This window comes from Sneathia sp. DSM 16631 (assembly GCF_014892235.1).
In the GTDB taxonomy this organism is placed as follows: domain Bacteria; phylum Fusobacteriota; class Fusobacteriia; order Fusobacteriales; family Leptotrichiaceae; genus Sneathia; species Sneathia vaginalis.
Genome location: NZ_JADBHL010000006.1, coordinates 1 through 57,671 on the forward strand (window position 1 = coordinate 1; position 57,671 = coordinate 57,671).

50 protein-coding genes, 6 tRNA genes and 1 riboswitch (1 of these 57 running past the window's edge) are annotated in these 57,671 nt (G+C 28.1%); of the genes, 44 read left to right on the top strand and 12 right to left on the bottom strand.

Annotated elements, in window-relative coordinates; translation table 11 throughout:
- Positions 1-96: 96 nt before the first annotated feature.
- From aphA to IMK15_RS03435, 9 genes are all read right to left on the bottom strand, one after another.
- Complete coding sequence (gene aphA, locus IMK15_RS03395; RefSeq protein WP_192941895.1) at positions 97-816, bottom strand: acid phosphatase AphA; 720 nt, start codon at positions 814-816, stop codon at positions 97-99.
- A 106-nt stretch (positions 817-922) separates the two neighbouring features.
- Positions 923-997: transfer RNA gene (locus IMK15_RS03400), tRNA-Gln, on the bottom strand.
- Between the two features lie 51 nt (positions 998-1,048).
- Complete coding sequence (locus IMK15_RS03405) at positions 1,049-1,402, bottom strand: YbaB/EbfC family nucleoid-associated protein (RefSeq protein ID WP_046328359.1); 354 nt, start codon at positions 1,400-1,402, stop codon at positions 1,049-1,051.
- Positions 1,403-1,426: 24 nt separating this feature from the next.
- Positions 1,427-1,511: transfer RNA gene (locus IMK15_RS03410), tRNA-Tyr, on the bottom strand.
- Between the two features lie 2 nt (positions 1,512-1,513).
- Positions 1,514-1,589, bottom strand: a tRNA-Thr gene (locus tag IMK15_RS03415).
- A 7-nt stretch (positions 1,590-1,596) separates the two neighbouring features.
- Positions 1,597-1,673 (bottom strand) — tRNA-Asp (locus tag IMK15_RS03420).
- 5 nt (positions 1,674-1,678) lie between these two features.
- Positions 1,679-1,754 (bottom strand) — tRNA-Val (locus tag IMK15_RS03425).
- Between the two features lie 10 nt (positions 1,755-1,764).
- Positions 1,765-1,839: transfer RNA gene (locus IMK15_RS03430), tRNA-Glu, on the bottom strand.
- A 76-nt stretch (positions 1,840-1,915) separates the two neighbouring features.
- Positions 1,916-2,413, bottom strand: a complete 498-nt coding sequence (locus tag IMK15_RS03435) for a nitroreductase family protein (RefSeq protein WP_046328360.1) — start codon at positions 2,411-2,413, stop codon at positions 1,916-1,918.
- A gap of 96 nt (positions 2,414-2,509) precedes the next feature.
- On the opposite strand from IMK15_RS03435, the gene gyrB reads away from it, so the two are divergent.
- The 18 genes from gyrB (at position 2,510) to IMK15_RS03525 (ending at position 28,357) form a co-directional block, all read left to right on the top strand.
- Positions 2,510-4,444 (top strand): DNA topoisomerase (ATP-hydrolyzing) subunit B, encoded by a 1,935-nt coding sequence (gyrB, locus tag IMK15_RS03440; protein ID WP_192941896.1) that lies wholly within the window; start codon positions 2,510-2,512, stop codon positions 4,442-4,444.
- 51 nt (positions 4,445-4,495) lie between these two features.
- Positions 4,496-6,946: a DNA gyrase subunit A gene (gene gyrA, locus IMK15_RS03445; protein ID WP_192941942.1), complete on the top strand. Its 2,451-nt coding sequence runs from the start codon at positions 4,496-4,498 to the stop codon at positions 6,944-6,946.
- On the top strand, positions 6,939-7,700 hold the full coding sequence (locus IMK15_RS03450; RefSeq protein ID WP_192941897.1) for a GntR family transcriptional regulator: 762 nt from the start codon (positions 6,939-6,941) through the stop codon (positions 7,698-7,700). Before gyrA ends, IMK15_RS03450 begins: the two co-directional genes overlap by 8 nt.
- 5 nt (positions 7,701-7,705) lie before the next feature.
- Complete coding sequence (locus tag IMK15_RS03455; protein ID WP_192941898.1) at positions 7,706-9,055, top strand: hypothetical protein; 1,350 nt, start codon at positions 7,706-7,708, stop codon at positions 9,053-9,055.
- 15 nt (positions 9,056-9,070) lie between these two features.
- The gene (gene pheS / locus IMK15_RS03460; RefSeq protein WP_192941899.1) at positions 9,071-10,087 is read left to right on the top strand and encodes a phenylalanine--tRNA ligase subunit alpha; all 1,017 of its coding nucleotides are present in this window, start codon (positions 9,071-9,073) and stop codon (positions 10,085-10,087) included.
- Between the two features lie 12 nt (positions 10,088-10,099).
- On the top strand, positions 10,100-12,460 hold the full coding sequence (gene pheT / locus IMK15_RS03465) for a phenylalanine--tRNA ligase subunit beta (RefSeq protein WP_192941900.1): 2,361 nt from the start codon (positions 10,100-10,102) through the stop codon (positions 12,458-12,460).
- Between the two features lie 12 nt (positions 12,461-12,472).
- A complete protein-coding gene (locus tag IMK15_RS03470) occupies positions 12,473-12,964 on the top strand; it encodes a hypothetical protein (RefSeq protein WP_192941901.1) in 492 nt (163 codons plus the stop codon).
- A gap of 4 nt (positions 12,965-12,968) precedes the next feature.
- Positions 12,969-14,711 carry an oligoendopeptidase F gene (pepF, locus tag IMK15_RS03475; RefSeq protein ID WP_192941902.1) on the top strand — a complete coding sequence of 581 codons (1,743 nt, stop codon included), beginning with the start codon at positions 12,969-12,971 and terminating at the stop codon, positions 14,709-14,711.
- A gap of 48 nt (positions 14,712-14,759) precedes the next feature.
- A complete protein-coding gene (gene eno / locus IMK15_RS03480) occupies positions 14,760-16,070 on the top strand; it encodes a phosphopyruvate hydratase (protein WP_046328368.1) in 1,311 nt (436 codons plus the stop codon).
- A gap of 109 nt (positions 16,071-16,179) precedes the next feature.
- Complete coding sequence (gene thrS / locus IMK15_RS03485; protein WP_192941903.1) at positions 16,180-18,084, top strand: threonine--tRNA ligase; 1,905 nt, start codon at positions 16,180-16,182, stop codon at positions 18,082-18,084.
- 16 nt (positions 18,085-18,100) lie between these two features.
- On the top strand, positions 18,101-18,793 hold the full coding sequence (locus IMK15_RS03490; RefSeq protein WP_192941904.1) for a Bax inhibitor-1/YccA family protein: 693 nt from the start codon (positions 18,101-18,103) through the stop codon (positions 18,791-18,793).
- Positions 18,794-18,815: 22 nt separating this feature from the next.
- Complete coding sequence (locus tag IMK15_RS03495; protein WP_192941905.1) at positions 18,816-20,390, top strand: glycoside hydrolase family 57 protein; 1,575 nt, start codon at positions 18,816-18,818, stop codon at positions 20,388-20,390.
- A gap of 1 nt (position 20,391) precedes the next feature.
- Positions 20,392-21,510: a cysteine desulfurase family protein gene (locus tag IMK15_RS03500; protein WP_192941906.1), complete on the top strand. Its 1,119-nt coding sequence runs from the start codon at positions 20,392-20,394 to the stop codon at positions 21,508-21,510.
- 111 nt (positions 21,511-21,621) lie between these two features.
- Entirely contained in the window at positions 21,622-22,332 is a 711-nt protein-coding gene (locus tag IMK15_RS03505; protein WP_192941907.1) for a DeoR/GlpR family DNA-binding transcription regulator, read from the top strand.
- Positions 22,310-23,224, top strand: a complete 915-nt coding sequence (gene pfkB, locus IMK15_RS03510) for a 1-phosphofructokinase (protein WP_192941908.1) — start codon at positions 22,310-22,312, stop codon at positions 23,222-23,224. Before IMK15_RS03505 ends, pfkB begins: the two co-directional genes overlap by 23 nt.
- A complete protein-coding gene (locus IMK15_RS03515) occupies positions 23,214-25,076 on the top strand; it encodes a fructose-specific PTS transporter subunit EIIC (RefSeq protein ID WP_192941909.1) in 1,863 nt (620 codons plus the stop codon). The genes pfkB and IMK15_RS03515 overlap by 11 nt, the downstream gene beginning before the upstream one ends.
- Before the next feature lie 163 nt (positions 25,077-25,239).
- Positions 25,240-26,787 (top strand): ATP-binding cassette domain-containing protein, encoded by a 1,548-nt coding sequence (locus IMK15_RS03520; protein ID WP_192941910.1) that lies wholly within the window; start codon positions 25,240-25,242, stop codon positions 26,785-26,787.
- A 31-nt stretch (positions 26,788-26,818) separates the two neighbouring features.
- A complete protein-coding gene (locus IMK15_RS03525; RefSeq protein WP_192941911.1) occupies positions 26,819-28,357 on the top strand; it encodes an ATP-binding cassette domain-containing protein in 1,539 nt (512 codons plus the stop codon).
- Positions 28,358-28,434: 77 nt separating this feature from the next.
- On the opposite strand, the gene IMK15_RS03530 is transcribed toward IMK15_RS03525, so the two are convergent.
- Positions 28,435-29,568, bottom strand: a complete 1,134-nt coding sequence (locus tag IMK15_RS03530; protein WP_192941912.1) for an ROK family protein — start codon at positions 29,566-29,568, stop codon at positions 28,435-28,437.
- A 125-nt stretch (positions 29,569-29,693) separates the two neighbouring features.
- On the opposite strand from IMK15_RS03530, the gene IMK15_RS03535 reads away from it, so the two are divergent.
- Positions 29,694-30,323, top strand: a complete 630-nt coding sequence (locus IMK15_RS03535) for a YoaK family protein (RefSeq protein ID WP_046328379.1) — start codon at positions 29,694-29,696, stop codon at positions 30,321-30,323.
- 37 nt (positions 30,324-30,360) lie between these two features.
- On the opposite strand, the gene IMK15_RS03540 is transcribed toward IMK15_RS03535, so the two are convergent.
- Complete coding sequence (locus tag IMK15_RS03540; protein ID WP_046328380.1) at positions 30,361-31,077, bottom strand: YebC/PmpR family DNA-binding transcriptional regulator; 717 nt, start codon at positions 31,075-31,077, stop codon at positions 30,361-30,363.
- A gap of 126 nt (positions 31,078-31,203) precedes the next feature.
- A riboswitch (TPP riboswitch) is annotated at positions 31,204-31,293 on the top strand.
- Between the two features lie 52 nt (positions 31,294-31,345).
- Between IMK15_RS03540 and IMK15_RS03545 the strand changes: the two genes are divergently transcribed.
- From IMK15_RS03545 to IMK15_RS03605, 13 genes are all read left to right on the top strand, one after another.
- Positions 31,346-32,074, top strand: coding sequence for an ABC transporter permease (locus IMK15_RS03545; protein WP_046328381.1), 729 nt, complete (start codon positions 31,346-31,348; stop codon positions 32,072-32,074).
- A gap of 9 nt (positions 32,075-32,083) precedes the next feature.
- Entirely contained in the window at positions 32,084-33,055 is a 972-nt protein-coding gene (locus tag IMK15_RS03550; RefSeq protein WP_192941913.1) for an ABC transporter substrate-binding protein, read from the top strand.
- Entirely contained in the window at positions 33,036-33,764 is a 729-nt protein-coding gene (locus IMK15_RS03555) for an ABC transporter ATP-binding protein (RefSeq protein WP_192941914.1), read from the top strand. The genes IMK15_RS03550 and IMK15_RS03555 overlap by 20 nt, the downstream gene beginning before the upstream one ends.
- Positions 33,765-33,886: 122 nt before the next feature.
- Entirely contained in the window at positions 33,887-34,921 is a 1,035-nt protein-coding gene (locus IMK15_RS03560; protein WP_192941915.1) for a hypothetical protein, read from the top strand.
- Entirely contained in the window at positions 34,914-35,468 is a 555-nt protein-coding gene (locus IMK15_RS03565) for a hypothetical protein (protein ID WP_192941916.1), read from the top strand. Before IMK15_RS03560 ends, IMK15_RS03565 begins: the two co-directional genes overlap by 8 nt.
- Positions 35,465-35,854 (top strand): hypothetical protein, encoded by a 390-nt coding sequence (locus IMK15_RS03570; protein ID WP_192941917.1) that lies wholly within the window; start codon positions 35,465-35,467, stop codon positions 35,852-35,854. Before IMK15_RS03565 ends, IMK15_RS03570 begins: the two co-directional genes overlap by 4 nt.
- Positions 35,835-37,076 (top strand): hypothetical protein, encoded by a 1,242-nt coding sequence (locus IMK15_RS03575; protein WP_192941918.1) that lies wholly within the window; start codon positions 35,835-35,837, stop codon positions 37,074-37,076. Before IMK15_RS03570 ends, IMK15_RS03575 begins: the two co-directional genes overlap by 20 nt.
- Positions 37,077-37,083: 7 nt before the next feature.
- Positions 37,084-40,194, top strand: coding sequence for a PAAR-like protein (locus IMK15_RS03580; RefSeq protein WP_192941919.1), 3,111 nt, complete (start codon positions 37,084-37,086; stop codon positions 40,192-40,194).
- 9 nt (positions 40,195-40,203) lie between these two features.
- Positions 40,204-41,139 carry a hypothetical protein gene (locus tag IMK15_RS03585; RefSeq protein ID WP_192941920.1) on the top strand — a complete coding sequence of 312 codons (936 nt, stop codon included), beginning with the start codon at positions 40,204-40,206 and terminating at the stop codon, positions 41,137-41,139.
- Positions 41,140-41,257: 118 nt separating this feature from the next.
- Complete coding sequence (locus tag IMK15_RS03590) at positions 41,258-42,265, top strand: ABC transporter ATP-binding protein (RefSeq protein WP_192941921.1); 1,008 nt, start codon at positions 41,258-41,260, stop codon at positions 42,263-42,265.
- Positions 42,258-43,214, top strand: a complete 957-nt coding sequence (locus IMK15_RS03595) for an ATP-binding cassette domain-containing protein (protein WP_192941922.1) — start codon at positions 42,258-42,260, stop codon at positions 43,212-43,214. Before IMK15_RS03590 ends, IMK15_RS03595 begins: the two co-directional genes overlap by 8 nt.
- Before the next feature lies 1 nt (position 43,215).
- Positions 43,216-44,178, top strand: a complete 963-nt coding sequence (opp4B, locus tag IMK15_RS03600) for an oligopeptide ABC transporter permease (RefSeq protein WP_192941923.1) — start codon at positions 43,216-43,218, stop codon at positions 44,176-44,178.
- A 9-nt stretch (positions 44,179-44,187) separates the two neighbouring features.
- Complete coding sequence (locus IMK15_RS03605; RefSeq protein WP_046328394.1) at positions 44,188-45,078, top strand: ABC transporter permease; 891 nt, start codon at positions 44,188-44,190, stop codon at positions 45,076-45,078.
- Positions 45,079-45,110: 32 nt separating this feature from the next.
- Here IMK15_RS03605 and IMK15_RS03610 read toward each other — a convergent pair whose 3' ends face one another.
- Positions 45,111-45,602 (bottom strand): DUF1439 domain-containing protein, encoded by a 492-nt coding sequence (locus IMK15_RS03610; protein WP_192941924.1) that lies wholly within the window; start codon positions 45,600-45,602, stop codon positions 45,111-45,113.
- An 88-nt stretch (positions 45,603-45,690) separates the two neighbouring features.
- On the opposite strand from IMK15_RS03610, the gene IMK15_RS03615 reads away from it, so the two are divergent.
- The 12 genes from IMK15_RS03615 to IMK15_RS03670 all read left to right on the top strand — a co-directional run.
- Positions 45,691-46,047 carry an OsmC family protein gene (locus tag IMK15_RS03615; RefSeq protein ID WP_046328396.1) on the top strand — a complete coding sequence of 119 codons (357 nt, stop codon included), beginning with the start codon at positions 45,691-45,693 and terminating at the stop codon, positions 46,045-46,047.
- Position 46,048: 1 nt separating this feature from the next.
- Positions 46,049-47,791, top strand: coding sequence for an excinuclease ABC subunit UvrC (gene uvrC / locus IMK15_RS03620; protein WP_192941925.1), 1,743 nt, complete (start codon positions 46,049-46,051; stop codon positions 47,789-47,791).
- Between the two features lie 64 nt (positions 47,792-47,855).
- Positions 47,856-49,382 (top strand): ABC transporter ATP-binding protein, encoded by a 1,527-nt coding sequence (locus IMK15_RS03625; protein ID WP_046328398.1) that lies wholly within the window; start codon positions 47,856-47,858, stop codon positions 49,380-49,382.
- On the top strand, positions 49,375-50,448 hold the full coding sequence (locus IMK15_RS03630) for an ABC transporter permease (protein ID WP_192941926.1): 1,074 nt from the start codon (positions 49,375-49,377) through the stop codon (positions 50,446-50,448). Before IMK15_RS03625 ends, IMK15_RS03630 begins: the two co-directional genes overlap by 8 nt.
- A gap of 1 nt (position 50,449) precedes the next feature.
- Positions 50,450-51,310: an ABC transporter permease gene (locus IMK15_RS03635; RefSeq protein ID WP_192941927.1), complete on the top strand. Its 861-nt coding sequence runs from the start codon at positions 50,450-50,452 to the stop codon at positions 51,308-51,310.
- A gap of 67 nt (positions 51,311-51,377) precedes the next feature.
- Entirely contained in the window at positions 51,378-52,394 is a 1,017-nt protein-coding gene (locus IMK15_RS03640; RefSeq protein WP_192941928.1) for a BMP family lipoprotein, read from the top strand.
- A 94-nt stretch (positions 52,395-52,488) separates the two neighbouring features.
- On the top strand, positions 52,489-53,793 hold the full coding sequence (locus tag IMK15_RS03645) for a thymidine phosphorylase (protein ID WP_192941929.1): 1,305 nt from the start codon (positions 52,489-52,491) through the stop codon (positions 53,791-53,793).
- An 8-nt stretch (positions 53,794-53,801) separates the two neighbouring features.
- Positions 53,802-54,455: a deoxyribose-phosphate aldolase gene (deoC, locus tag IMK15_RS03650; protein WP_192941930.1), complete on the top strand. Its 654-nt coding sequence runs from the start codon at positions 53,802-53,804 to the stop codon at positions 54,453-54,455.
- On the top strand, positions 54,456-55,166 hold the full coding sequence (deoD, locus tag IMK15_RS03655; RefSeq protein ID WP_046328404.1) for a purine-nucleoside phosphorylase: 711 nt from the start codon (positions 54,456-54,458) through the stop codon (positions 55,164-55,166).
- A 12-nt stretch (positions 55,167-55,178) separates the two neighbouring features.
- Positions 55,179-55,586 carry a cytidine deaminase gene (cdd, locus tag IMK15_RS03660; protein WP_192941931.1) on the top strand — a complete coding sequence of 136 codons (408 nt, stop codon included), beginning with the start codon at positions 55,179-55,181 and terminating at the stop codon, positions 55,584-55,586.
- Positions 55,587-55,680: 94 nt separating this feature from the next.
- Complete coding sequence (locus IMK15_RS03665) at positions 55,681-57,246, top strand: glycoside hydrolase family 13 protein (RefSeq protein WP_192941932.1); 1,566 nt, start codon at positions 55,681-55,683, stop codon at positions 57,244-57,246.
- 10 nt (positions 57,247-57,256) lie between these two features.
- A protein-coding gene (locus IMK15_RS03670; RefSeq protein WP_192941933.1) for a hypothetical protein crosses the window boundary here: on the top strand, positions 57,257-57,671 show its 5' portion. It continues 47 nt past the right edge of the window; only the first 415 of its 462 coding nucleotides appear in the window; the start codon lies at positions 57,257-57,259; the stop codon falls past the right edge of the window.

The window sequence follows — 57,671 nt, forward strand, 5'->3', positions numbered from 1 at the left end:
TTTTATCTTTTCTTGTAAGTTTACTCATAAAAAAACTGCACCTCCAATCTTGTGTCCAAGATTTTGGGTGCAGTACAGAAAAAACTCGCCTTTTTTTTACCATGCAGAATTAATTAATACTTCTTCGCCATATCCACCATTCATTTTTTGAGGGTTAGTTGAGTTGTAGGCACGTTGTACTCTAATACCTCTTATACCAACTTCTCTTGCAGCTAGGATATCGTCATCACTGTCTCCATAGTGTATAGCTACATTATGTTTTTTAATGTAGTATGATTTATCATATTTATATCCACCAGTTGGTGTATCTCTTGTGTATTCAATATAAACTTCGTATGGAAGATTAAAGAATCTCTTTAAAGTTCTTGATAATCTAGTTGAAGTATAGTTTTTTTGACCACGAAGTGGAGTTCTACCTGTTATGAAGAAGATTCTATCTCCTCTTTTTAAGTGCATATTTATTAAATCTTGTGCAGATTTTTTAGGTATAGAAAATTCATCTCCACTTTTTGAAACAAAGTCCCAGAACTTTTGATTGAATAAATAGCTTACTGGATTTTTAGGATCAGTTTGGAAGTGATCTTGACCATATCTAAAATATCCACTAGAGTGAACTAGAGTATCATCAATATCAAAACTTACGTTAATAGGTGGTTGACCTTTTAAACTGTTTTCAATATCTTCTACTGAAACGAAATGTACTGCCTTTTGCACATTGTCAGTTGAATAAAAACCTTGATGTGTGTAAGGTACTTTTGGACCTGTAGCCATAGCTAAAGTAGCTAATGTTAAGAATAATAAACTAACTTTTTTCATATATATCCTCCTATATTTAATATGCAATAAAGTGTACCTCAAAATTGGGAGATGTCAATATATATTATAAAAAAAAGATTAATTACTTAATCTTTAAATGGTAATATGGTTGGGCTGGCTGGATTCGAACCAACGCATGGTGGAGTCAAAGTCCACTGCCTTACCGCTTGGCTACAGCCCATCAACTGACAAACAAAATTATATAATCAATAATGATATTTGTCAAGAATATTTAAAATAATCCAGGAATCTTAAGTCCACCTGTAACTGTTTCCATTTCAGATTCAGCTAATGCATCAGCTTTAGCTGTAACTTCTTTAATAGCAGTTAGGATTAAATTTTCAAGTTCTGAAGCATCTTTTTCAGATACAGCTTCTTCTAATATTTCTTTACTTATTTTTATATCAACTAATTCCTTTTGTCCATTAGCTTTAACAACTATTTGTCCACCAGCAACAGAATGTTCAATGATCTTATCTTTTAAATCATCTTGAATTTGAAGCATAGCTTCTTGCATTTGTTTTGCTCTTTTGATTATATCTACTTGACTAGTAGATGAACCAGCAGATTTTATCTTTCTTACCATAACTCCTCCGATTAAAAAAAAAGATGGTGGCGAGGGAAGGATTCGAACCTTCGAAGGCTGAGCCGGCAGATTTACAGTCTGCTCCCTTTGGCCACTCGGGTACCTCGCCAGTGGTGCCGCTTATCGGAATCGAACCAATCACCTACTGATTACAAGTCAGTTGCTCTACCAAATGAGCTAAAGCGGCATATTAATGGCGGAAGTGACGAGACTTGAACTCGCGACATCTTGCGTGACAGGCAAGCACTCTAACCAACTGAGCTACACCTCCGCGTATGGTGGTCACAATTGGGCTCGAACCAATGACCCCCTGCTTGTAAGGCAGGTGCTCTCCCAACTGAGCTATGCGACCATATATTGTTTGGTAGGGCCTAGGAGAATCGAACTCCTGTTGCCGGGATGAAAACCCGATGTCCTAACCACTAGACGAAGGCCCCAAACCTTGTTCCCCTTGGAACAAGATATATAATATCAAAAAAAAAAATGATTGTCAACAATTTTTTATCAAAAAAATTATTTTATCCATTTGACCATCTCTTCCTTGTAGGAAATATGAGGTCTTCTTTCTTCTGCCTTATACCCAATAGCCATGATAGAAATTGGAATTAGATTACTAGGCAAGTCTAAAATTTCTTTTGTAATTTCTTCGGCATTATCATTATCTAATATACCCATCCATACAGTTCCAAGTCCCATATGCGTAGCCATTATAGCTATATTTTCTAAAGATGCTGCACAGTCTTGTATTAAAAATGTCATATTAGGATCTTTTGATTTATCACCACATGCTAAAATTGCAACTGGTGCAGTTTCAAAAGCCTTACCATAAGGATGTTTTAAGAAAAATTCATGTAAGACATCTTTGTTTTCAATGACATAAAAAATTCTAGGTTCTTTTTTATGTGCAGATGGAGCAGCAATCGCACCTCTTAATAGTTCTTTTATAGTATCTTCATCTAAATTTTGACTAGTAAAACTTCTTATGCTTCTTCTATCAAAAATTTCTTTCATATTACCACCTCTATTACTTATTATATCATTAAAAAACTAGAAAAAAAAGGATATAAATGATATAATGTACATATTAATATAAATAGGGAGAAGAGTATGGAAAATAAAAATTATGGTTCAGATGACATAACTGTCCTTGAGGGATTAGAAGCTGTTAGAAAAAGACCAGGTATGTATATAGGAACAACATCATCAAGAGGTTTACATCATCTAGTGTGGGAAACAGTAGATAATAGTATAGATGAAGCATTAGCTGGCTATTGTGATACTATAATTGTTAGAATGTTAGAAGATAATTACATAGAAGTTGAAGATAATGGACGTGGAATTCCTATTGATATGCATAAGACTGGTAGACCAACACTTGAGGTCGTAATGACAATACTTCACGCTGGTGGGAAGTTTAATGACAAAAATTACACATACTCAGGTGGACTACATGGTGTAGGAGTTTCTGTAGTTAATGCGTTATCAACAGATTTGATTGCAACTGTTACAAGAGATGGGAAAATAGTAAGACAAACATTTTCAAAAGGTAAGCCTACTACAGATTGCACACAAATAGGTACAGCAAGTCTTGATAAACATGGGACAATAATCAGATTTAGACCTGATGAAGAAATATTTGAAGAAGTTCTATTTGAATATAATATACTAAAAGAAAGATTAAAAGAATTAGCATATCTTAATACAGGATTAAAGATAATATTAAGAGATGAAAGAGATTTAGAAAGCATAAAAGAAGAAGTATTTCATTTTGAAGGCGGAATAAAAGATTATGTTGGAGAATTAATTAGTGATGATAAGGTAATATCACCAATAATCTACATGAAAGATAATGCAAAAATAACTGGTGGTAAGATTGTTGAAGTTGAAATAGCTCTTGCTTATAGAGAAAATACACAAGCAATAGTGGAACACTCATTTGTAAATAATATTAATACATATGATGGTGGTACACATGTTCAAGGATTTAGAACAGCTTTAACAAGAACAGTTAATGATGTTGCAAAGAAATTAAATTTACTAAAAGATAAAAAAGATGAAAATCTACAAGGTTCAGATGTTAGAGAAGGTATCGTTAGTGTTATAAACATAAAATTCCCTGAACCACAATTTGAAAGTCAAACAAAATCAAAATTAGGAAGTAGTGAAGCTCAATCAGCAGTTTCTAGTGTAGTTAATAATAAATTAAAACTATACTTAGAAGACCATCCTAAAGAAGCAACAGCTATAATAGAAAAGATGATAATATCTAAAAAAGCTAGAGAAGCTGCAAAAAATGCAAGAAACAACATATTAAGAAAAAATCCATTAGAAATAGGGTCACTACCTGGTAAGTTAGCAGATTGTTCATCTAAAAAGAGTGAAGAATGTGAAATTTACATAGTCGAAGGAGATTCAGCTGGTGGATCAGCTAAACAAGGAAGAGATAGAAAAATTCAAGCTATACTACCACTTAGAGGTAAAATATTAAATGTTGAAAAAGCTGTATTACATAAGATGTTAGAAAACAATGAAATAAAAGCTATGGTTACAGCATTTGGTACTAATATAGGTGATAATTTTGATATTTCAAAATTAAGATATGGTAAGATAATAATAATGACAGATGCTGATGTTGATGGAGCACATATTAGAACATTGATGTTAACATTCTTCTTTAGATATTTAAGAGAATTAATTAATCAGGGTCATATATATATAGCACAACCACCTTTATACAAAGTACAAGTAGCAAAGAAAATAAAATACGCATATTCAGATGACGAATTAAAGAAAATAACAGGTGTTTTAGAAGAAGAAAGTAAAAAATACACTATACAAAGATATAAAGGGTTAGGAGAAATGAATCCTGAACAATTATGGGAAACAACTATGGATCCTGAAAATAGAACATTACTTAAGGTAACATTAGAAAATGCAAGTTATGCAGACAAGATGTTTAACATATTAATGGGAGATAAAGTAGAGCCAAGAAGACAATTTATAGAAGAACATGCAAAACATGTTAAAAACTTGGATATTTAGGAGAAGATAATGAACGAAAATGATGAAAATAACAAAAGAGTAGACGAGGTTATGGACACGTCTAAAAAGGAACAAGAAATCCCTATATTCATAGAAGATGAAATAAAATCATCATATCTTGATTATTCTATGAGTGTCATAGTTTCACGTGCATTACCAGATGTACGTGATGGTCTTAAGCCAGTGCATAGAAGAGTCTTGTTTGCTATGAATGATATGGGAATGACATACAACAGTCCATATAAAAAATCAGCAAGAATTGTTGGGGAAGTTTTAGGTAAGTACCACCCACATGGTGATACTGCTGTATACAATACAATGGTAAGAATGGCACAAGATTTTAATAGTAGATATATGCTAGTTGATGGACATGGAAATTTTGGTTCAGTTGACGGAGACTCAGCAGCAGCTATGAGATATACTGAAGCAAGAATGGCAAAGATTGCTAATGAAATGCTTTTAGATATCAATAAAAATACTATAGACTTTAGAAAAAACTTTGATGAAACTTTAGATGAACCAGTTGTATTACCATCAAAATTACCTAACTTACTAGTAAATGGTACAACAGGTATAGCAGTAGGTATGGCTACAAATATACCTCCACATAATCTAGCAGAAGTTTGTGATGGTATAGTTTCATTAATAGATAATAGAGATATAACTATAGATGAATTAATAGAACATATTAAAGGACCTGACTTTCCAACTGGAGGTATAATAAATGGTAAACAAGGTATTTATGATGCTTACAGAACAGGTAGAGGTAAGGTACAAGTTGCAGGTAAGGTAGATATACAAACTAATGCACATGGTAAATCAAGCATAGTAATTACAGAAATACCTTATCAAGTTAATAAGGCAAAGCTAGTTGAAAAAATAGCAGAACTATACAGACAAAAGAAAATTACAGGTATAACAGATATTAGAGATGAATCAAATAAACATGGAATAAGAATAGTAATAGATGTTAAGAAAAATGAAGAACCTGAATTAATCTTAAATATGCTATACAAATACACAGATTTACAAACAACATTTGGTGTAATAATGTTAGCGTTAGTTAATAATGTGCCTAAAGTACTAAATTTAAAACAAATACTATCTAAGTATCTAGAACATAGATATGAAGTTGTAGAAAGAAGAACTAAATTTGATCTTGATAAGGCTAAGAGAAGAGCCCATATTTTAGAAGGATTTAGAATAGCATTAGATAACATTGATGAAATAATTAAATTAATTAAATCATCTAAAGATGCTAATATTGCAAAAGATAGATTGATGAGTGAATTTATGTTCTCAGAAATACAAGCTAAATCTATACTAGACATGAGATTACAAAGACTAACAGGACTTGAAAGAGATAAGATAGAACAAGAATATAGTGAATTACTAGCACTAATTGAGGAGTTAGAAGAAATTTTACAAAGTTCAGATAAGAAGTATGAAATAATAAAACAAGAAGTATTAGAATTAAAAACTAATTACGGAGATAAAAGAAGAACAGAAATACAAAATAAGCGTAATGAAATTGATGCAGAAGATTTAATAAAAGAAGAAGATGTAGTTGTAACTATAACTAACAAAGGGTACGTTAAAAGAATAACTACTGCTTCATATAAGTCACAAAGAAGAGGTGGAGTTGGAGTAAATTCAATTAACACAGTGGAAGATGATGAAGTAAGTGACATATATACAGTTAAAACTCTAGATAGATTATTAGTCTTCACTGATAAAGGTAAAGCATATAGTATAAAAGTATATGAAATACCAGAAGCAAGTAAACAAGCAAGAGGAAGATTAATTAGTAATATAATAAATCTTGGAGAAAATGAAAATGTAAGTGCAATACTTAATACTTCAGGTTCAAATGAAAATTCACAAATTTTAATAGTTACAAGAAAAGGTATAGCTAAGAAGATGGATATTAAGCTATTTATGAATATTAATAAATCAGGTATAAGAGCAATAACTCTTAAAGAAGATGATGAATTAGTATTTACAGATATATGTAGCGAAGAAAATGAAGTGTTTGTTGCAACAAAGAAGGGTCTTGCTATAAGATTTGAGTCTAAAGATATTCGTGCTATGGGACGTAGTGCAAGTGGAGTAAGAGCAATTAAATTAAATAAAGACGATATAGTAGCAAGTGCATGTATTGTAGATAAAAATAAGAAAAATGAAGTATTAACTGTAACTAGTGAAGGTTATGGAAAAAGAACTGATATAGAAGAGTATAAGGTTCAAAATAGAGGTGGAAAGGGATTAAAGAACTTTAAGATAACACCTAAAACAGGAGATATAGTAAGTTCTATACTAGTAGATGATAGTGTTAAAGAAATAATGCTAATAACTAAAGAAGGAACATTAATAAGAACAAAAATAAATGAAATTTCAAAAATTAGTAGATCTACATCAGGAGTTAGAATTATGAAACCTAAGAATGATGATGTTGTAACTTCAGTTGCATTAGCACCAGAAGGAGAGGAAGAAAATGACTAAAAAAAGATTTCTATTTCTATTAACTAATGAAGAAGAAATGGAAAAAGCAAGTAAGTTTTCAGAAGCTGTAAGAAAAAAGCTAAATGATGTTGATGTGATAGCTCTTTATGTTAAAGATGTTATGAAATATGAAATGTTTTTAAATAACATGAATGGTTATGGTATACAAAGTCCAGCATCTATGGTTGTTGAGGAATACAGAGAAATAGAGACTAAAGTGTATGAAAAAATAAAGAAAAAAGCTGTAGAATATTTTGATAAAGTCTATAGTAAAGAAGGAGACACACACGAAGTCTTATTAGAAGAAATGAAGGCGTATGATGCACTAGTAGTTGTTAAATCTGAAGATTTAACACCAGCTATGAAAAATCTTTTAAGAGATCACTATAAACCATTAATAATTTTAGGAGATAAAAAAGAATATTCAATAGATAAGATACTTATGCTAAATGATGGAGGATATAAGGTAAATAAATCTATATTTGCCTTCTTCCACTTGTTTGGTGAACAAAATATTGATGTATTAAGAGTAAATATAAATGAGACAAATAGATTAACTGAAAGATTTGGAAATGTTTGTAATGTAATAGATGAAACTAGTGATGATGTTTATTCTACAATAATGGAATACGTACCTAAATATGATATGGTAATTATTGGAGAATTAAGATTTACTATTTTATTTGAAAGATTAACAGGACAAACTGGTATAAAAATAATTGAAAATACAGATACTACAATATTTATGGGGTGATTATTTTGGAAGATAAAAATTTACATGTTAAATTATCTGTAAAAGTTTTTGAGACTATAATTTCATGGTTATTAGGTTTTAATTTTTTAATAGCAATATTGCTATTTTTCAAAGGTTTAAAAATATTTAATATGTTACATAAGAGCTTAACATTAAGCTCTTCATTTGTTGATTTAGTAACAGTTTTAGTTAAAAATGATGGTGAATTAAAAGGCTTACAAAAACTGATGGAAATTTATCACATTTTCACTATTATAACTGTAATAGTGGTAGCGATATTTATAATAATAAGGCTTGCTAGAAGAGAACAAGATAAATTACTTAAATTTATGTATATAATAATGATAAGCTTTATAATCTTTGCAAACTTTTTAATATATTTAACTAATGATCTATTTTATGCATTAAAGAGCATAAATGAAAGAATATATACACAAGAATTATCTAAAGTTTTACACCTTTTACAAAAAATGCAAAATATTAAAGATACAAGATATATAATATTAATTACGTTTGGAATAACAATGCTATTAGGTTTAGTATCAATAATAGTATATATATACGAGGTTGTTCAAAAGAAAGATGAAGTATTTTTCCCAAGATTAAATCGTTTCCTATACTTACTACCAATAGTAGTGTTTATTGTATTAGCGGTATCAAGATATACTGTAATTAAAAATTCAAGTGTAATAAAACCATTTGATTACTATATCCTAGGGTATGACATAGATGAAAAGAATAATATAATACCTGTGTCTTATGTTAATAATAAGAAAATTGAAGAAAAGTACCTAGATCCATATATAGCTAATTTCCTAGAAAAAGGATTAGCATTTGATATACAAAAAGAAGATAGAACTTTAGAAAAAAATAAGAGTATGAAAGTTTCAATTTCATATAATGTAGATCAAGCCAATGAATTGGGATTAAAGATAAAAGGTATAACAGGTTATGTAAAGAATAAGGATAAACCTGAACTGCTAAAAGATGTTAAGAAATTAAATAAAAAGTCACTCTTACACTTATTGAAAAAATATGAAATTAAATATATAAATAAGAATAAGAATGATGATATGTGTGGATATTATTATGGCACTGATAGAAATAATAATATTGAAGTGTTTGTCATATCAAAGGTAAATACAGATACTATACCATTAAAATACAAACTAAGAATGCAACCTACAAATAGTGTCTTTGTATATCAAATACTTTATTTAGGTAATGTATTTATAAACCAAAAAGGAGATGCTATGGGTTATACAGCTATTAATAATGAAAATGGTGTCTTATACGAAGGAGATAAACAACTAATTAATGAATATTTAAAAGAAAGTAAGATATCAAAATTTTAGTAAGAAGGGATAAAAATGGAAGATAAAATTACAAAAATAGAAGAACAAATTTTAAAAGAACTAAAAAATGTAATTAGTCTTGATAAGTTAAATGAAGTTAGGGTAAAAGCCTTAGGTAAAAAAAGCGAATTTAGTATGCTTTTAAAAGAAATGGTTAACCTTAGTGGAGATGAAAGAAAAGAATTAGGTAAAAGAATAAATGAAACAAAAAATTTAATCAAGGATAGAATTGATGAGGCAGCACTTAATATTAAAGAAAATATAAAGAAAGAAAGAATTAAAAAAGAAAGTATAGATATTAGCTTGCCAGGTAAAAAACAAAATCATGGAAGCTTACATCCAATTACAAAAACAGTTTTGGAAATTAAGTCTATTGTTTCTGAAATGGGATTTGATATATCAGATGGACCAGAAGTTGAATTAGTGAAATATAATTTTGATGCATTAAATATACCTAAAACACACCCTTCAAGAGAAAAAACAGATACTTTCTATATTACAGATGAAGTAGTCCTAAGAACACAAACTTCACCTATGCAAATTAGATACATGTTAGAACATAAACCACCATTTAGAATGATTTCATTAGGTAAAGTATATAGACCAGACTATGATGTTTCTCATACTCCTATGTTCCACCAAGTAGAAGGTTTAATGGTTGGTGAAGATGTATCATTTGCTAACTTTAAAGCAATGTTAGAATTAATAGTAAAAAGAATATTTGGTCAAGAAAGAAAAGTAAGATTTAGACCTCATTTCTTCCCGTTTACAGAACCTAGTGCAGAAATGGACGTAGAATGTGGTGTATGTAAAGGTAAAGGATGTAGAGTTTGTAAAAACAGCGGTTGGCTTGAAATTTTAGGTAGTGGTATGGTTAATCCTAAAGTATTAGAAGCTGGAGGAATAGACCCTAAAAAATATCAAGGTTTTGCATTTGGAATAGGGCTTGAAAGAGTAACAATGCTAAAATATGGTATAGATGATTTGAGAGCATTTTTTGAAAATGATATTAGATTCTTGGAACAATTTTAGGGGGTATTAAAAATGTTAATTTCATTAAATTGGTTAAATGAATATGTAGATATAAAGGATAAGAGTACTAGCGAATTAGAAAATGCTTTAACCATGATAGGACAAGAAGTAGAAAAAATTGAAGTTAAATACGATTACTTAAAAACAGTAGTAACTGCAAAAATTGTAGAATACAGTAAGGTAGAAAATTCAGATCACTTAACTTTATGTAAAGTAGATACTGGTGATGAAATATTACAAGTAATATGCGGAGCGCCTAATCATAAATTAGGAGATGTAGTATGTCTTGCTAAAATAGGTACAAAATTAGATGAAGATTTTGAAATAAAGAAGGGTAAGATAAGAGGAATTGAATCTTACGGTATGCTATGTTCTATGAAAGAATTAAAGTTAGGTGAAGAATCTGATGGTATAATAATACTTCCTCAAGACACAAAATTAGGTATACCTTTAAGTGAATATTTCGGTAAGAGTGATACAGTATTTGAATTAGAAATTACTCCTAATAGACCCGATTGCTTATCATATTTAGGTATAGCAAGAGAATTAAGTGCTTACTACAACATAGAACTTAAAAAACCACAAATTAGTATAAATGAATGTAGTGAAGATATAGACTATAAGGTAAAGATTCAAGATACTACATTATCAAATAGATATTTAGTTAGAATAATCAAAGGAATACAAGTTAAAGAAAGTCCTGAGTGGTTAAAGGATAGACTTGAAGTATTAGGAATTAAGAGTATTAATAATATAGTTGATATATCAAATTATGTAATGTTAGAACTAGGACAACCTAATCATATATATGATTTAGATAAATTAGCAAGTAGTTTAGAAATTAGAAGAGCAAACGATAAAGAACATTTTGTTTGTTTAGATGGAAAAGAAATTGACCTAACAAATGAAGATATAGTTGTAACTTCAAATGATAAGCCAGTTTGCCTAGCAGGTGTTATGGGTGGTTTAGATACTAGTGTGACATCAGAAACAAAAAATATATTAATTGAAACAGCACATTTTGAAAATATAATGGTTAGAAGAAGTTCAAGACGTCATGCTATCTTCACAGAATCATCATATAGATTTGAAAGATGGGTAGATACAATATCACTTGATAATGCTTCAAGAAGAATAGCACAATTAGTAGAACAATTAGCTGGTGGTAACTTACAAAAAGGCTATGTAGAAGACTATACTCATAAGCCAGAATTACCTACATCAACTTTAGAATTATCAAAATTAGCTAAGTTTATTGGTAAAGTAGTTCCAAAGGATAAAGTTTTAGATATATTTAAAAAGCTTGAAATAAAGGTAGAAGATAAGGGTGAACAATTAGTATTAACACCTCCATGCTTTAGATCTGACTTATTAGTCCCACAAGACTATTATGAAGAAGTAATAAGAATGTACGGTTTTGATAATATAGAAAATATATTACCTAAGTTAGATATTAAAAAAGATCTATTAATGGATAATACAAAATTAAATTGTGATGTAAAATTAATACTAGCATCATTAGGATTAAGAGAAGTAATAAACTATAGCTTCATACCTAAAGTAGCATTTGGACAAATAAAATGTGATGAAAAGGATTTAATAGAAATTTCAAATCCAATAACTGAAGACTTTGCAGTAATGAGACCTACATTTATGTATAGTTTAATAAAAAATGCAGTAGATAACTTTAATAGAAGTGTGCAAAGAATACATTTCTTTGAAGTAGGTAGAGCCTTTGTTGAAGGGAAAGAACTTACAAAAATAGGTATAATATTATCTGGTACAAAACAAAAGGATATATATAACGCTGAAACACAATATGATTTTTATGATATGAAGGGAATAGTAGAAGAACTATTTACTAGATTAAATATAAAGTCATATACAATTACAAGAAGTGAAAATAAGAGCTTACATGGTGGAAGATCAGCAGATATTTATGTAGGTAAAAATCTTTTAGGTTCATTTGGACAAATACATCCAGACCTAGAAGAAACATTCAATTTAGAAGGTAAGTCTACTATATACTGTGAACTAAACTTAGATGAAATGAAGAAATATATAAGTAAAAACTTCAAATATAATACACTAAGTAAGTATCAATTAGTTACAAGAGATATTGCTTTTGCTGTAACAGAAGATACTATGGTAGGTAATGTTATTAAATCTATCGAAAAAATAGATAAGTTAGTTAAAAAAGTTGAATTATTCGATGTATATAAGGGAATAGGTGTAAGCAGTGGATATAAGAGCTTTGCTATAAAAATATATATGATAGATAATGAAAAGACTTTATCAGAAAATGAAATAAATAAAGTAATAGAAAAGATAAAAAATAAGGTAATAAACCAATATGGTGCAAGCGTAAGATAGAAGGTGAATAGTATGAAAAAAATATTATCTAGTTTAGTGTTGATATTGTCTATTATGGCATGTTCAATGGGGCCTAGAAATGTATATTTATCAAATGGAGAAATAAATACATTTGCAACTAAGAAAATTAATTTTTCTACAAATGCAATAGTTGGTAATGTAAGGTTAAGAAATAATAATACTATGGTTAAAAATGGATACATATATTCAGATATAAACTATAGTTGTAAGATACTAGGTGGAGCTTTAGCTAATGTTGAAGGTATTGTGAAGATAAAATATGAATTAGAAGTAGTGGATAATAAGTTATTTATAAAATCACCAGAATTACTTTCAATAAAGACAAATAATAATCTAATACCAGATTCTACTGTTAGACAAGCAGTTTCTAGTATTGTAGTCAACACATTAGAATTAAAAGAACTACATGACTTTAGAGAAAATCATGTTGTAGTAAAAGATATTGTAATAGGATCAAATAATATATTATTAGTAACGGAGTAAGTAAATGGAAAATAACAAGTGGGATTTAACCTATATTTTTAAAACAGATGAATTATGGAATGAAAGCTTTGATGAAGCAAAAGAAGTAATTAAAGATATAAAAAAATATGAAGGTAAAATTACAAAGAGTTTAGAAGGTTTTAAGGAATTTTTAAAAGAAAAAGAAATAATAGATTTAAAAGTTGAAAAACTATACATGTATGCACATTTAAATCATGATGCAGATACAAGTGTTTCAAAGTATCAAGAAATGTTTTCTAAGATACAATCATTATACGCAAAATATTATGAATATTGTTCATTCATTGTAACAGAAATGAAGGATAATAAAGATAAGATAGAAGAATATCTAAAAGATGATGAATTAAAAGAATATAGACAACATTTTAAAGAAGTATTCTTAAGATTCTCTCATGTATTAAGTGAAAAAGAAGAAAAAATATTAGCAAGTTTTTCTGAAATATCACAAGCACCATATAATATATTTACATCATTAAATGATACTGACATCACTTTTAAAGATGTAATGGGAGAAAATTTAAATGATAAGAATTTTACAGTCTTTTTAGAATCAAAAGATAGAGAAAAAAGACGTATTGCTTACGAAAATCTTTATGAAGGATACAAACAATTCAGTAATACATATGCAAACATTTTATCTACAAATGTAAAAATGAATAATTTAAATGCAAAACTGTTAAAATATGATAGTGCAAGACAACAATCAATGCTTCAAGATAATATAGATGAAAAGGTGTATGATAATTTAGTAGAAACTGTTAATAAGAATCTATATAGACTACATGAATATATGGAATATAGAAAGAATATACTAGGTTTAGATAAACTTAATATGTATGACTTGTATGTCTCAACAGCAAAGAATTTTGATGTAAGCTATACTATAGAAGAAGCTAAAGAAATTATGTTTGAAGCATTAAAACCTTTAGGACAAGATTATTTAAATATCTTAAAGAAGTGTTTTGATGAACATTGGATAGACTTTACAGTTAATGATAACAAGATGGGTGGAGCATATTCTAGTGGAGGATATGAAACTAAGCCATATATACTAATGACATGGAAGGATAATTTATCTTCACTATTTACATTAGCACATGAAATAGGTCATAGTATACATTCATATTATTCAAGACATAATCAAACATATATTAATTCATCATATAAGCTATTTTTAGCAGAAATTGCATCAACAACTAATGAAAATCTTTTAACTAATTATCTATTAGAAAAGTATAAAGATAATAAGGAAGCATTAATCTGCATATTAAATGATCACTTAGATGGATATAAGGGGACAGTATTTAGACAAACACAGTTTGCAGAATTTGAACAAGAAATACATAAATTAGATAAGAATGGTGAAGCTCTAACAGCTAAAAGATTGTGCGATAGTTACAAGAAAATAAACGAAAAGTACTATGGTAACAATGTAATAACAGATGATATGATATCATATGAATGGGCAAGAATACCACATTTCTACTATTTCTTCTATGTATATCAATATGCAACAGGATTTAGTTGTGCTGTATATTTTGCAAATAGTATATTAAATGGTGGAAAAGAAGCTGTAGAAAGATATATAAACTATCTAAAAGCAGGATGTTCAAAATTCCCACTTGAAATATTAAAAGATGCAGGTGTTGATATTTTAAACGGAACAGTAATAAATAAAGCGTTGGAAGAGTTTTCTAACAAATTAGAGGTATTGAAAACATTGTGATACTATGGTATAATGAATAAGAAAAATTAAGAAAGGTGGATTACACAAATGAGTAATATTAAATACCAAACAGTTATTGAAGACATTTATGCAAGAGAAATCCTTGACTCAAGAGGAAATCCTACAGTTGAAGTAGAAGTTTACCTTGAAGGTGGAGCAATGGGTAGAGCTTCAGTTCCATCAGGAGCATCAACAGGTGTTCACGAAGCTGTTGAATTAAGAGATGGAGATAAGAGCAGATACTTAGGTAAAGGGACATTAAAAGCTGTTGAAAATGTAAACACAATAATAGCTGAAAATGTAATCGGAATGGATGCACTTGACCAAGTTGCAATAGACGAAGCTATGATCAAATTAGATGGAACTCCAAACAAAGCTAAATTAGGAGCTAATGCAATTTTAGGTGTTTCATTAGCAGTAGCTAAAGCAGCTGCAAACCAATTAGGATTACCATTATATAGATACTTAGGTGGGGTTAATGCTAAAGAATTACCAGTACCTATGATGAACATATTAAATGGTGGTGCACATGCTGATTCAGCAGTAGACGTTCAAGAATTCATGATACAACCAGTTGGAGCAAAAACTTATAAAGAAGCTTTAAGAATGGGTGCTGAAGTATTCCATCACTTAGGTAAATTATTAAAAGCTAATGGAGATTCTACAAATGTAGGAAATGAAGGAGGATATGCACCTTCTAAGATAAATGGAACTAAGGGAGCATTAGATATTATATCTAAAGCTGTTAAAGATGCTGGATACAAACTAGGAAAAGATATTACTTTCGCATTAGACGTTGCTTCATCAGAATTCTATGATACAAAGACTAAGAAGTATGTATTCAAAAGAGAAGGTGGAGAAAAGACTGCTGAAGAAATGGTTGCATGGTTCGAAGAATTATGTAAAGAATATCCAATAGTTTCAATCGAAGATGGATTAGCTGAAGATGACTGGGAAGGATTCAAGCTAATGACTGATAAATTAGGTAAGAAATTACAAATAGTTGGTGACGACTTATTCGTAACTAATACTGAAAGATTAGCTAAAGGTATAGAAAAAGGTGTTGCTAACGCAATCTTAATTAAATTAAATCAAATAGGAACATTAACAGAAACTCTAGATGCAATAGAAATGGCTAAGAAAGCAGGATACACTGCAGTTGTTTCACACAGATCAGGAGAAACTGAAGATGATACTATAGCAGACGTTGCAGTTGCAACTAACGCAGGACAAATTAAGACAGGTTCAGCTTCAAGAACTGATAGAATAGCTAAATACAATCAATTATTAAGAATTGAAGACGATTTAGCAGGACAAGCTATCTACAAAGGATTAAAAGCTATATATGTAATTAAATAGTAATTTATATTAAGCAAGAACAACTAATAAGTTGTTCTGCTTTTTTTATAGAAAAAATTAATTTTTTATGGTATAATTTTAATATTAAAATGAATACGGAGGGACTAGAATGTTTGAAATTAAGTTACCAGATGGTAGTGTGAGAAAATGTGAGCAGGAACTTACTGTTTTAGATTTTGCTAAAAACCTTTCTATTAGCTTATCTAAAAAAACAGTAGGGGCAATATTTAATGGCGTGCAAGTGGATGTATCTTACACCTTAAAAGAAGCTGGAGAACTGAAATTAATCACGTTAGATAGTGAATTAGGAATTAATATCTTAAGACACAGTACAACACATATTATGGCACAAGCTGTAAAAAGATTATACCCTAATACAAAATTAGCAATAGGTCCAGTAATTGAAAATGGATTTTACTATGATTTTGATCCTGAAAAGCCATTTACAGATGAAGATATACAAGCTATAGAAAAAGAAATGCATAAGATTATCAAGGAAGATTATAAGTTTGTAAGACATATGTTTAGTGTAAATGAATTAATAGAAAAGTATGAAAAAGAAGGAGAAATATATAAGGTAGAAATATTAAAAGGACTAGATTCTGATGAAGCTAGTGCATATACACAAGGTGAATTTTTCGATTTATGTAGAGGTACACATTTACCTTCAACAGGATATGTTAAGGCATTTAAATTAATGAGTAAAGCTGGTGCATATTGGAGAGGTAAATCAGAAAATAAGATGCTACAAAGAATATATGGTGTAGCCTTCCCTACAAAAGCTGAATTAGATGCATATTTAAATATGTTAGCTGAAGCAGAAAAAAGAGACCATAGAAAATTAGGAAAACAATTAGGATTATTCTTCCTAGATGAACATGGTCCTGGATTCCCATTCTTTTTACCTAAAGGTATGACTTTATTCTTAAGATTACAAGACCTATGGAGAAAAGAACATATAAAGGCAGGTTATAAGGAAATTAGAACACCTAATATGCTTGATAAAGAATTATGGGAAATTTCTGGACACTGGAAGAATTATAAAGAAAATATGTATACATCTGAAATAGATGAAAAAATATTCGCTATTAAACCTATGAATTGCCCAGGAGGGTTATTAACATACAAGAGTGAATTGAGATCATATAAGGATTTACCATTAAAATTAGCTGAAATGGGACATGTACATAGACATGAATTCTCAGGAGCATTACATGGTTTAATGAGAGTAAGAGCATTCACTCAAGATGATACACATATATTCTGTACAAAAGATCAAATAGAAGATCAAATTAAAGAAATAATAAGTTTATATGATAGATATTATAAGTTATTTGGATTTGAATATAATATTGAATTATCAACTAAACCTGAAAAAGCAATAGGTGATGATGCACTATGGCAAACAGCAGAAACTGCCTTAGAAAGAGCATTAAAAGCTGCAGGTAAAGAATTTAAATTAAATCCTGGTGATGGAGCATTTTATGGTCCTAAGATAGACTTTAAGATGAAGGATTCATTAGGTAGAATTTGGCAAACTGGTACAATACAATTAGACTTTAACCTACCAGAAAGATTTGATGCAACATATATAGGTGCAGATGGTGAAAAACATAGACCTGTAATGTTACATAGAGCTTTATATGGAAGTTTAGAAAGATTTATGGGTGTATTAATTGAACACTATGCAGGAGCATTCCCAGTATGGTTAGCACCAGTACAAGTTAAAATAATGTCAATTTCAGAAGAACAAAAAGAATTCTGTACAAACTTATATAACAAATTAATAGATTTAGGATTTAAGGCAGAATTAGATGTAAGAAACGAAAAGATAGGTTACAAGATTAGAGAAGCTAATTTTGTTGAAAAAGTACCTATTCAATTAGTAATTGGGAAAAAAGAATGTGAAACAAACAGTGTTAATGTTAGAAGACATGGTCAAACAGAAACACAAACTATGGGTATTGAAGACTTTATTTCTATGTTAAGTAAAGAAGTAGAACCAGAATTTTAGTATAAGAGGGGATATTATGTATTACGATATAGATCAACATGAGATAAGAAATATAGTTGATAAAAAAATTAAAGGTAGTTTTTTATATATGAGTATAGCTTTAATTGTTACATTCTTAACAGGCTATTTTACAGTTACAAATGAAGCAGTAAGAAGTACTAGTTATACCCTATTACCATTATTTTTAATATTACAATTTGTACTTCCTTTAAGTATGAGTTTGTTTATTTATAAGGCGAATGCTACTATATTAAGAGTAATGTTTGTAATATATTCAATATCAACAGGTGTTATATTATCATTTATTGCAGAATATTATACATTAGGAAGTGTTATAAGTGTATTATCAGGAACAATAGTATTGTTTTTAGTCCTAACAATTTATGGATATACAACAAAAAGTAACTTACAAAGTTATACAAGTTTCTTAGTTGTTGGAATAATTTCAATAATAATAATGTCTGTAATTAATATGTTTATAGGAAGTAATACACTTGATTTACTATTATCAGCACTAGCAGTAGTAGTATTTGTAATTTATACAGCATATGATACACAAAGAATAAAAAATACTATTATATCACTTTCGTATCAAGGTCAATTAGATTTGTTAGATAGGGTAGAAATAATTGGAGCATTATCACTATACCTTGATTTTATAAACCTATTTATATACCTTATTAGAATATTTGGAAGAAGAAAAGATTAATATATAAAGGTGGGATTAACTAATGGAAGGATATTTCAGTTTAGTATTACATGCACATTTACCATACGTACGTCATCCAGAATACAAAGAGTTTTTGGAAGAAGATTGGTTATATGAAGCAATTACGGAAACATATATTCCGTTCTTAATGATGTTTGAAAGATTACATAGAGATAATGTTGAATTTAATATAACATTAACTATGTCTGGAACATTAGCAAATATGTTAAAAGATGATCTATTAATGAGTAGATATTTACGTCATATGGACAAAATGGTGGAATTATGCGAAAAAGAATTAGATAGATTAAAAGATCAACCAGCATTTTTAAAAGTAGCAAGACATAATTATGATACATACAGAAATGCAAGACAATATTTCTTAGATTGCAATAGAGACTTAGTATCAAAATTTAGATATTTCCAAGATCTAGGGCATTTAGAAATTATACCAGTTACAGCAACACACGGTATGCTTCCTATGATGAAAGATTATAATAAGGTTGCAAATGCTCAAGTTTTACAAGCAAAAATAGATTACATGGAACATTTTGGAAGAGAACCAAAGGGTATATGGCTTGCTGAATGTGCATATTATCCAGGACAAGATAAGTATCTTGCTGAAAATGGAATAAGATACTTCTTAGTTGATGCACATGGTATAATGCATGCAGACCCAAGACCAATATATGGAGTTTATGCACCAGTTTATACAGAAAATGGTATTGCAGCTTTTGCAAGAGACCTTGAATCATCAGAACAAGTATGGAGTTCTGAAATAGGATATCCAGGTGATGGAACTTATAGAGAATTCCATAAAGATGCAGGTTATGAATTAGACTATGACTATATTAAACCATACTTACATAGTGATGGAGTAAGAAGAAATATAGGTATAAAGTATTTTGCAATAACAGATAAGAAAGGTACATATAAGGCAATATATGACCCAGAAGCAGCATATAACAAGGCAAAACAACATGCATATGACTTTGTATTTAATAGATCAAAACAATTAGAATATTTAGCATCAAAAATGAAACATAGAAAACCAATAGTAATATCACCATATGATGCAGAACTTTATGGTCACTGGTGGTATGAAGGTCCAATATTCTTGGAATATGTATTCCGTGCTATGCAAATTTCAAACTTTAAGAGCATAACACCTAGTCAATACTTAGATAAGTATCCTATGAATCAAGTTGTAAATGTTAGTATGTCAAGTTGGGGAGCTAATGGATACTTTGATGTTTGGGTAGATGGGTCAAATGACTATATTTATCGTCATTTGCATAAGGCTGCCGAAAAGATGTTAGAAATTGCTACATATGAACCAATGAATGATGTAGAAAGACGTGCAATGAATCAAATGGCAAGAGAATTAATGATGGCACAAACATCATGCTGGCCATTTATAATGTTCACAGGAACAATGGTAGGATATGCACATAAGAAGATATCAGACCACACAAATAGACTATTCAAACTATATGAAGATATAAAACACCATAGTGTAGATGAAGAATGGTTAAGAGAAATTGAAAGTAGAGATAATATATTTAGAAATATAGATTATAGAATTTATAGAGGATAAAATGAAAGAAATTTATTTAGATAATGCTGCAACTACTAAAGCTAGAAAAGAAGTTGTAAACTATATGGTAGATTGTATGGAACATAGCTATGCAAATGCAGATTCTATACATAATTTAGGTTTAAGTGTAGCAAAAAAAATAAATGATAATAAGAAAGTTTTTGAAAAGTTAGGACTGCCTAAAGATAGTATATATTTCACAGCAGGTGGTGGAGAAGCTAATAATATATTAATTAAAGCTGTTTGTAACAAATTTAAAAAGGGAAGAATAATATCAACGCCCATAGAACATCCGTCAATTATTAAAACATTAGAAAGCTTAAAGGGATTTGATGTTTGTTATTTAAAAGTTGATGAATATGGTAGGGTAGATGAAAATTCTCTAAAAGAATTACTAAATGAAGATACAATACTAGTTACTATTGCCTATGTTAATAGTGAATTAGGAACTATACAAGATATACCAAAATTATGTAGAATTACAAAGGAGAAGAATAAGGATATAGTTTTTCATACAGATTTTGTGCAAGGCTTAGGTCATGTAAAGGTAGATTTTAGTAAAATACCTGTTGATGCAGTTAGTTTTAGCTCTCATAAGATATATGGACCTAAAGGTGTTGGAGCTATATACATATCAAAGAAAATAAAGTTACAACCTGTTGTTTATGGCTCAAATAGTGAAAATGCATTTGTACCAAGAACATTAGCGAATGAACAAGTTCTAGGCTTTTTAAAAGCTATTAGTCTGTTAGATGATTTAGATATTGAACACCTAAGAGAAATAAAGGAATATACTTTAGAAAGATTAAAAGAAATACCGAATATTAGAATAAATTCTCCAGAATTTTCAAGCCCTGGTCTTTTAAATGTTTCATTTATTGGAGCAAGGGGAGAGATAATAATGAATTACTTATCAAGCATGAACATATATGTATCTACGGGTTCAGCGTGTTCTGTAAAGAAAGGTCCTAGTAGTGTAATAAAGGCGATAGGACTAGAAGATAAGTATTCTAGTGGAGTTATACGTCTTAGTTTTGGAAGGTATAACACTAAAGAAGATATAGATGAGTTCATAACTCAATTAAACATAGTATTGGGAATGATAAGGAGTGTAGCATAATGCTATATTCCTTATTTTATTTTACTTTATTTTGAAAAAAATTTTCATTTTTTTCAATTTTTTTCTTCATTTTTTTCATTTTATGTAATATAATATATTGAGGTGATGGTAATGTTATCTAAGCAAAGACAAGATAAAATTCTTGATATACTTAGGGAAAAGGGGAAAATAAGTTTCACAGACTTAGCAAAAAAGCTTAATACATCATATGCTACAATCAGGCGTGATTGTGAAAATTTAGAAAGTTTTAATTTAGTTACACGTATTTCAAAGGGTGTAGAACTAAATGAATATAAATATGATATAGATATTTCATATAGACAAGTAAAAAATATTTCTAAAAAAAGAAAAATTGCTAAAAGGGCTGCAAAATTCTTGAAAAGAGGTAGTTTCATATTTTTAGATTCAGGGACTACAGTTAATGAATTAATACCATATTTAAAAAATTTAGATATACGTGTTGTTACAAATGGTATTATGCACTTGCCTAAATTGATAGATAATAAGGTGGAGACAATTTTGGTAGGAGGTAGAGTCAAACCTACAACAAGAGCTATAGTCAGTCCAGAAGCTATTAAACAAATAAAGAGATACAGATTTGATTATTGCTTTATGGGTGCTAACGCAATTAATGAAGAATTAGGATATATGACTCCAGATCCAGATGAAGCAGAAATTAAAAGAGCAGTTATAGAGAGTTCAAAAGTAGCATTTGTTCTTGCAGAAAAATCTAAGTGTGATAAGATTTCAAATGTTAGATTTTCTGAGTATGATAAATGCATATATATAGGGGAGGATAATGATATACACAGTAACGCTTAATCCAGCATTGGATTATGATATTTATACAAACAAGATACAATTAGGTGAGCTAAATGATTCTAATAAAGTAGAGTTTAGAGCAGGTGGTAAAGGTATTAATGTGTCTATAATGCTAAATAATATAAATGAAAGATCAATAGCATTAGGATATATAGCAGGATTTACAGGTGAATATATATTAAAAGATTTAAATGCCCAAAATATTATGAGTGATTTCATAAGTGTAAAAGGTAATACAAGAATAAATATTAAGTTAAAAAGTGAAGAAGTAGAAACAGAAATAGCAGGAATTTCACCAGAAATAACTAGAGAGAATTATGAAGAACTTCTTTTGAAAATAAAGAGATTGAAAACTGATGATATTTTAGTATTATCAGGATCTATTCCAGGTTGTATGGAAAAAGATGCGTATAAAAAAATGGCACAAAGCACAAAAGCACAAGTAGTATTAGATACAAGAGGAGACTTGTTAATAGAAAATATATGGAATAATCTTTTAATTAAACCTAATATCAAAGAATTAGAACAAGCGTTTAATAAGAAATTAAATACACATAGAGAAGTATATGATGCTTGTAAGATATTCTTTGATAAGGGTGTAAAATACATTCTAGTTTCTATGGGAGAAAAAGGTGCTTTATTAGTAAAAAAAGGTAGAATGTTTAGTGCAAATGTACCAAGTGGTGAAATGATAAACACAATAGGTGCAGGAGATTCAACAGTTTCAGGATTTTTAAAAGGATATACAGAAAATTTAGAAGATAAAGAAATTTTGAAATTAGCAGTTGCTTGTGGTAGTGCAACAGCATATTCTTATGGAATAGGTAAGAAGGATAAAATATATGAATTAATAAAAAATATAGAATGTGAGGAAGAAATTTATGAAGATTGACGCATTATTTAACAAAAAGCTATTTATACCAGAATTAGGGTCGGCAGATAAAAAAGATGTTATAGAAAAAATGGTTGATAAGCTATATGAAAATGATTGTATTACTTCAAAAGAAGAATTCTTAAAAGAAGTATTAAAAAGAGAAGAAGTAGCACATACAGCTTTTGAAGGTGGAGTAGCAACACCACATGCAAAAAGCTCTGTTGTAAAAAAAGCTAGTGTAGTAGTAGGTATTAGCCATGATGGTGTAGATTTTAGTGATGGTGAAGAAGAAAAAAGTAAGCTATTCTTCTTAATAGCTGTACCAGTAGATAATCCTAACTTACATATAGATGTACTAGCAAAATTAGCAGGTTTAATTGAAGATGAAGGAAGAATTAATAATATATTAAATGCTGATAATTTTGAAGAAGTATTAAAAAATATACATGAAGAAGAAAAAGAAGTAAGTGTAGAAAAAAATAAGGGATATGTAGTAGCAGTTACAGCTTGTCCAACAGGAATAGCACATACATTTATGGCAAGAGATGCGTTAATAAAGGCAGCCAATGAAATGGGTGTAGAAATTAAAGTTGAAACAAATGGAACAGATGGAAGAAAAAATGAAATTACTAAAGAAGATTTAAAAAGAGCAAAAGGTGTAATATTAGCGATTAATAAATCTGTTGATGAATCTAGATTTAATGGTTACAGAGTTATTAAAGTTGGTGCTAAAGAAGGTATTAGTAATTCAAAGAAATTAATACAAGATATTTTAGATGGAAAAGGTGAAATTGCAGAATTTAAGGCTGAAATAAAGGAAAATTCAAATAGCAAATTATCAGAAAGTAGTAATTTGTATAAGCACTTAATGAGTGGTGTTTCATATATGTTACCTCTAGTTGTAAGTGGTGGTATATTAATAGCATTAGCGTTTTTAGTTGATACATTAACAGGAAATGGTAATGCAGGTTCTAATTTTGGATCAGTTAATATTGTAGCTAAGACATTAAAAGAAATAGGGGGAACAGCATTTGGATTATTTGTTCCTATACTAGCAGGTTATGTTGCATATAGCATGGGTCAAAAATCAGCATTAACAGCAGGACTTGTAGCAGGTGCATTAGCAGTAAGTGGTGGTTCAGGATTCCTAGGAGCATTAGTTGGTGGACTATTTGCAGGTTTAATTGTTAGTTGGTTAAATAACGGAATAAATAAGGTATCTGAAAAATTCAGAGGTATATATTTAATCCTTGTAATACCAGTAGTTAGTGTATTAATTACAGGTTTAGCTATGACATTTATATTAAATCCAATAGTTAGTGTTATAAACAAAGCGATGATAGACTTCTTAAATAATATGAATTCAGGTTCAAGAATTATACTAGGTTTAATAGTTGGTGGAATGATGGCAGTAGATATGGGTGGTCCTATTAATAAGGCAGCATATGTATTTGGTACTGGTACTCTAGAAGCTACAATTGCAACAGGTGGAAGTTCAGCTATGGCTGCTGTAATGGCAGGTGGTATGGTTCCTCCATTAGCATTAGCAATAGCAACTACTATATTTAAAGAAAAGTATTCAAAAGAAGAAAGACAAGCAGGAATATCAAACTATATAATGGGATTATCATTTATTACAGAAGGTGCAATACCATTTGCAGCAGCAAATCCATTAAGAGTAATACCAGCTTGTGTTATAGGGTCAGCAATTGCTGGAGCAATAACAATGTTCTTTAACATTAAAATACCTGCACCACATGGTGGAATTTTAGTAATGTTCTTATCTACAAATATTTTACTATATATTTTAGCAGTATTAGTAGGAAGTATAGTATCAGCAGTTATATTAGGTATATTAAAGAAGAAATAAAAAAAGAGAGTTGTTGCAAAGTGACTAATTTTTCATTTTGTTAAGCTCCTATAAAAAAATCTCTCAAAATTTTCGGGAGATTTTTTTGTACAATATATAATATATTTTACTTTATATTATTTTAATGATATAATATACGAAAAATATAAAGAGTGAGGTTACTATGATAAAAATTAATACAAAACTTGTATTTAGCATCACATTATCAGTTATATTATCATTTTTCACTATTTTTGTCATATATTTAAGAAAAAATATCTTTGATTATCTTATACAAAAAGATAACAGGATATTTAAAGCACTTTTAATTTTGTTTGTATCTATGATATTTTTAGAAATATTTAAGCTTATACTAAAATTAAATAATGCTAGAATAATAAAAGAGTGGAATTTAAATTTGAGTAGTAATATTAGTAAAAAAATATGCAATTTACCATATAAAGAATTTTCTGATGCATCATCATATATTTCATGGTATACAAATGATTTACCTTTGGTTAGTTCATATATTTTTCAAAATTATATAGAGGTATTTAACCAAGTTTTATTTACAATATTTTCAATAGGTTTTTTATATTATATTAATTATATTTTAGCTATTACTTCTATTTTATTTCTAATAATATTGTATTTTACAGGTAAAATATTTGGAGATAAAATAGGTAAATACTATCAAAGATATGCAATAATGCTTCAAGAATACAATAGTACTATAAGTAATTTCTTGGAGGGCTTAAATATATTAAGTTATTTTAATAGAAAAGATTTCTATAAACAAATGGTATATAAAGAACAAGACAAGATAGAAACTCAAATGTATAATATAAAATGCTTAACAGCATTTTCTGATTTGTCATTTGCAGGGACTAAAGGTTTTTTAGAATTAGTTATGTTTGTAGTTACAATTTATTTGATATATATAAATAAAATAAGTGCTGGTAATGTATTAGTTACACCATTTATCCTTTCTACTTTTTTAGATGCTGGTATGAAATTAGCAGATATATATATACAAATTAAATTTTCTAAGGATTTAAAATCAAAATTAGAAAAATATGAAAAAAATAAATTAATACTTTATCCAAATATGAAACATAAGATAGAAATAAAAGATGTGTCATTTAAATATGGAGAAAAAGAAATATTAAAAAAATGCAATATGCTTTTTGAAAAGAATAAGAAATATGCAATAGTAGGTAAAAGTGGAAGTGGTAAGTCTACAATATTGAAGTTAATTTTAGGTATATTAAAACCTACAGAAGGATATATATACGTAGATGATCAAATACTTGATAATAAAAGAGATTTAGATTTCTCAAAAGAAATTTCATATGTAAGTCAAGAAGTATATATGTTTAATTTAAGTATTAGGGAGAATTTAACTTTAGGATATGAATATACAGAAGATAGTATAGAAAAGGCATTAAAAGAAGCAAAGGTGTATGAAAATATTTGTACTAAAAAAGATAAATTAGAAAGTAATTGTAATGAATTATCTGGAGGAGAAAAGCAAAGAATATCGTTAGCAAGAGCCTTATTAAGAAATACTAATACGATAATATTAGATGAAGCAACATCAGCTGTGGATAAGAAGACGAGCAAAGAAATAGAGGATATATTACTAAGTAAAGAAGATAAGACGGTAATAGTAATATCACATCATTTAGATGAAGAAGATAGTAGAAAATTTGATATGATTATAAAAATATAATAAAAAATATACATATATTGGAGGTAAAAAGATGATCAAGTATATAATGAAAAATAAAAAATATTTATTAATTAGTGTACTTTTTTATTTTTTGAGCTCTGTTTTTAATATATTAGTATCATATTCTATGGGTTTTTTTACAAATGCATCATTAAAAAAAGAATTAAATATTGTTATTATTTGGGCTTTAATAACATTAATATCAATAGTTATTTCAAATTTTTTTCAAGGGATTACAATATTTTTTAGAGGAAGATTTTCATCTTATGCTATATTAAATTTAAAAAATGAAATTTATAAAAAGATATTAAAAATTGAAAACAATAAGGATGTAGATAATTATTTTTCTATTATTAATGCTGATATAGAAATATTAAAGAAAGATTATTTTGAAGGGATTGTATTATTTATATCTATAATTATAAAGATAGTTATGTCATGTATTGCAATTTTAGCACTAAATTTTGAGATTTTTATATTATTTATAATTATAACAATTCCAACGACATTTTTTTTACCATTTTTAAAAAAGAAACTTTCTTTAAAAAAATCAAAAATGAGTAAAAATAATTTTTTATTCACAAAAGAATTGAAAAATTATCTTTTTGGTAATGATGTAATAATTCAATTTGATAAAAGAAATAATTTCATTTTACGATTACTAAAAATTGATAAAGACTTTGAACTTTCAAAAGAAGAAAATAAAAATTGGGATAGTAATGTCAGTCTATTTTCAACAACTTTAGTAATGGTGTCTCAAATGTTTTGTATGATAATAGGAGCATATTATATTTATTTAGGAAAAATAGAGATAGGTACTATGATAACAACTACACAGTTATTAAATTATATAGTGCTTCCAATTTCTTCATTAAATAGTAATTTTGTTAAAATAAAATCCACAAAAAAAATAATAGAAAAAATTGATAATATTTTAAAAATTAATGAATTAAATAATCTTGAAAATATAGATGGAGACATAGAGTTTAAAAACTTTAGTGTAAAGTTTGATAATAAAATATTATATAAAAATTTTAATTATAGTTTTAAAAAAGGAAATAGATATTTAATTCGTGGTGCAAGTGGAACAGGTAAAACTATATTAATAAAAAGTTTATTGAAAAGAAATAACAATTATTATGGAGAAATATTTATTAATAATAAGAATATAAAGGACTTATCACAAAAAAATATTTTAGATAAAATTATTTATGTATCACAAAATGATTATATTTTTGATGTAGGTGTATCTGAAAACATTAAATTATTTGATGATTTTGAAGTATCTGAAATAATAAAAGAATTAGAAATAAAGACGAATATAAATGATATAGTAGAATTATCAGGTGGAGAAAAACAAAAAATAAATTTAGCGAGAGCTTTTATAAGAGAAGCCGATGTATATATTTTTGACGAACCTACTAATTTTTTAGATTATAAAAGTAAACAAAAAGTTATTGATAAAATATTTTCATTAAAAAATAAGATAATTTTAGTTATTTCTCATGACACAGATAGAAGTTTTATAGATAAATTTGATCATATAATAGAATTAGGGGATATCAATTAAATTTTTTACAAAAAAAGTGCCAAAATTATTTGACACTTTTTTAAGTTGCCTACTACGTTTTAAATTTGCAATAGCCCTTATCTTATTAATTTTTTCCCATCAAACAAATTACCAATTACAATAGCTAAAGCACCTAGTGCTTCAATATTTGTTGGTAAAAGAGAATTTTCAATGGTTGTATTTTCAAATATTTCTTTATCTATATTTCCTTTTACATATTTAGTTATTGTGTCCTTCATAAAAGGGTGATTTACAAATACATCGCCTGCAAGTACTATTTTGCCTATATCTAGTATTCTTATTACATTACTTAAAGAAAAGCCTATTTGCTCACACACTTTATCCATAACTTCCTTATACGGGCTCATATTCTTATCAGCTTTTGAAAGGACTTCATTAATATCAAGTTTATCAATATCTATTTCTTCATGTCCAGAAAATTTTTCTATAATATTAGAATTTTTACAGTATGCTCCTAGTGTATTATTGTTATCGTTAAATATTTTACCCAATTGACCAGCTGCAAAATTTTGCCCTGAATAAATTTTCTTATTGATTAATATGGATGCACCTATGCTATTATGCATATATACTAATAGTGCGTTGTCTATTAATTTAAGAGAACCAAAAAGAGACTCAGCTTTTAAAATTGCACGTATATCATTATCAGCAACACAAGGTATTTCAAAACTGTCTTCTATATACTGTGCTATATTTATATTGCAATTTTTAAATATACTAGATTTTTTTACAATACCATTGTTTGAGTCGACAAGTCCAGGCATAGTAATACCTATACCACCTATATTTTCTTTTCCATATTTTTCAAGAACATACTCAATTTCTTCAACTAACATTTTTATAAATCTTGCTTGTAATAAATTATTAGCTCGTTTTCTATTTCTTGTTTCAATTACTTCACCATTAATATATGCAACAGATAAAGATATGAAATCTTCGGATAAGCATATACCCAAGATTTTCTTGTAATTTTTATTAATAATTAAACCTCTTCTAGGTCTACCACCATTTGATGGTAAAATTTCTTCTTCCTGTAATATTAAATTTTTTGCTACTAGTTTTTTTATTATTTTAAATACTGCTGGTGCAGAAATTTCTAATTCAGAAGCTAATAGTGTTCGGCTCATATTGTTGAATAATAAAATATGATTTAATGCGTTGTAGTCATTTAGATTAAGCTTTTTAGTCATAATTCCTCCAAGTATAAATTATAAATTATTAACTAAGTTAATAATATACTATTTTTTCAATAAATACAAGGTTTTTATTACAAAAAAATAAATATTGTGCTAAAATATACAAAAGGAGGAGAGATATGGAGCCAAGACAAGTTTCTGAATCAATAGAAGTATCAATGATGTTAACGTTTGTTGGTGGATTTCTTGAAATATATTCATTTATTTTAAAAGGTCATGTCTTTGCAACAACTATAACGGGTAATATTGTAATGATGTTATTTAATTTATCTAACAAAAATTATGCAGTATTAATAAAATATATTTTCCCTATAATAGGTTTTGCATTAGGTATAATTATATCTATAATAGTTAGAAATAAATTGTCTGGTAATAAATTACACTGGAGATTATATGTATTATTTATCGAAACAGTTTTAATATTCCTTATATACATCTTAAGGGCTAAAAGTGTTATGATAGTAGATGTTTGTTTAATATCTATGTTAAGTGGAATACAAATACAAACTTTTACTAAAATAAAGAAGAGAATGTACATGTCTACAATGTGTACAGGAAATACTAGAAAACTTATACAACATTTAGCCTATAAAGATTATGAAAATGCAAAAATATTTGGATTAATAATATTTAGCTTCGGTACTGGGGTTGTATGTGGTGGATATTTGATAAGGTATTTAAAAGAAGTATCTATATTATTAATGCTAATACCTATATGGATTTCAGGATTTTTAGTTCATAAAAATTGAAAAAAAACTCTCAATCTTAAAGATTGGGAGCTTTTTTCTATAATTCAGAACAATTATGATGAACTTTTTGTACATCATCATTGTCTTCTAATTGATCAATTAATTTTTGTAGTCTTTCTTTGTCACCAGGAGTCATATTTTCAACTTCTATAGTTGGGACATAAGAAATATCAGAATCAATAAATGTAAATCCTGCTTTTCTTAATGCATCACAAACTGAATCAAAGTTTTCAGTTGGTGTTGTGATGTAGAAACTATCATCGTATGTAGTAATATCTTCCATACCAGCATCTAGTGCAACATCCATAATGTCATCTTCAGTTATATCATCTGTTTTTTCTATTTCAATGACACCTTTTCTGTTAAACATATATGATACACAACCTGGTGTTCCAAGATTTCCACCAAATCTGTCAAATAAGCTCTTAACAGATGAAGCAGTTCTGTTTCTATTATCAGTTAAGATTTCAACTATTAATGCAACACCACCTGGTCCATATCCTTCATAGTTAAGTGCATCATATGAAACACTACCATCAGCACCAGAACCTTTTTTTATAGCTCTTTGAATGTTGTCATTAGGCATATTAATGCTTTTTGCTTTTTCAATAGCATGCTTTAATGCTACGTTATAATCAGGGTCAGCTCCTTCTCTTGCAGCAACAGTAATTAGTCTTACATATTTTGTAAAGGCTGCTGCTCTTTTTTTGTCTTGAGCTTCTTTACGACCTGCTATTGTACCGTGTCTTCCCATAATTTCCTCCAATAAAAAATATGATTAATTATACCACAAAATAAATGACTTGTAAAATGAGGATGTAATAGTTTAAATTTAATTTTACTTTCTATTTGATATTTTTTTTAAATAGTGTATAATATTATTGACAAACAGGGGTGCTGTAAAAAGCTGAGATTATACCCTTAACCTGATACAGGTAATACTGACGTAGGGAGTTTATGTATTTTTTTATTGCATTTTTTTACTCTCTTCAGAAATGAAGAGTTTTTTTTAGGAGATAGGTATGAAAAAGATTAAAAACTATAGCTTGGTTATACTTTTACTAATAATATGGGAAATATTATCTGATATGCATATAATATCAGAGTTTTTACTACCATCACCATACCAAGTTATACTGGCATTTATACATGATTTTAATTTACTTATGAAACACACATATTACACTTTAACAGTTGCATTTTTAGGTGTGTTTATAGGGATAGTGTTAAGTTTTGTATTAGCATTAGTTATGGATCTTTATCAACCTGTATATGATATATTTTATCCCGTAATTATCTTAACTCAAACAATACCTACAATAGCAATAGCTCCTTTATTAATAATATGGCTAGGCTATTACATGAAACCTAAGGTAGTTTTAGTAGTTTTATCTACATTTTTCCCTATAACAATAGCGTTGTTAAATGGATTTAAAGCAGTAGATAAAGATAATATTAACTTATTAAGATCTATGGGAGCAAATACATTTCAAATGTATAGATATCTAAAGATACCAACAAGTTTAAGTTATTTTTTCTCTGGACTAAAAGTATCAATGTCATATTCATTAATATCAGCTGTAATTGCTGAATGGCTAGGTGGATATTACGGTCTTGGGGTATATATGACAAGAGTAAAAAAAGCATTTGCATTAGACAAAATGTTTGCAGTAATATTTTTCATAACTTTTTTAAGTCTACTACTTATGTCTATTATAGATGTATTAGAGAAGAAAATAGTAAAAAATTAGGAGGAAGGCATGAAAAAGAGATTGTTTCATTTACTAAGTTTATTAATTATGGTTTTAGGATTTGTAAGTTGTGGAGCAGCAAAACAACCTGAAAAGAAATTGGAGAAGGTAACACTAGTATTGGACTGGGTACCAAATACTAACCACACTGGTATATTTGTTGCAAAAGATAAGGGATATTTCAAAGAAGAAGGAATAGATCTTGAAATAGTACAACCAGCTGAAGATAGTTCTGCAACAGTAGTAGGAGCAGGAAAGGCTGAACTTGGAATATATTTCCAACCAAATTTAGTTAAAAAATTATTGAAAAATACACCAATTACTGCAATAGCAGCAATATTACAAAAAAATACTGCTGGACTTATGTGCTTAAAATCATTAGGAGCTAATACACCTAAGGATTTAGAAGGTAAAAGATATTCTACTTGGCAAGATCCTATTGATGATGCAACAGTAAAGACATTAGTAGGAGATAAATTACAAGAAATACCTGGTGAAAGTACAGATGCAACAGCTGGTTTAGTTGCTAATCAATATGATTTCATTATTGTATATAGCAATTGGGATTTAATTAATGCAAGATTAAAGAAAGTAGATGTAGATTTCTTCCCATTAGCACAATATGAACCAATATTTGACTATTATACACCAGTTTTAATAGCAAATAATGACTTTTTAAAGAATAAACCAGAAGTAGCTAGAAAAGTATTAAAAGCATTAGAAAAAGGATATAGATTCGCAGTAGAACATCCAGATGAAGCAGCAAATATTCTAATAAAGAATGCTCCAGAAGGAAATCCTGAATTGATAAGAGAAAGTCAAAAGAGTATAGTTAAGTACTACTTAAATGAAAAAGGTGAATGGGGTAAAGTAGATATAGCTAAGTGGGATAGATTCTACAATTGGCTATATGAAAAGAAATTAATAGATAAAAAACTAGATAGTGGAGCTGGAGTAACAAATGAATATCTTGGACATTAAAGATATTAGTCATAGTTTTGATAATAAGAAGAATACAATAGAAGACATATCTTTTTGTGTAAAAAAAGGAGAAATTGTTGGGATAATAGGTCCTAGTGGAGTTGGAAAATCTACGTTGTTTAATATAATAGCGGGGTTAATAAAACCAACTAGTGGTAAGGTGTTTTTAGAAAATGAAGATATTACTGGTAAGACTGCGAAAGTAAGCTATATGCTACAAAAAGATTTACTTTTGCCTTTTATGACAGTTTATGAAAATATTGCCCTGCCATTAACAATAAAAAAGGTGAATAAGAAAGAAATAGAAAAGAAAATAAATGAAAATTTATCTAAGTTTGGTTTAGAAAATTTGTGTAACAGATATCCTAAAGAATTATCAGGAGGTCAAAGACAAAGAGTAGCTTTACTTAGAACATATATGTTCAGTGATAAAATAGTTCTTTTAGATGAACCATTTTCAGCACTAGACTATATCACCAAAGATACAATGTATAATTGGTTTTTAAAGCTAAAAAAGGAATTAAATCTAACTTGCCTATTAATCACACATGATATAGATGAGGCAATACGTTTATCAGATACTGTCTATGTTATACAAGGAGCTCCAGGTAAATTTGTAAAAAAATTTGATATACAAAAAGATGAAAAAAGCATGATGGAAATAAAGAAAAAAATATATGAAGTTATTAAACAAAAAATATCTTGGTAACGATTTTATCGTTACTAAGATTTTTTTTTTATTTTCATTTAAAAAAGAAATGTGATATTCGTTAAAAAGATATTAAAAAAATTTTTTGTATTCTGTAAACTATTAACAAGGAGGTGATATAAATGGATAAAAAAGATTTTTTAGAACATACAGATCTATTTGAAAATAGGATAAAAAATGAGCTAGATAAAGGGCTTAGTCATTTAAAGGAGCTGATAAATAACGATACAAGTATACCTAATATATATACCTGTGTACTAGAAAAAGATAATGAAAAATATTCATATTTTCTTTTTCCTATGGTACAAGATGTTGATGATTGTGTATACATAAAAAAAGAATACTATGAGTTAGAAGACATAGAGGGCATGACATTTATTGGACAATATATATTAGGAAGTGAAAAGTTCAAATTTAAATTTATTCTAGAAAAAGACGAAAGGTTTAATGAGCAAGTAAATATATTGTATAAGTCCTTTATACTATCAAATTTACCATGGCAAAGTTTTGATAAAAGATATATTAACAGGATGTATAGGGTGAAAATATTAGAGGATATTGACTATTTAGAAGATAAAACAGATGCAATTATTGATTATGGACTTGATGATGACTATGTTTTTAATATGAATATATATTGGAATATAGAAAAGATACAGCAAATAAGCAAAAAAAGTTTAACCATACTAGATGAAATTTCATATCTATACACATTAGATAAATCTAATATTGACTATTACCTATTACATGAAGATGAAAGGTACATAGATGATGTATTAAATTATGAGGATAATGTTAAAATATTTAGTACAAAAGATGATTTATACTGCTTTAATATATTAAGGGTTACCAAATTTGATGAGAGGTTCATATCAAACTATACGGTTAATAATTTAAAATTAAGAAATATTGTAAGTTTGAAAGATATAGTAAAAATATTTAAAGTTAATTATGGTATAACTATAAAAGACTTATTCTATTCAAATGAAAATCTATCACATCTAATTATTCCAGATTACAACAAACAAATTTTGAAATTAAAAAACAGTTACCTATATTTAAAATTAGAAAAAATACAAAATTATGATGATGTTATTCACTTAGTAAATTATTTAAATAATAATTTAACGACATACGAGGTAAGAGTATATGGCTAGTAATTTTTACCCGTATTTGTGGTACATATATTTAAAAAAAATAGAAAACATACAGTATGAGGGGTATATACCGTATTTTGAATTAAGTTTATCAGGATTTAATAGTGGTAAAGATGTAGCATACGTTAATTTACCTATGTTAAATATGTATTTAGATAATGAGGAGTATAAGGCATTATACGATTTTTACATTAAACTCTTAGCATATATTAGATATAGTATGATGAATAATAGACTGTCTTTATCAAGAAGTGATAAAAACTATATCATTTCTAAATGGAAGTATAAGTCAAGATATATAAAAGACAGTATGTATGTGTTTTTTGCATGCCTTAGAAACACTTTTTCAAGCTATATGGTATATAGAAAGAATAATATGTTCTACATCATCCTAGATTACAATAAGGATAAAAATATATTAGATGTAATGGAAGAGATAATAGATAATTTTTTACCTATAGGAATTGAATGTAAGTATTTTTTTAATAATTTTCTTTTTTTAGATATAGAAGAATTTTCATTTTATGAAAGGTGGATAAATCTATGAAATATGAAGTAAAGATGGATAATCTTTTAATAGAACATAGCGTAATAGAAAATGTAGAAATAAATATTATGCAAGATATAGAGCAGAGCTATATAAACGATAAAAACAGAATACAAGTTTTGGTTGAATGTAAGATTTTTACCAAAGATAACGGAGTGGTTAAAAGTAAGGATTTAATAACGGACTTAATTAAGTTAAAAGATAAATATTTTGATGTTTTTGTTAATATAGATGATATGAGCTATCTTTTTCCTAAGTTATACATCTACAAGCTAACACAGAAATTCTATGAAAAAGATGCAACATTTAAATTGTATTTATTACAAAAATTTTTAGGGGATAATAAAGAAATTTTGGTGAATACTAATGAAAATAAGGATAGATAATAAGGAAATAAAAGAATATACAATAAAAGAATTTAAGTTGAGTTCCGAATTCAATAAACACACCAAAATATATTTAGAGTTAGAAATATTAAATTTAGAAAAATTACAAGGTAAATCAATAGAGATTGAAGATAAAACAAAATATTTTACAGGAGTAATTTATGAAATATATACTTCAAAATTTGGTATAGATGGGAAAAGGGCTAGTATAATAGCGTATTCTAATACTAAAAAATTAGATGAAGTTAAAAAGTATGAAATATTTCAAGATGAAGATATTACTTACCTTGATATATTAACTAATATAATGAAAGATTACAAAATAAAGTATATGTATTCTGATAGTTTAAAAGTAAAAACAAATAGGCTATATATACAATACGATGAAACTGACTATGAATTTTTAAAAAGAATACTCTATGACATACAAGAAGTTGTGTATACTAGCTATAACGGTGTAGTAGTATTTGGTATAAAGGATATTTCTAATATATCTATAAATAATATTTTAGAAAATGGAAGTAAGAATAAGAATAGATACTATATGACAAGGGATGAAATGTATGTAGTTGGTGATAAATATCAGGGTGAATATATATGTAAACTTGAGGTAGAACAAAAGAAGAATATATATTTTAGTAAGGTTGAATTTTGTAAAAAAGGTGTGTACAAATATATCCCAGTTAAAAATATTAAAGGTACGTTTATAGAAGCAAAAGTAGTGGATGTAGTAGCGAATAGAGATGTTGCAGCTATGAGAGTAGATTTTTCAAGAAGCATTAAGGATAAGAGTAAGAATAAGAAAATATTGAGTTTTGCAACACCATATTCAAAGTCTAATACAGGATTTTTCCCAGCACCAGATGTAGGAGATATTGTTGATGTATACTTTCCATCAAATAATGAAAATGATGCAAAAGTTGCATTTTGCATTAATAATGAAGGAAGTAATAGATTTTGTAGCGATGATAAGAGGAATTTTACTAATGGTAAAAGCACTATTGAGATAGAGGATAATAAGTTTAATATTGATGCAAGTGATATCAATATTAAAGCGACTAATAAGGTTAATGAGATAAGTAATGGATATATTGCCATAGAGTCTAAGCAAGATTTACAGCTATATGCAGATAATGTAGATATTGTTTCAAAAAAAGGGAACATAGAACTAAATAGCAGTAGTGATGTAAAAATTAAGGGTAGTAAGATATATAACAATTGAGGGATATATGAAATTAAAAAAATTTGAAAATGAAAATATACCAGAAGAGATACATGAATTTTATGATGATATGTCGACAAAGTATTTAAAATCAGACTATTCATATGGTAAAGCAGAAAAAGGACCTATAATTTCAGAAAAAATAGGTAGATACAAAATGAAAAAGGATGAAATATACTTAGTAGAACCTAATGTAGACTTAAGCTATTTATTGCATTGTGAAGAAGGTCGTATAAAGCAAGATGAGATAGTTTTAAAATACGATAAATATGTACTGTTAAAGGAACTAAAAGATATATTAGAAAAATACGTTGATGATATTTTTGAAACAATTGATATGGAATATATTGAGGATAATAAGACTATTGAAGATGCAAAGTTTATGAAAAATATAATAACGGTTAGTGCAGCAGGAATATTAATTGCTTGTCATATATTTGGTATAAGAAAGGTGAAGAAGCTATTTTCAAAAAAAGCAATCTATTGTAAGAATAAAATTCCCATAACCCACTATATAGATGACAAGATGAATTATGATATTACGTATATAACAGGAGAAATAAAGAAAAAAAAGGTAATTCCTAATGTTAAAGAGGAAGACGAGATAAAAATAGATACTGGTGAAGAATTTATAGGTCAAAAGTCTACAAAAGATTTAAAAGAACAACTAGCAAAAATATTAGAGACTAGTGAAAAAATAAAGAAAATGTTTGAAAAGAAAAAAGAGGAAAAACATGAAGAAAAACAAGTAGAAGCACCAGTAAAACAAGAACAACCTCAACAACCTCAAGATAATTCTAAGATATTAGATGAGCTAAAAGAGTATATAAAAAAAGAGAATAATAATAGTAATAATAACCATAGATTAGTTAATGATAATAAAGAAGTTGATGAAATATTACAGAAAAAATTTGATAATGAGTATGGTGATAAAAAGTATACAAAATATTTTGAGGATACAACTAATGCAAAAGTAGATAAAAAAGATAAAAAGAATTTAAATGAAGTTTTAAGAGCTGTTGATAAGAAGAATAAGGAAATTGTAAAACAAGAGCATTTTGATGATTATAGAGAATTTTTTAAAAATGAAAATAATGTGAATACTATAGATTTTTTATACAACCTTTGTATGCGTTCTAAAGATCCACTAGAAGAATTAGAAAATGCATTGTGTTTTCTTTCTTGTAAGTATGAAGGTGAAGGGGTAATAAAAAATATAGGGACTATAGCTAAAAACATATTTAAATCTAAGGCTAAGGAAGCTATTGTTAATAAGATAAGTGATGTAATAAAAATACGTATACCTAAGGAAGAATTTAGTGAGAGACACTTATTAAAAATGGGCCTAGCTGATGTGGATGATATAAAATTAAGCTGTAAGAGCTTACCATTAAAAGAATATCCTAAAACAAAATACTATAGATTCTTAAAACTATTTAAAGATGAGGACTTAATAGCTAAAAGCTATAGTCTAGATAAAAAAGGTAAAAGGAAGTATAAAAGGGCAAGAAGACTATTAGATAAAATATTGATATGTCTAATTAAAAGTATAACTAGGGTAGAAAGTAAGTATTTAGATGAATATCCAAATGATAAGCAAAATATTTTAAGAAACTACTTATTAGCCCTAGATGAAAATGAAAATGGTTTAACTTATGAAAATTATAGCTTCTTACATTCAATAAAACCATTTAATATATCTGAGGTAATACTATCATTACTTAAAAGTGATAAGTCATACAGGGAGTACTCATTAAGAAAAATATCTGATTTTATGTATGATAAAGAGTACAAAAGTTATTTAAAAAATACGACTAGTGTAGATAAAATAAAGGGTAAGTTTCCGACTAGAAGTTCTCTAGAATACAATATGAGGTTAAGGTCTAGCTATAATATATACAAGTTTTATGAAGCTCTATACACAGATAATAATAAAGCAGAAAAAGAAAAATTAGTATGTTCTGGTGCAAAAATACGTTGCACGATGAGTAGTACAGAAAGTAAGTTGTTAGTTATATCATCTAAAAAATATATAGATTCAAAACCATGTGCAACTATATATGATAGGATGATAGAACCATTTAAAGAATGTCATGCTAATAAAGTTTGTGCACCTACTTTAGGTGTATGGGAAAAGAAGAAAAATATATCAATAGGTGATAAGGCGGCGTTAATAAGTAATTCAAAATGTATGTGTACCTTTGGTGGGGTAATAAGTATAACAGACCCTAATCAAAAAACAAGCAATCTAAAAGAAATATCAAAAATTGATCATGATATAAAGTATAGTCTTGAGGACTACAAGGATATAAAAAATATATATTATGACCTAGAAAAAAGATATTTTAATAGATTTGCAAGGTATGTGTATAGCTCATACCTCCACGTAGGAAGGATAGATATACATTGTATAAAACTTTTTAGAGAAAAATTAAAGCCTAAGTATGATGATAAAAAATTATATAACGAAAATTGTATACCAGTAGTTGATAATGATATTGAATGTATAGTTAATATCTACCCGCTAGCTAAAATCATAATGGGATATTTTTATGGAAGACTAAATGATAATAGGATAAAAGATAAGTGGTTAGATATAGGTAGAAGTCTATCTAAAGAATTAGATTTTGAAAAATTCATAAGTAAAGCTAAAAAGCAATTACCAGTAATATATTCAGCATATAAAGAGAAAAGTAGCTATTATCCAAAATGTACTTGGATGAAAGATGTATACAATGAATATATGAGTAGGTATTCTGGTCAAGAATTAAATGATAGGGTAAGAATGTATCATAAAGAAGGTGGAGGAATAAATGGAGATATGAAAACACCATGGTGTGCTTCATTTGTAAACTTTATTCTAAAAACTGGTTTAAAATCACCCTCATCACAGTGTTTTTATTCAAAAGAGGGTAGAAAATATTTCAATAAAATAAAGAAGGGTAAATTCGGTGCAATATTAGTGCTAAATTATGGAAATGGTAGAGGTCATTGTTCCTTTATAGTCACAGAAGATGATAATGGTTATTTGTGTCTTGGAGGTAACCAATCAAAAAAAATTAAAAAGAGCTATTTTCCTAAAAATAAAAGAGTACAAGGAATATATTGGCCAAAATAGGAGGAAAAAATGAAAAAAATATATTTATTATGTCTTGTGTTATCAAGCATAAGTATCGCAGAAGGAATAAAATATAAAACTTTAGATGAAGAGAAAAAATATGTAATAGATACAAGTGATAAATTAAGAGATTTACAAATTAAATCTATTAATTATGAATTATCAAATTTTAATGTATCAAGTGAAAAAACAAGTGGTGAAAATTTCCTAGAAAGTATAGAAGATGAAAATTCTAAATATGAAATAGGTAATAATACATACTTTATAGGTAACAAAAATGAATACAACATAAATACAAAATTTAATTTTGGTAAAGTATTTGATTTTGAAGGTAATAATGCCACATTAGGTTTAAATATGGGCTATGTTAATGGTAAAATAAATAATAATAAATTAAATGGAGTAAATGTAGGTATATATGCTAAATCATATATGCCAGATTATAAGTTAAAAATTAACACAGAGCATAAATTTAATTATACTAATGTAGAATATGAAAAAGCATTTAAACAAAATTATTTAGGTGTATATGGAGGTATAGATATTAGAACAAGCTTAGGTAGCACATTTTTTGTTGAACCAGGAGTAAGAGCAAGTTATACATTTAATTTAGATTCTAATGTTTTAGATCAAAATGAAGATAAGATAGAATTAAAAAAAGGAATAAATGCTAGCATAGGAGGTTTAGCAAGAATTGGATATATTTTTGGTAAAGAAAATAAGTTTAAATTGTCTTTAGGATATTCACTAGACAAAAGATTAAATAATTTAAACAAGTATAATATATTTAACAAAAATGTTGAAAAACCAGCAAACAACTATATTACACATGATGTAGATATGCAATTTGATGTTAATTTAAAAGAAAAACATAAATTTTCTTTATCTGTAGGTAAGAATACAGGAGGGTATAAGGGAGGCTTATCATATAATTATATTTGGTAATGTAAACTATTTTAAACTAACTGACAGTCCTAAATCCTTGTAATTTACTTTAAAATATTGTAAAATAGAATTCTAGTAGTTAAAAGCTATATGAAGTGAGAGAAAGGAGTGTCATAGTTTGGAAAGTGAAACATTGCTGAAAATACAAAATTTAAATACAGGTTTTCGTATTAAAGATAATTATTACAATGCAGTAGATGATGTGACGCTTGATTTGTGCAAAAACGAAGTTCTTGCCATAGTTGGAGAGTCAGGATGTGGTAAAAGTACATTAGCTACATCAATAATAGGTCTACACGATCCAAATATCACTAAAGTAGAAGGTAGTATTCTATTTGAGGGTAAAAATTTAGTTGGTCTCGATGAAGAACAATATAATAAAATTAGAGGTAATAAAATAGGTATGATTTTTCAAGATCCTTTATCTGCATTAAACCCTCTTATGAAAATAGGTCAACAAATTGAAGAAGGATTATTATACCATACAAAATTAAATGAAAAAGAAAGAAAAGAAAGGGTATTAGAATTAGTAGAAAGAGTTGGAATTCCTAATCCCCAAAGAGTTATAAATAGATTTCCACATGAATTATCAGGTGGTATGAGACAAAGAGTAATAATTGCAATTGCCCTATCATGTAAACCTGATATATTAATAGCCGATGAACCAACAACAGCTCTAGATGTCACAATACAAGCACAAATTCTTGATTTAATTAAAGAATTAGAAGATGAAATAGGGGCTGGTATTATTTTAATAACACACGATTTGGGTGTAGTTGCTGAAATGGCTGACAGGGTAGCAGTTATGTATGCGGGTGAAATAGTTGAACTTGCTGATGTTAATGAATTATTTAAAAATCCTAAACATCCATATACAAGATCACTATTAAGCTCTATACCACAATTAGATAAAGAAACTGAACATTTACATGTTATACAAGGTACTGTTCCATCATTAAAGAATTTACCAAGAAAAGGATGTAGATTTTCAGAAAGAATACCATGGATAGCTAAGAGTGAACACGAAGAAAATCCAGTGTTACATGAAGTATCAAAAAATCATTTTGTAAGATGCACATGTTACAAAAATTTCCACTTTGATAATGGAAGTGATATAAATGAGTAATATAGTAATGGAAGTAAAAGGACTAAAGGTACATTATCCAATTAGAGGAGGCTTTTTCAATAGAATAATAGACTATGTTTATGCTGTTGATGGTGTAGATATGGTAATAGAACAAGGAAAGAGTTATGGACTTGTTGGAGAATCTGGTAGTGGTAAGTCTACAATAGGTAAGTCAATAATAGGATTAGAAAAAGTTACAGAAGGTAAAGTGTTATACAAAGGAGAAGAAATATCATTAAATAAAATTAAAAGAAAGTCATCATATAGAAAAGATGTACAAATGATATTCCAAGATTCAATGTCATCATTAAATCCTAAAAAAAGAGTTCTAGATATTATTGCTGAACCTTTAAGAAATTTTGAAAGATTGACACCAGAAGAAGAAAAGAGAAAGGTTGTAGAACTATTAGAAATAGTAGGGATGACAGAAGATACAGCATATAAGTATCCATTTGAATTCTCAGGTGGTCAAAGACAAAGAATAGGTGTTGCAAGATCTGTAGCAACTAAACCTAAATTAATTATAGCTGATGAACCAGTGTCTGCATTAGATTTATCAGTGCAAGCACAAGTCTTAAATTATATGAAAGATATACAAAAACAATTTGGTTTAAGTTATATATTTATTTCTCACGATTTAGGTGTAGTAAAACACATGTGTGATGAAATATATATTATGTATAGGGGAAGATTTGTTGAAAAAGGTATAAAAAAAGATATATATACAGATCCTAAACACATTTATACAAAGAGATTAATTGCGGCTATTCCTGATATAAATCCAGAAACTAGGGATAAAAATAGAGAATATAGATTGTTAGTTGAAAAAGAATACAAAGAAAAAGAAAATGTGTATTACAATAAAAATGGTAAAGTATTTGATTTAATACCATTAGATAAAACTAACAAAAATGAAACACATTTTGTCGCATTGAAAGAGGTGAAATAAAATGTGGAAAACAACGTTAAGAAGAATTTTAATTATGATACCTCAAATTGTAATACTAAGTATATTAGTCTTTATATTAGCTAAAATGATGCCAGGAGATCCGTTCTCAGGATTAATAGATCCTAACATATCTCCAGCTAGAATAGCAGAATTAAGACAATCTTTAGGATTAAATGATCCTTGGTATATACAATATATTAGATGGATAAGAAACTTATTCCATGGAGACTTGGGTATAAGTTATACATATAAGTTAAAAGTTACAACTTTAATAGGACAAAGAGGATATAATACATTTATATTATCATTATTCAGTGTTATATTATCATATGCTATATCTATACCTTTAGGTATATTAGCAGGTAGATATAACGGGTCTAAATTTGATAAAATTGTAATATTATATAACTATATAAGTTATGCAATACCAACATTCGTATTATCAATACTAATGTTATGGTTATTTGGATATACTTTAAGATTGTTCCCTACATCAGGGTCAGTTGATTTAGGACTAAAACCAGGAACGTTTGGATATATTATAAATAGATTCTATCATATTCTATTACCATCAATAACATACGCTTTATTAAGTACAGTAGGAACTATACAGTATTTAAGAAACGAAGTTATAGATTCAAAACAAATGGATTATGTAAAAACAGCTAGAAGTAAAGGTGTTCCAGTAAATAAGGTGTATACAAAACACATATTTAGAAATTCACTATTGCCAATTGCAGCATTTTTCGGTTATACTATAACAGGTTTACTTGGTGGATCAGTATTTATTGAAACAATATTTGGTTACCCTGGAATGGGACAATTATTTATATCATCAATTAGTTCAAGAGATTACAGTATTATAACAGCATTAATATTAATGTATGGTATCTTAACATTATTAGGAACATTACTATCAGATATAATTCTAAGTATAGTAGATCCTAGAATAAGAATAGAGTAGGAGGGCAAAATGGAAAAGAAAGAAAAAAAAGAAATAACCAAAGCACCTACTGGATTTGAAATCATAAAAAGAGAGTTCATTAAAGATAAAATAGCATTAGTGTCACTTATAATACTTGTAGCATTAATTTTAATAATATTTATTTCTTCAGCATTACTTAATCAAGATGAAGTAATGACTGTAAGTTTATTAGATAAATATGCAAGACCAGGAGAAGGATTCTGGTTAGGAGCTGACTCAGGTGGACGTTCTATTTTAGGACAATTAATAATAGGTGCAAGAAATTCTATAATTATAGGATTTTGTGTAACATTTATTTCACAAATTATTGGTATATCTATAGGTTTAATATCTGGATATTATGCAGGTAGAGTAGATAATATAATAATGCGTATTATAGACTTTATTATAATCTTACCAACAACAATGGTAATAATTGTATTTATAACAATAGTACCAAAGTTTACAGCATTTAAGTTTATACTAATACTAACTGCATTTATGTGGGTAGGAACAGCAAGACTTATTAGATCAAAAGCATTATCAGAAGCTAGAAAAGACTATATAAGTGCATCAAAGACATTAGGAACTAGTGATATTAAGATAATGTTAACAGAATTATTACCTAATATTAGTTCAATAATATTAGTAGATTTAACATTGACTTTTGCAGGTAACATAGGTATAGAAACAGGACTTACATATTTAGGTTATGGGTTACCACCTGCAACACCATCATTAGGTACATTAATAACATATGCATCAAAACCAGAAATAATTTCATCAAAATTATGGGTATGGTTACCAGCATCATTATTAATTTTAGTGTTGATGTTATGTATAAACTATGTAGGGCAAGCTTTAAAGAGAGCAACAGACGCAAGACAAAGATTAGGATAGAAAAAATGAGGGTTTTTAAATTCCCTCATTTTTTAAAAATCTACTAAAAGTTTATTATCATTTATAGTAATATCATTGATAGGTAATAACTTTGTTAGTGAATGTTCTTTAGTGTTGTATATACTCTTTTTTTCAACAATAGGGTATATGCTATTCATTAAAGCAGTTGAGATAAAGTTAGATTCAGGCATGAATTCATGCTTACCATCAGTTATTTTAACTAATTTAACTTTATCTAAATAAAGATCATTTGTCACATTATCAAATCTAACATTAGATTCAAAATACATATTACCTTTAAACTTTTTAAGTAGTACACTAGCTGTATAATCAGTTTTTAACTTAAATTTATTATCTTCTATCTTAATATCAGGATTAAAGACTTTAATCTTACTTCCGTACTTTGCTTTTTCAACAGGGAAAACTTGTTTAATCCCATAGTCAATTGCAACATTTGGTATTGCAACTGAAAAAGCAAGTGAAATGAATGGAAGAATAATAAATAATAGAATAAATTTCTTCATAATTTTATCACCAACGAATATTATACCATATTGTGTTGAAAAAAAAAGCAAAAATTAGTAGAATATATGAAAGAATGGGAGGATAAGTATGTACAAGGTAGAAGCAAAAACTAATACTGGCTTTATTGTAAAAGCAACAACAGAAGATTTCCTATACGAAATGGATAAGGACAAAAAATTAGGAACAACACCTGTTGGTTATGTAGTAGTAGCACTTAGTGGTTGTGCATTAATGTGCGTTAGAGGATATTATTTAAGAAAGGGTATAAAGGATATAGAGATAAAATCTAATCTGGAATATGACGGAAGCTTTAAGTTTGATATTGAAATAGACAAAGAGATAACTGAAGTGGAAGCTAGTGAAATTAAAGAATATATTAAAAAATATTGTACAGTATCGCAAATGTTAAATAAGGAAATAAGCTATAAGATTATAGGAAAGTAAAATGGATATAAAAAAAATTGATATACCTTTGAATCCAGGGGTATATATGATGAAAGATAAAAATGGTGAAATAATATATATAGGTAAGGCAAAGAATCTAAAAAATAGAGTTAGTTCATATTTTACAGGTACACATAACACAAAAACAATGGAACTAGTAAAAAATATAGAAAATATAGATTTTTTCATATGCAATACAGAATTAGAGGCATTCATACTTGAAAATAATCTAATAAAAAAGCATAAACCTAAGTATAATATTTTATTAAAAGATCAAAAAACATATCCATATTTAAAAATAACAAAAGAAGAATTTCCAAGAATATTAGTTGTTAGAAGAGTGAGCGATGATGCATATTATTTTGGCCCATTCCCTAATGTTAATATGAAGGAAGTTGTAATGAATTTAAAAAAAGTATTTAAATTAAAAGATACTAAGGTTAAAGTAGTAAATAAAGATGGAAAAGAATATATAGACTACCACATAGATTTATCAAATGGCCCTAGTTTTTTTAAAAAACCTGAAATAAAAGAAGAATATCAAGAAAATGTAAGACAACTATTACTATTCTTAAATTCAAAAAAAACTGATGTTCTAAAATATCTCGAAGAAAGAATGGAAAAATTTAGTGAGAATTTAGAGTTTGAAAAAGCAATAATAGAAAGAGAAAGAATAAAAGCATTAAAAAAGCTTTTAGCATACCAAATAACAGAATCTACAAGGGAAAATGATGAAGACATTGTTACAATAGATAAAAATGATAAGAAGCTATTCATATGCATATTAAGTATAAGAAATGGGAAATTAATTTCAAAAACATCTAAAGTAATAGATATATTAGTAGATAATGACTTAATAGACAGTGTTATAGCAAGATATTATGAAAAGATATTGGCACCTAAAACTGTTGTATTAGATGAGATGTATGAAGATAAAAAAGATATATTAGAGGGTTGGTTTAAAACTGAAAAGAATAAGAATGTTAAGGTAGTTTTTCCTAAAAAAGGACGACTACATAACTTATTAAAACTAGCAAATTTAAATCTAGAAAATGAAAAGAGCAGATATTTTAACGAAAAGAGAAAGTTGAATGCAATATTAGAAGATTTAAAAGAAATGCTAGACCTACCTAAATATCCAAGAATAATCGAAAGTTATGACATATCAAATATACAAGGTGCAGACAGTGTAGCAGGACAAGTAGTGTTCGTTAATGGTAAAAAACAAACGAAGATGTACAAGAAATACAAGATAAAAACTGTTGTAGGACCAGATGACTATCACAGCATGAAAGAGGTGATTTTAAGAAGATTAAATCATCCACCATATCCTGATCTAATATTATTAGACGGTGGTAAAACTCATGTTGGAGTTATACGAAAGACATTAGCAAAAGAAAATATAGACATACCAGTTTTTGGTATGTATAAGGACAATAAACACAGAACATATGGATTGTGCGATGATGAAAGAGTATACGATTTAAAAGGCAATGAAAAGTTATTTAATTTAATAACAAGTTTTCAGGATGAAGTTCATAGATTTAGTATAACTTATCACAAACTATTGCGTTCAAAAAGAGTACTAAAAAGTAGGTTAGATGAAATAGAAGGCATAGGACCTAAGAGAAAAAAAGAACTATTGAAGAATTTTAAAACTGTAGATAATGTATTCAACGCAAGTATTGATGAGTTAAAAAAATATGTTCCAGAGAAAATAGCAAAGGCTATTTCTGAAAATTAAATTGTTTTTTTTAAAATATTAGGTATAATTAATGTGAATAAATGAATGGAGGATAGTATAAGGTATGAGTGACTATATTTTAGAAATGAAAAATATACGTAAGGAATTCTTTGGAGGTAAAATAGTCGCAAATGATGATATAAATCTTAAAATCCGTAAAGGTGAGATCCATGCAATAGTAGGAGAAAATGGTGCTGGGAAATCTACACTTATGAAAATACTTAATGGATTATATGATTTAACATCGGGTGAAATTTACTACAAAGGTGAAAAAGTTGATATATCTACTCCAACAATAGCAGCAAAGCTAGGAATAGGGATGGTTTATCAACATTTTATGCTAGTTGAAACGCTAACAGTAGCTGAAAATATGGTATTAGGGTTTGAACCTAAAAAGGCAAAAATTCTATTTGACATAGATAAAGCAAGAAGAGATGTTAAAGAAGTTTCAGAAAAATATGGGTTAAATATAGATCCAGATGCTTTAGTTGGAGATTTATCAGTTGGAGTTCAACAAAGAGTAGAAATTTTAAAAATACTATTTAAAGGTGCAGAATTATTAGTATTTGATGAACCGAGCGCCGTTCTAACACCACAAGAAGTTATAGAATTATATGGTATTATGAGAAACTTAATAAAAGAAGGAAAGACTATAATATTCATAACACACAAATTACAAGAAGTATTAGACTTGTCTGATAATATTACAGTAATAAGACGTGGAAAAGATGTAGGTGAACTAAAAACAAGTGAAGCTACAAAAGAAACTATAGCTAATATGATGGTAGGAAGACAAGTATTATTTAATATAAAGAAAGAACCAGTAAAAATAGGTGATACATTAGTTGAAGTTGACCATATATGTGCAAAAAATGACCTAGGAATAGATAAAGTTAATGATATAAGCTTTAGCATTAGAAAAGGTGAAGTATTAGGTATTGCAGGTGTTGAAGGTAATGGTCAAACAGAATTAATAGAAGTTTTAGCAGGATTAAGAAAATCAAATTCTAATAATGGTAAATATACTATTGATAATGTTAGTGTATATAATCAAAAACCTAAATTTATACGTGATTCAGGATTAGCACATATACCAGAAGATAGACATAAAAGAGCTATTATTAATGAATTTACAGTTAAGGAAAATTTAATATTAGGTGTATTAGAACCATATGTAAATAAAGGTATATTAAATTCTAAAAAAATAGATAGAGCAGTAAAAGAATATATTCAAAAATATGATATAAGACCCACAGATCCAAGCGTAATTTATGGAGGATTGTCAGGTGGAAACCAACAAAAAGTTGTTATTGCAAGAGAATTAGAAAAAGAAAATAAGTTCATAATAGCAGCACAACCTACACGTGGTGTAGATATAGGGGCTATTGAAATGATACATAATACTATCTTACATGAAAGAACAAAAGGAAAAGCTATTTTACTAGTATCAGCTGAATTGTCTGAAATAATGGCACTAAGTGATAGAATAGCTGTTATGTATTCAGGTAAATTAGTTGGAATTCTAAATAGAGAAGATGCAACAATAGAAAAGTTAGGTATACTTATGGCAGGGGGAAAAATAGATGAATAAAAAATTAAAGGATGCATTATATTCACTACTACCATCACTATTATCTGTATTAGTAGCATTAGTTATAGGGGCTATAATAATAGCAGCAAGAGGTGTAAATCCACTATTAGCGTATGGAAGTATGTTTAAAGCAGCTCTATATCAAACATCAAGGGTGTTTAGATTTAATGGTTTAGCAAAAACATTAGTATTTGCAACTCCGTTAATGTTCTCATCTCTATCAGTATTATTCGCATTTAAGTGTGGTATGTTTAATATAGGTGTGCAAGGACAAATGATGGCAGGTGGAATAGGAGCAACAATAGTAGGTCTATATTGCCATAATATGTTTGGAAGTTTAATAGTAGCCTTACTAGTAGCCATATTATTTGGATTCTTATGGGCAGGTGTAGCAGGATTATTAAAATCAATATTTGGAATAAATGAAGTTATTAGTACAATAATGTTAAATTATATAATAATGCCATTTCAAAATTATCTGTTAACAGGGCCTTTAAAAGATCCAGTTTCTGGTAATACTCAATCAGCACCATTGTGTGATGCGGTTAAATTACCTACAATATTTAAAGATATTACAAAACAATCATTAAATATAGGTTTTATAATAGCGATAGTATTATGTATTTTAACATATTACTTCTTCAAGAAGACATCATTAGGATATAAGATAAGAGCAGTGGGATATAATCCAACATCATCAGAAAATGCAGGAATTAATCCTAAAGTAATATCATTTATTGCAATGGGTATTGCAGGTGCGATTGCAGGATTAGGTGGAGCAGAAAGAATATTAGGAGGTTCAACATTCTATATTTATACTGATGGTATAATGGGAGACTTTGGATTTACAGGTATAGCTGTTTCATTACTAGGTAAAAATAATCCTATAGGTATAATATTTGCATCAATATTCTATGCAACTTTGGAAATAGGTGGACAAACACTACAAATAAACTATAAGTTAGATAAAGAAATAGTGTATATAATACAAGCACTAATTGTAATATTAGTAGCTGCAGAAAATATGTTCTATTATTTGTTAAAGAAGAAAGAAGGTAAGATGTAATATGGATACTTTAATATTAATTATAAAACAAGCAATAGTTATAGCACCTCCTATTTTAATAACAGCAGTTGGAGCATGTTTATGTGAATTATCAGGGGTAGTAAATATAGGACTTGAAGGTATGATGTTAACAGGAGCATTTGCAGCAGCATGTGTAAACATCTTCACTGGTAATCCATACCTAGGTATATTTGTTGGTATAATAGTAGGTGGTTTAGTTTCATTAATTCATGCTGTAATTAGTATCCATCTTAAAGGAAATCAAATAGTAAGTGGGGTAGCAGTAAACTTATTTGCTGCATCAACTACAAGTTTCTTAATCAAGGTAATATTCCATGTTGCAGGGTCTACAGATAAGGCAAAAAACGGTGCTAACAGTATGATAGTATTGACATTTGTATATGTACTTGCGATTATAACATACTTTGTTGTATACAAAACAGTATTTGGATTAAGATTAAGAACAGTAGGAGAACATCCATTAGCTGCTGATACAGTAGGTATAAATGTATATAAATATAGATATATAGGTGTAATATTATCAGGGATGTATGCAGGACTTGGTGGTTCATATATGTCAACAGTAATATTACAAAACTTTATAAAAGACATGACAGCAGGTCGTGGATTTATGGCGTTAGCTGCAATGATATTCGGTAAATGGAATCCATTAGGGGCAATATTAGCATCATTATTGTTCTCATTTGGTCAAGCATTCTCTAATAATGCAAAGGCACTAGCATTACCTGTGCCACAACAATTTATAGAAATGATACCATACATATTAACAATATTAGTTCTAATAGGATTCGTAGGTAAGGCAAGACCACCTAAGGAAGATGGAAAACCATACGAAAAATAATTGCAATTAAAACTATTTCAAGGTATACTTTATTAGCTAAATATTTAATTAATAGGAGGAAAGTTTAATGAAAAGAATTTTAGCATTTATTGGAACAGTGTTAACAATGATAACACTTATTTCATGTAATCAAAAACAAGAAGCAAAAGCAGAAGTTGCTGCTCCTAAGAAAGTTGCTATTGTTTATTCAACAGGTGGTAAAGGGGATAAATCATTTAACGATTCAGCATATCGTGGTTTACAAATGGCAAAAGAAAAGCTAAATGTAGAATTTAGTGAATATGAACCAAAAGACCCATCAGCTGAAGCTCAAAATCAATTATTCCAATACGCTGAACAAGGTGATTATGAAATAATTATAGGTGTTGGATTCAACATGAGAGACGCACTTGTTGCAGCTGCTAAAGCGTTCCCTAAACAAAAATTTGCTTTAGTTGACGATGAAACACCAGCATTACCAAATGTAGTTTCATTAATGTTTAAAGAACAAGAAGGTTCATTCTTATTAGGTGCATTATCAGCAATGGTAACAAAGACAAATACAATAGGATTTGTTGGAGGATGTCAAGCACCAGTTATATGGAGATTCCAAGCTGGATTTGAACAAGGTGCAAAATATGTAAATCCTAATATAAATGTATTACCAGTATTCATTAATGGAAATAATCCATTCAATGACCCACAAACTGCTAAGACTTTATCTGAAACATTAGTTGGTAAGAAAGCAGATATCTTATTCCAAGTTGCAGGTGCATCAGGAGCTGGAGTATTCCAAGCTGCTAAAGAAAAACACGTATATGCATTAGGTGTTGACTCTAACCAAGATGGTGAAGAACCAGGAATAATCTTAACATCAATGGTTAAACACGTTGATAATGCAATATTCGCAATAATAAAAGATACACTTGAAGGTAAATTTGAACCAGGTGTAAGACGTTTCGGATTAGCTGATGACGGTGTAAGTACAACTGACTTTGAATTCACTAAAGATGTAGTAACTCCAGAAATTCAAGCTAAATTAAAAGAACTAGCTGAAAAGATTAAATCAGGAGAAATAAAAGTTACAGATCAAGTAGCAAAATAAGTTAAGTTTAAGTAGAAAAGCGTAATGCTTTTCTACTTTAAAAAAACAGCTTATGCTGTTTTTTTATTCCATATTAAAAGTGAGGGTAATAAAAATGAGGATAGTTGATATAATTGAAAAGAAAAGAGATAATATTGAATTAACAAAGGAAGAAATAGATTTTCTTTTGGATGAATGTCAAAAAGGTAATGTACCAGATTACCAATTATCAGCTTTCTTAATGGCAACATATTTTAACGATATGACAGATAAAGAGCTAGTAGAATTCACAAAAAAAATGAGAGATTCAGGAGATATTATTAGTTTTGATAAGATTAATAAATTTTTAGTTGATAAGCATAGTACTGGAGGAGTAGGAGATAAGGTTACAATAGTTTTAGCACCAATAATAGCTGCTCTAGGAATGGCAACAGCTAAATTGTCAGGTAAGGGACTTGGACATACAGGAGGAACTATAGATAAATTTGAATCAATAGAAAACTTTAGATTCTCAGAAACTAAAGAACAATTGATGAATATTGCCAATAAAACAGGTATAGGTCTTATGGGTTATAGCGATAAAATAGTACCTCTTGATAAAAAAATATATTCATTAAGAGATGTAAGTGCAACAGTTCCATCAATCCCTCTAATAGCAAGTAGTATAATGAGTAAAAAACTTGCAATAACATCTAATATCATAATCCTAGATGTTAAAGTTGGTGACGGAGCATTTATGAAAGATTTAAACCATGCAAAAGAATTAGCAAAAAGAATGATTACAATAGGTAAAGGTGCTGGTAGAAAAACAAATGTAGTTGTATCAAATATGGATGAACCTTTAGGTAGAAATATAGGTAACGCTAATGAAGTTATTGAAGGTATAGAAGCACTTAAAGGTAATATAATGCCAGATTTAAAAGAAGTAGTATATACAATTGCATCACTTGCACTTAAAGCAAAGGGAGAAATTGAGAATATAGAAAAAGGATGGCCTTTAATAGATAATGTAATAAAATCAGGTTTAGCTCTTAAAAAATTGCAAGAGTTCATCGTACAAAGTGGAGGAAATGGAGATCTAGTTAATGACTATACTCTTTTACCGCAAGCAAAGCACAAGTTACAAGTTAAAGCAGATAAATCAGGTTATGTAAAAAGAATAAAGACAGAAGAAATAGGTAAGGCAGCTATGGTAATAGGTGCAGGAAGAGCAACAAAAGAATCAATAATAGATCATGCAGTAGGTCTTAAAGTAATTAAGAAAGTCGCAGATAAAGTTGAAAAAGGTGAAGTTATATGTGAAATAGAATATAACGATGATAAATTTGTTGAAGATTCAAAAGCGTTAATATTAGATGCATATGTAATAACAGATGAAAAGGTTGAAAATCCAAAAACAATTTTAGAAATAATAGAATAGGAAGTAATATGGAAATAAATAAATATATAGATCATACAGTTTTAAAAACTACTGTAAGTCCTAAAGAAATAGAAAAATTATGTAGTGAAGCAATAGAATATAAATTTTATTCAGTATGCGTAAATGGATGTTATGTAAAAAAATGTAGTGAAATATTAAAAAATACAGGCGTTAAAATAGCAGCAGTTATTGGTTTCCCATTGGGAGCAATGTCGACTAAAGCTAAAGTTTATGAAGCAAAAACTTGCATAGAAGATGGAGCTTCTGAAATTGATATGGTAATCAATGTTGGTATGTTAAAAGCACAAGAATATAGCTATGTCGAAGGGGAAATAAGACAAATAAAGGAAGCTATAGGGAATAATGTGTTAAAAGTAATAATAGAAACTTGTTATTTAACTGACAAAGAAAAAGTTAAAGCATGTAAGTTAGCACTTAATGCAAATGCAGACTTTGTTAAGACTTCAACTGGATTTGGTACAGGTGGTGCAACATTTGAAGATGTAAAATTAATGAAAGAAACAGTTGGAAATAGAGCTAAGGTTAAAGCATCAGGTGGAGTTAGAACTTATGAAGATGCAGTTAAGTATATAGAATTAGGAGCAGAAAGACTAGGAACATCATCAGGTATAAATATAGTAAAAAAAATAGGAGGTAAATAAATGGCAACACCACATATAGGAGCAAATAAAGGAGATATTGCAGAAGTAGTATTATTACCAGGAGATCCACTAAGAGCAAAATATATTGCAGAAACATTTTTAGAAAATCCAGTTTTATACACTAATGTTAGAGGTATGTTAGGATTTACTGGAACATATAAGGGTAAAAGAGTTTCAGTACAAGGTACAGGTATGGGAGTACCATCAATAGGTATATATGTTAATGAATTAATAACTGAATATGGTTGTCGTGTACTAATGAGAATAGGTACAGCAGGATCAACAAACAAGAATGTAAAAATTAGAGATGTTGTATTAGCTATGGCAAGTTCAACAGATTCAGCAATTAACAAGATAAGATTTAGTGGTAAAGATTATGCACCATGTGCAGATCCAGACCTATTTATAACAGCATATAATATTGCAAAAGAAAGAGGAATGAGTGTAAAAGCTGGTAACATTTTAACTAGTGATACTTTCTATAATGACGATGTAAATTCATGGAAACATTGGTCAGATTTTGGTATCTTATGTGTAGAAATGGAAACAGCACAATTATATACATTAGCAGCAAAATATGGAGTTAAGGCTTTAACACTATTAACAATAAGTGATTCATTAGTAACAGGAGAACAAACAACAGCAGAAGAAAGACAATTAACTTTCAATGATATGATAATAGCTGCATTAGAAACAGCTCTTAAATTTTAAAAGAGGTGATATATGTCACACACAGATTATATAAAAAAGGCAAACAAATTACTTTGTAGGGCCTATGTACCATATTCAAAGTTTCCAGTTTCAGCAATAGTTATTGACCAAGATGGAAATGAATATGAGGGTGTAAATGTTGAAAATGCTGCATATGGACTTTGTTTATGTGCAGAACGTAACGCAATAACAAGTGGCGTTACAAAAAATTTGAAAAGTATAAGAACTATATATATAACAGGAAATACGAATGAACCCATTAGTCCTTGTGGTTCATGTAGACAGGTTATAGCAGAATTTAGTACAAAGGATACTAAAATAATATTGGGTAGTTCAAAAACAGATGAGTATAAGGAAATGGATTTAGATAACCTAATTCCTTACTATTTTTCAAAGAATAGTTTAGATGAAATAAAATAGCTAGTAAATTCTAGCTATTTTATTTTATTTTATCATTGTTTAATCTAAAAAAAATTGATATAATCTACATAACATAGAAAAAAAGGAGACAATTATGAATAAACAAGCTATATTACACCTACAAGATTCAAATTATGCATACCCTAAATCGGTTGATAAATTTGTTGTAAGACTAAGAGTAGCAAGAAATGATGATATTCAAAAAGTAATTATTGAATATGGTTGTAAGTACACATTCTATGATGTGCGTTTTGAAAAAGAAATGAAGATAAAGTACAATGATGAATTGTATTCATACTATGAAGTAGAACTAAAATTAGATGATCCAAGACTAGCATATGTGTTTAGAATTTATGACAGCTCTAATGAAATGTACTACTATTTTGAAGAAGGATTAAGTAAGGAGTTTGATTATAATAAGAGCTTCTATAATTATTTCCAATATGCACATATAAATGAAGTTGATATAGTAGAAGAAGTTGAATGGTTTAAGAATGCAGTATTTTATCAAATATTTATAGATAGATTTAATAGAGGTAAGAATAAGAAAGACTTTTCATATATAACTATGCAAAAGGAAGATATACCTACACCACATTCATTCTATGGTGGAGACTTAGAAGGTATATATGATAAAATTGAATATTTACACAGTATAGGAATTAATGCCATATACCTAACTCCAATATTTAAGTCTATATCAAATCATAAATATGATATTATTGACTATGAAAAAATAGATGAACATTTTGGTAATGATGAAATATTCATTAATCTTGTAAAAAAAGCTCATGAATATGGAATAAAGATAGTTATTGATGTTGTATTTAATCATTGTAGCAATCAACACAACTACTTTAATGATGATAAGTACTACGACTACTTTAGAAGAACAAAAGATGGATATATGACTTTTGCAGACTGTGAATATATGCCAGAATGGAATGGAAATAACCCTAAAGTAGTAGACTACTTAATAGGCATTACAAAAAATTGGATAAGAAAATATGATATAGATGGTCTAAGATTAGACGTGGCTGACGAATTACCACATGAATTTTGGAGACGATTTAGAAAAGAAGTTAGAAATGAAAAAAATGATTGTATAATAGTTGGAGAAGACTGGCATGATTCATATACATATTTACTAGGAGATCAATTTGACAGTGCTATGAATTATGCGTTCACTAAAGCTTGTGTAGACTATTTTGCAACACAAAAGTTAGATGAAAAGGGATTATCAGACAGACTTAATATGTTACTTATGAGATATAGGGAACAAAACAACAAGCAATGCTTTAATTTATTAGATTCACATGATAAAGAACGTTTCTATACACAGGTAGGTAAATCAAAGAATAAGCTATTAGCAGGACTTAATTTATTAATGTTCTATCAAGGTGTTCCTTGTATTTATTATGCAACTGAACAAATGATGGAAGGAGAAGGAGATCCTTACTGTAGACGTGCATTTGATTGGGATAAGAAACCTGAACAAGAAATACTAGATATATTAAAACTTAGAAAAGAAAAAGTTTTAGTTGATGGAGATATACAAATTTATGAAAAAGATGGTAAATTGTATGTAAAAAGAACTTTAGATGATAAAACTAAAACATTAGTTATATCAAAAAATGGTGAAGAATTTAATGTAGAATAAGGAAGGCAATATGAGAAAATATTTAATATTATTAGCACTAATATTTTCATTTTTTAGTTTCTCAAATATAGGATACAACGATTATGTTGGCTATTGGGTAGGCAGTGTTGAAAATGAAAAGCCTGATTTTGAAATAGTTAAAGAAAATAACGAATACTATCTTGTAGAATATGCATTTGTTAGAGATAGATTAGAAAATATTGCTGACAAATATTTACTAGTTAAAGTAAAAGATGGATTAGTAAACAAAGTATATACAGAAGTATATTCATTTGAAAATGCAAGAAGTGAAATACAAAAAAAATATGTTGATATTAAAGTTGGAGAAAAAGTCCTAGCACAAATATTTGATGGAAAGAAAAACAACCTAGAGTATGTATTTTATTACAAAAAAATGGATGAAAAGAAAAGACAAAATTTTGAAA

What these genes read in the sequence shown, in the direction of transcription:
- IMK15_RS03570 (WP_192941917.1), top strand. Translation starts at nt 35,465, where the DNA reads ATGAAATATGAAGTAAAGATGGATAATCTTTTAATAGAACATAGCGTA.
- IMK15_RS03515 (WP_192941909.1), top strand. Translation starts at nt 23,214, where the DNA reads ATGAAGATTGACGCATTATTTAACAAAAAGCTATTTATACCAGAATTA.
- eno (WP_046328368.1), top strand. Translation starts at nt 14,760, where the DNA reads ATGAGTAATATTAAATACCAAACAGTTATTGAAGACATTTATGCAAGA.
- pepF (WP_192941902.1), top strand. Translation starts at nt 12,969, where the DNA reads ATGGAAAATAACAAGTGGGATTTAACCTATATTTTTAAAACAGATGAA.
- gyrB (WP_192941896.1), top strand. Translation starts at nt 2,510, where the DNA reads ATGGAAAATAAAAATTATGGTTCAGATGACATAACTGTCCTTGAGGGA.
- pfkB (WP_192941908.1), top strand. Translation starts at nt 22,310, where the DNA reads ATGATATACACAGTAACGCTTAATCCAGCATTGGATTATGATATTTAT.
- IMK15_RS03615 (WP_046328396.1), top strand. Translation starts at nt 45,691, where the DNA reads ATGTACAAGGTAGAAGCAAAAACTAATACTGGCTTTATTGTAAAAGCA.
- IMK15_RS03630 (WP_192941926.1), top strand. Translation starts at nt 49,375, where the DNA reads ATGAATAAAAAATTAAAGGATGCATTATATTCACTACTACCATCACTA.
- uvrC (WP_192941925.1), top strand. Translation starts at nt 46,049, where the DNA reads ATGGATATAAAAAAAATTGATATACCTTTGAATCCAGGGGTATATATG.
- IMK15_RS03520 (WP_192941910.1), top strand. Translation starts at nt 25,240, where the DNA reads ATGATAAAAATTAATACAAAACTTGTATTTAGCATCACATTATCAGTT.
- deoD (WP_046328404.1), top strand. Translation starts at nt 54,456, where the DNA reads ATGGCAACACCACATATAGGAGCAAATAAAGGAGATATTGCAGAAGTA.
- pheS (WP_192941899.1), top strand. Translation starts at nt 9,071, where the DNA reads ATGGAAGATAAAATTACAAAAATAGAAGAACAAATTTTAAAAGAACTA.
- IMK15_RS03610 (WP_192941924.1), bottom strand. Translation starts at nt 45,602, where the DNA reads ATGAAGAAATTTATTCTATTATTTATTATTCTTCCATTCATTTCACTT.
- gyrA (WP_192941942.1), top strand. Translation starts at nt 4,496, where the DNA reads ATGGACACGTCTAAAAAGGAACAAGAAATCCCTATATTCATAGAAGAT.
- IMK15_RS03560 (WP_192941915.1), top strand. Translation starts at nt 33,887, where the DNA reads ATGGATAAAAAAGATTTTTTAGAACATACAGATCTATTTGAAAATAGG.
- IMK15_RS03545 (WP_046328381.1), top strand. Translation starts at nt 31,346, where the DNA reads ATGAAAAAGATTAAAAACTATAGCTTGGTTATACTTTTACTAATAATA.
- opp4B (WP_192941923.1), top strand. Translation starts at nt 43,216, where the DNA reads ATGTGGAAAACAACGTTAAGAAGAATTTTAATTATGATACCTCAAATT.
- IMK15_RS03575 (WP_192941918.1), top strand. Translation starts at nt 35,835, where the DNA reads ATGAAAATAAGGATAGATAATAAGGAAATAAAAGAATATACAATAAAA.
- IMK15_RS03470 (WP_192941901.1), top strand. Translation starts at nt 12,473, where the DNA reads ATGAAAAAAATATTATCTAGTTTAGTGTTGATATTGTCTATTATGGCA.
- IMK15_RS03580 (WP_192941919.1), top strand. Translation starts at nt 37,084, where the DNA reads ATGAAATTAAAAAAATTTGAAAATGAAAATATACCAGAAGAGATACAT.
- cdd (WP_192941931.1), top strand. Translation starts at nt 55,179, where the DNA reads ATGTCACACACAGATTATATAAAAAAGGCAAACAAATTACTTTGTAGG.
- IMK15_RS03550 (WP_192941913.1), top strand. Translation starts at nt 32,084, where the DNA reads ATGAAAAAGAGATTGTTTCATTTACTAAGTTTATTAATTATGGTTTTA.
- IMK15_RS03500 (WP_192941906.1), top strand. Translation starts at nt 20,392, where the DNA reads ATGAAAGAAATTTATTTAGATAATGCTGCAACTACTAAAGCTAGAAAA.
- IMK15_RS03605 (WP_046328394.1), top strand. Translation starts at nt 44,188, where the DNA reads ATGGAAAAGAAAGAAAAAAAAGAAATAACCAAAGCACCTACTGGATTT.
- IMK15_RS03565 (WP_192941916.1), top strand. Translation starts at nt 34,914, where the DNA reads ATGGCTAGTAATTTTTACCCGTATTTGTGGTACATATATTTAAAAAAA.
- IMK15_RS03495 (WP_192941905.1), top strand. Translation starts at nt 18,816, where the DNA reads ATGGAAGGATATTTCAGTTTAGTATTACATGCACATTTACCATACGTA.
- IMK15_RS03405 (WP_046328359.1), bottom strand. Translation starts at nt 1,402, where the DNA reads ATGGTAAGAAAGATAAAATCTGCTGGTTCATCTACTAGTCAAGTAGAT.
- IMK15_RS03585 (WP_192941920.1), top strand. Translation starts at nt 40,204, where the DNA reads ATGAAAAAAATATATTTATTATGTCTTGTGTTATCAAGCATAAGTATC.
- IMK15_RS03540 (WP_046328380.1), bottom strand. Translation starts at nt 31,077, where the DNA reads ATGGGAAGACACGGTACAATAGCAGGTCGTAAAGAAGCTCAAGACAAA.
- IMK15_RS03640 (WP_192941928.1), top strand. Translation starts at nt 51,378, where the DNA reads ATGAAAAGAATTTTAGCATTTATTGGAACAGTGTTAACAATGATAACA.
- thrS (WP_192941903.1), top strand. Translation starts at nt 16,180, where the DNA reads ATGTTTGAAATTAAGTTACCAGATGGTAGTGTGAGAAAATGTGAGCAG.
- IMK15_RS03535 (WP_046328379.1), top strand. Translation starts at nt 29,694, where the DNA reads ATGGAGCCAAGACAAGTTTCTGAATCAATAGAAGTATCAATGATGTTA.
- IMK15_RS03505 (WP_192941907.1), top strand. Translation starts at nt 21,622, where the DNA reads ATGTTATCTAAGCAAAGACAAGATAAAATTCTTGATATACTTAGGGAA.
- IMK15_RS03435 (WP_046328360.1), bottom strand. Translation starts at nt 2,413, where the DNA reads ATGAAAGAAATTTTTGATAGAAGAAGCATAAGAAGTTTTACTAGTCAA.
- deoC (WP_192941930.1), top strand. Translation starts at nt 53,802, where the DNA reads ATGGAAATAAATAAATATATAGATCATACAGTTTTAAAAACTACTGTA.
- IMK15_RS03595 (WP_192941922.1), top strand. Translation starts at nt 42,258, where the DNA reads ATGAGTAATATAGTAATGGAAGTAAAAGGACTAAAGGTACATTATCCA.
- IMK15_RS03530 (WP_192941912.1), bottom strand. Translation starts at nt 29,568, where the DNA reads ATGACTAAAAAGCTTAATCTAAATGACTACAACGCATTAAATCATATT.
- pheT (WP_192941900.1), top strand. Translation starts at nt 10,100, where the DNA reads ATGTTAATTTCATTAAATTGGTTAAATGAATATGTAGATATAAAGGAT.
- IMK15_RS03645 (WP_192941929.1), top strand. Translation starts at nt 52,489, where the DNA reads ATGAGGATAGTTGATATAATTGAAAAGAAAAGAGATAATATTGAATTA.
- IMK15_RS03555 (WP_192941914.1), top strand. Translation starts at nt 33,036, where the DNA reads ATGAATATCTTGGACATTAAAGATATTAGTCATAGTTTTGATAATAAG.
- IMK15_RS03525 (WP_192941911.1), top strand. Translation starts at nt 26,819, where the DNA reads ATGATCAAGTATATAATGAAAAATAAAAAATATTTATTAATTAGTGTA.
- IMK15_RS03665 (WP_192941932.1), top strand. Translation starts at nt 55,681, where the DNA reads ATGAATAAACAAGCTATATTACACCTACAAGATTCAAATTATGCATAC.
- IMK15_RS03490 (WP_192941904.1), top strand. Translation starts at nt 18,101, where the DNA reads ATGTATTACGATATAGATCAACATGAGATAAGAAATATAGTTGATAAA.
- IMK15_RS03450 (WP_192941897.1), top strand. Translation starts at nt 6,939, where the DNA reads ATGACTAAAAAAAGATTTCTATTTCTATTAACTAATGAAGAAGAAATG.
- IMK15_RS03635 (WP_192941927.1), top strand. Translation starts at nt 50,450, where the DNA reads ATGGATACTTTAATATTAATTATAAAACAAGCAATAGTTATAGCACCT.
- IMK15_RS03625 (WP_046328398.1), top strand. Translation starts at nt 47,856, where the DNA reads ATGAGTGACTATATTTTAGAAATGAAAAATATACGTAAGGAATTCTTT.
- aphA (WP_192941895.1), bottom strand. Translation starts at nt 816, where the DNA reads ATGAAAAAAGTTAGTTTATTATTCTTAACATTAGCTACTTTAGCTATG.